This window comes from Paenibacillus sp. FSL R7-0297, from assembly GCF_038009025.1.
GTDB lineage: Bacteria > Bacillota > Bacilli > Paenibacillales > Paenibacillaceae > Paenibacillus_AQ.
The window spans coordinates 1,209,726-1,267,396 of record NZ_JBBPAQ010000001.1 but is presented as its reverse complement, the minus strand read 5'-3'; the positions used below and the strand labels follow the sequence as shown (position 1 = coordinate 1,267,396).

The following is a 57,671-nucleotide window of genomic DNA, read 5'->3' as shown; positions in this document are numbered from 1 at the left end:
CAATCGGACCCTTCCTTTGACCGTCCCCAGCGGAATTGCCGCAAGGTTGGCTACTTCCTGCTGGGTATAGCCCTGATAATAAATCATATCCATCACCTGCTGCTGATCCCGGCTCAGCCCCAGCAGCGCGTCCCTGATCTGTTCCCCGGCCATCTGCAGCTCAACGAGATCCTCGGTGAGCGCTGTATGGTCCTGAATCATATCCAGATTCCCGGAGTCTGCAGATTGCTGCGGCAGCCGGGAGCTGCGTTTGCGGAGATGATCAATCGCCAGATTGCGGGTAACGGCGAACATCCAGGTAAGCAGCTTGCCCCTGCCGAAATCAATCTGCTCCGCATTCTTCCATACCCGCAGGAACAGTTCCTGCATTACTTCTTCAGCGGCCATCGAATCCTTCACGATCTGGTAAGCAAAACTATAGATTACCCGTTCATACCGGTCATAGAGCAGTTCGAGGGCATTCGAGTCTTTCTGTGCAATAAGCTGGATTAACTGCTTATCGTCAGCTGTGTCATTCAATTGCCATCCCCCATTCAACAAAAATTTAGTACTCCGGCGCTCCCGCGCTGAACTTCCTGCGTTTCACTGAGTATAACCGCTTTGCACAAGCGGCTCAACTTTGAATCAAGGATCATGTCCTCCGGAATTGAAGCCCGGCCGGCTTCCATATATGATAGCTATATCATATCCGCAAAGGGAGGATTCATTTCCGTGGCCGTACTTATTAATGAACAGATTAGAGCAGCTGAGGTCGAGCTTACCGGGCTGAAGGGGCAGAAGCTCGGCACCGTATCCAGAGACGAGGCGCTGGCTATGGCCAGATCCGCAGGAGCGGATCTGGTCTGCACCTCGCTGATGAGCAGTCCGCCGCCCTGCAGTCTGGTCGCCAAGGGCACAGGCAAAGCCGCTGCGCAAGCGACCCGCAAGGGCGATACCAGCCGTCCGCAAGGCGGCGGAGCCAGCACTGAGAAGGTGAAGGAGCTGCGCTTCACCGCCCATATTGAAGAGCATGACTACGACACGAAACTGCGTCAGGCGGACAAGCATCTGCGCTCCGGCAAGCCGGTGCAGCTGGTCGTGAAGTCCTCCGGCGCGAAGGAGGCGGCGGCCGCGAAGGCAGTCCTGGAGCGTCTGCTGGCAGATCTGAAGGAGGCCGGAAGCAAGACCACCGGAATTCAGACCAGCGGCAAAGGCGCACAGGTACGGGTAAATCCGCGTACGTAATATTGCTGTGAGAGCAACAAGTGGAAAAAGGCATCTTAATTTACCTATTTTTGAGGGATGGACTGAAGCAAGTGGAAAAACAACATCTAATATTGTTAGGTTTAGCTACTGTGGGTGAAAAGGAAGGATTTAAGTGCTGTTTGTCCAACTGTTATTTGAGCAGGGTTCTATCGTTCATCAGCAAGTGGACAATATCCAACTCTTTCCGGTCCTCATAGCATCCGAGCTTGTCCCGTTCGTTCTCTCTGGCTCGAAGCATATACATTCTTATCTATGAAGTGGAAACGGCTTTGCTGTCCTGTAAAAGGACGGCAAAGCCGTTATTCTTGAACCCTATCTTCTTCCGCTTATCTTGCCCCGCCGGGCCGCTCATCTTCTACTCGTCTTCCGTACATCTCCCGCTCATCCTAGGGTTATCCTCCACTGCCAAGCCGCCCAGCAAACCGCTCCCTTTCCAGCACATGCAGCATTTCACCGTTGCAGTCCTCATAATCGCCGGTTAGCCCGGCCAGCTCACGTTCAAACCGGAAGCCCAGCTTCCGGAATACCCCGAGTGACGCTGTGTTCAGCGGATCTGCCTTGGCGTATAACCGGTCCAGCCCGATGACATTGAAGGCATAAGCCGTGAGCGCCCGGGCGGCCTCGGTAGCATACCCCAGGCCCCAGTGCTCACGCCCGATCAGATAATACAGCTCGGTATCCGGTACGCTGAAATCCAGCACACCGAGGCCGCACCAGCCGATCAGCTGTCCGTTTGCCTTGCTGCAAACCGCAAAGGAATATTTGAACGGCAGCTCAAACGGCGTATGATAACTGAACATCAGCCAGCGGAACAAGCCTTCATATTCATGCCGCTGCATGACCTCCATATGCATGAAGGCCAGTACCTCCGGATTCTGCATCAGCGCGAAGGAGGCGCCAAGATCACTTTCAATATAAGAACGGATGATTAATCGCTCCGTTTCCAGTCTCATCTTGGACAGAATCGAATTCATTGCCGGCAGCCTCACTTTCTGGTTCTCTAGAACCCAGCATAGTACAGGCCGGAGAGGGGCTACAAGGTAAAAGATGATTTAATCCGTTTGCCCCCTGCCGTTATTCCACAGTGCTCTGAAGGCATCACAGCTGCGGATCAGGGAATCGAAATTCCCCTCCCCTATCAGCCTTCCCCGCTCCATCACCAGAATCTGGTCTACTCCGCTGATGAAATTCAGCCGGTGCGCGATAATAATGACCGTCTTGTTCCTGAACTCCGTAAATACCGTTTCCATCAGGCTCTTCTCCGTGATATTATCCAGCGCTGATACCGGCTCATCGAGAATGATCAGATTCCGCTTCTGCAGGATCGCCCGGGCAAAAGCCAGCCGCTGTCGCTCACCGCCCGACAACCTCAGGCCACGCTCACCAACCATCGTCTCCAGCTTCTCCGGCAGCTCCAGCACCTTATCCTTCAGATGGACCTTATCCAGAACCGCATACAGCTCCTCATCCGCCACATCCTGATCAAACACCATATTGCCCCTAATCGTGGTATCGAATACCGGACTGTCCTGCGATAGATAGGAGATATGATCATAGTAGCTGTTCAGACTCAGCTCATCGATATCCTTGCCGTCCACCAGCAGCTTGCCGCCGCTTTTCTTCAGCAGGCCGGTAATTAGCTTAATGACCGTCGATTTCCCGCTCCCGCTTAAGCCAACCAGTGCAACTGAGGTTCCGTGCGCGATGGAGAAGGACAGCCGGTCCAGCACCTGAATCTCCCCGTAGCCGAAGGACACGTCCCTGAATTCAAGATCGCCCTGCAGCCCGGCCACCGCCTTCCCCTTCTCCAGATTGGCGTCCTCCGGGGCGTTCAGGAATTCCCCGAACCGCTGGTAGGTCACCCTGTTCAGCTTGTAGCCGACGAATAACACGTTGAAGATGGCAATCGGCGTATATATTTTCTCAATGAACATGAACAAGGCCACCATAACCCCGACCGAGGCCTGCCCGGAGACCACATTCTTCACTCCATAGAGCAGGACAATCACTTTAATAACCGTAATGAACAATTCGAATAAGGCAAAAAAAGACTCATGGATCATCTGCAGCTGAGCGCTTTTCCGAATGATCTGCCGTGCGGTCTCGTTCAATCTGCTGATTTCCTGCGCATACTTCTTATTGGTCCGGAACACAACCAGCTCCATGAAACCACGTATCGAATAACGGGACATAGCCTCCTGCTCCTGGAGTACAGCCGCTTTAATCCGGTAGAGGTATTTCAGCAGCACATTCGTGATCCCGAAGATCACCACATACCCGCCTGCAATCACCAGCATGATTCTGAGGTCATAATAGCTGATGAAGAACAAACTGAAGAGGATGGTAGGCAGCAGCTCGTGCAACGTCCCCAGAATAAAAGAAAACAGAATGCTGTTTCCGGCCGCCGCCCCGTTCTCAATCACCTTGATCATCTGGCCTGTGCCCATATTCTGATAGGCGGTATAATCCATTCTGGAGATTTTGGACAAGGCCAGAATCTTCAGCCTTTCCGTGATGCTGTTTGACAGATGGGCGCCCGGATATTCATCCGCATAATTCAGAAGTACATTCGCACCCAGCAGCACCCCGTAGATAACAATCCAGTGTGTGATTTCGCTGAAGCCCGTTCCATCCACTGCCTGATCGAGAATCTTCTGAAAGACCACTATGCCCAGACTGCTTAAGAACTGAATGGCGAAACCAAGAAGGATATACAGAGCAATCCACCCTTTGAGGTGGACAAGACATTTCCGCAGCATCATTACAATCCCCAATCTTGATATGAGTATATAAAAAAGCCGGGATCACGCTTCGCCACCCAACGCTAATGAACCCCCTGCATACGCAGTATGTTCTGTACGTTGAATAACTCAGTGTCCCGGCTCTAAAAATGAATGCCTGGCACCGTCCAAGGTTATAGTTATCATGTGATCAAAAAGGCAGACTGCCCCCTTGATGGCTGGTACGCGTTCAATCCAGCCCGATAACTAGTTCCTTGCGACGGTACGGAATGGCATCCATTTCACCTCGATTGTAAGATTGTCTTTCATTGTATGCCCCGGCCAGCCCGGCCGTCAACCTTCAAGATTGGCGGCCTAATCCAGCATGGAGCGCAGCCAAGCCGCCGACTGCTCCATATAACCCAGCTGGTCTACAGCATCGAAATGCTCGATGGCCAGTGTATCTGCGTATCCCTCTGCCTTCAGCATCCGGAGCACCTCGGCGATGCGGATGCAGCCTGAGCCTACAGGGGACGGATACAGCGGAATCCCGCTTACGCTGATTCTGGGCTCCCCGCCGTTGTCTTCCAGCGACCGGTCCTTGCAGTGGACATGAACGGTCCGCTCCTTCAGCTTCGCGAACGCTTCCAATTCATCCTCGCCGCGGTAGATGAAGTTCCCGGTGTCGAAGGTGATCGCCAGCTTAGGCACCTGCTCCAGGAACCAGAGCAGCTCGTCCGCCGACGAGAACGGCGCCCGGATATCGTCGAAATCCTCCATCGTCACACGGATGCCCTTACGCTCCGCGTAATCACAAATGGCATTCAGCGCTGCAGCCATGCTCTGAAGAGCCTGACTCCGCTGCTCCGGGCTGGCCGTATCCCGGGTGAAGCCCGGGATGACCAGCAACTTGCCAGCTCCGAAGTAGGCTGCCGTATCGATAAATGCGTACCCCGGCTCCGGTGCAGGCTGATTACCGAAGTCAAAAAAAGCATACATCGACGCCACGGAGAGCCCCGCCGCATCCAGCCTTTTTTTCATCGCCTCCGTACCGGTCAGCGCCTCTTCCAGATCTAGCTCTACCGCTTCTATGCCATAGGCATGCACTTTGTCCAGTACATCCGTAAGCGGCAGGCCGCTCTGCTCGCTTGCCTTCACAATATGATTGTAAAATACCGACAGCTTCAAGCTCTCCAGCCCCTCTCAGCCTAGCGCTTAGTATCCTCAGTATCCTTAGAATCCGAGTTAACGTCCGCTTCTTCGGCCGAATCCTCTGCATCCCCAGAATCCTCAGCATCGTCAGGACCCTCCTGCACGCCCGCCTCATTCCGGCTCCATTCCAGGAACTCAATGATATCCTGATCTTCAGGGTCCAGCTTATGGGCCTTCTCAAAAGCCTTGATCGCCTCATCATACTGGTCCAGATAGTAATGCGCGTAACCGACGCGGAAATGCCACAGCGGATCTTTTTTGCCTTTGTCGGCAGTCTTGTTGAACCATTTAAGCGCTTCCTTATAACGTCCCAGATTATTGAGCGCCCGGCCCAGATGGACCGCCAGCTCATCATCGATCAGCGGTGTGGGCACCTCTTTGATGCGGGATACGATTTGTTCGAACTCATCTTCCTCATGCCAAGCATTCAATTGCGCAATTAACTCTTGTCTCATTTACAAACAGCCTCCCGGTTAATATATCCATTCCTCTAAGAGCTACTTTATCATTTTCACGGAGAGTTTCCCACTGTTGCCCTGTCCGCCCTAAGCCGGGATGGCGATCTCGAAGGTGGTTCCCTTTCCTTTTTCGCTTCTAACCTCGATAACTCCCTTAACTTTGTTGATCGCACTGTAAGCCATGAGCATACCCAGACCCGTACCTTCTTCTTTGGTGGAATAGTAGGGTTTGCCCAGACGTGAGATTTCATCCTTCGTCATCCCGATGCCGGTGTCGCGGATGGTAATGATAATATTCTGCTTCCTTTCGGAGATATCAATGGTCAGAACGCCGTCTTCCATTCCCTTCATCGCTTCAATCCCGTTTTTGTACAGATTAATCAGACATTGCTGCATCAGATTCCGGTCATAATGGGCGCAGAGCGAGTTGTTGAAGCGGAACTCAACCGCTACCTTGTGGATTGTGGCATACGGCATGATGACATTCTTGGTGTACTCACACTCCGCCTGGAGGTTGGAATAGACCCTATTCTCCGACTGCGGCTTGGCAAAAGAGAGATAATCGCTGATGATCTTCTCCGCCCGGTTCAGCTCCAGCAGCGACAGTTCAATATACCCCTTCTCTTCGGGCGTAAGCGTCTTCGATTTGTTCAGCAGCTGAAGGAACCCGCTCGTCACGGTTAACGGATTCCGCATCTCATGGGAGACGCTGGCCGCCAGCTCACTAACCACATTAAGCCGCTCCGACTGCATAATCCGGTCACGATTCCTGAGATTGGTAATGATCTGCTCCAGCAGAATCATTAAGACCGCCATCACGGCTGCATGAGTGGTCAAAGCATAGAAGGCGAGCATCCAGAACTGCATATCCAGCGACTCCATAACCATGCTCAGCACAATCAGATAACAGCCCATCGTAAGCACGGCAATGACGGTTGCCCAGCTGATCCGGACCTTTGGCTTCGAACGGATAAATCTTGAACTTAATAACGGCACAACGACCAGAACTGCTGTTGAAAAAAGAAACGAGTGAATCGTTCCCTCTCCGCCTATATAGAAACGGTATACGTTTAGTATCAGATAGAGCGGAAGAACATTTTTGTACCCTCCATACAAAGCTGCGATAAGAAACGGAACATACCGCAGGTCAAAGATAAACCCCGTCTCCAGCCGGATCGGCTTGGCGATACACAGGATCATGGTTATAGCTGTGAGCAGCACAAGAATCTTCCGGTTATAGGCGTGTGGCCTATTCTCAAAGAAGATCAGAAAGATAAGTACCGGAAACAGCATAAACAAAAAATTAAGAAGCAACGTCTCAAACAAGGGTAACTTCCTTTCGGCTCCAATACGGGTATGGTATCTGCATTTGTGTTCTGAGCACTATACTTAGAACATTACGCTAATCTATTATTATAAGTAAAGCTAAACTGGATTACTATTAGAATTTTCTATGATTTTCCATTATTTTACCCACCTGTTATGGACTCTGCTATAATCAATTGACATGCCCAAATAACTGCATCTCAGGGGAGGAAGCATTATGGCTTTTACCATTAATAATTTGAAGGATAACCCTAATGTTGTAATTAAGGAACAGCTTGGCGGATTCTCGGTCATTGAATACAAGGAGGATCTTAGCAGCACCTCCATGCTGGAAGCCCAGGCCAACTTCTTCATGAGCAAGAGCAATATGCGCAACAAGCAGCTGATGATTGAGCTAACGAATAGCGAGGTTATGCTGAGCGCAGGCGCTATGCAGTATATGATCGGCAATATTGAAATGACGTCGGGTGTCAAAGGTGTCGGAGGCTTGATGCGCAATATTATATCCAGTGCAGCTACCGGCACGAGTGCCATCAAACCGCTCTATAAAGGGACGGGGACGATTATGCTCGAAACCACCTACAAATATCTCTGGCTGATTGATGTCGACAACGACCATATCGTGATTGATGACGGCATGTTCCTGGCCTGCGAGTCCACGCTGGATATTGCTGTCGCTGCACGCAAGAATGTATCCTCAGCCGTCCTCGGCGGAGAAGGGCTGTTCAACCTGAGCGCACGGGGGAAAGGGATTATCGCTCTTGAGGCTCCTATTCCATCCGAGGAAGCCGTGGTGGTCGAGCTGCAGAATGACGTGCTGAAGGTAGATGGCAATTTCGCGTTGATGTGGTCGAACTCGCTTGACTTTACCGTAGAGAAATCAGGGAAGACCCGCATGGGCTCTGCCGTTTCCGGCGAAGGCCTGGTCAATGTCTACCGGGGAACCGGTATGGTCTGGCTGGCACCGCTCATGAATTACAAGAACAGCCTGTTTCAGGCTGCACCTACCTCCTGATTCTGACGCCACTTGAGGCAATGCTCCATCCACCTAATTCATCCAAAGGACGGGCCATCCGTATGTCTATTCAAGCTGTATTATTTGATTTCGACGGAACACTTGCGGATACACTGCCTTTATCCTTCCATGCGTTCCAGGCTGTATTTCAGCAATACGATCATAGAGAAGTCACCCGAGATGAACTTGTCGCCATGTTTGGCCCCACCGAGGAGGACATCATTGGCGGCAATTTCGCTGATCCGTCTTCCGTTCCGCATGCTATAGAAGATTATTATTCATTATATGAGCAGGGGCATTTCGGAGAATTCCAGAATGACGGGCACATTGTAGAATTACTTCAGGCCCTGAAGGCGCAAGGGATGAAGCTTGGCGTCATTACCGGTAAAAGCAGACGGGCCTATCAGATATCGGCCGGGGCGCTGGATCTGGAGCGCTTCTTCGATATCTCCATTACCGGAGATGATGTCGTTAAGCCCAAGCCTGATCCCGAAGGCATACATTCGGCGCTGCGTACACTTGGCATGGATCCCTCTAATGCTATATTCGTTGGGGACAGTAATGCGGATATTCTCGCGGGCAAGGCTGCCGGACTGCCGACCTACGGTGTCCGCTGGCTGTCCACCTTCCAGAGCCAGGCTTACGATGTCCCGCCCGATGGCGTGTTTGACAGTGTTAATGAGTTCCGCAAGCTTCTCAAGTTAAATAACATCATGGCAATGACTTACCACTCCAAGCAGCAAGCGGCGGACATTACTCTACTGGAGCAGCAGTGCAGCCACGCGGATTCGCTCAAATTAAGCTCAGATCTTGAGCATCTCGTCAAAGAGGATGGCGACCATGCCCTGCTCTGCTATCGCGGAAACCAGCTCATAGGTTTGCTGAGCTGGTTTGCTTCCGAAGGCGATTATGCGCAGATCAATGCCATGGTCCATCCGGAATACCGCCGCCAGGGTGTATTCCGCAGCCTTTTGCAGCGGGCCAAGGAAGATATTGCGCCTCTCACTGTACACAGCCTCAGCTACAGGGTTCCAAGCCGCTCACAGGCAGGACTCCGCGCGGCCCAGGCTATCGGTACTGAGTATGACCGCTCTGAATTCGCGATGTCATATGCCCATACGGAGTCCGGCAGAGAACCCGCTCCGGCAGAATTGCGTCTGCTGCCTTCCTTGCCGGAGGATTTCGAATTCATGGTCTCCTGCTCGTCCCGGGCCTTCGGGGACTCCGAAGACGCCACCCGGGAGTATTTCCTGCAGACGAAGGAACCAGAGCGTATCACCTATATTGCCTGGGCGGGCGGCCAGCGGATCGGCCTGATCCGGGTGAATTACGTGAATGAGGCAACCGCCTTTATCCATAATTTCTGCATATTGCCCGCTTGCCAGGGCCAAGGGTATGGCGGGAAGGTGCTCCGGCAGACTGTTGATTTCCTGCTGCAGAAGAACTATTCTTCGATCCGTCTAGGTGTTGTCACCGAGAATGAGCGGGCTTTGACCCTCTACCTCAATGCCGGCTTCAAGATCAATTTCGAGTATAAATATTACAGCGGCAGCCCGGCGTGAGCACAGATTAAGAAGGAGCGATATATGCCCGTTACCGAGAGTATTCCCTGGATTGCCGCATTTCTCATTCTGCTGTCCGTAGTCTGGATTGTGCTCGTAAGCTGGAAGAACGGAATATCGCCGATGCCCGCCTCCAGGGCTGTAAGGGCGGCAGTAGCCGTGGAGGTGAACCGTATGCCGGGTTATGCCAATGTTCTGGAGGCGGGGTCGGGCTGGGGAACGCTGGGCCTGGAAGTCATCCGCCGCTGCCCCGGCAAACGGCTGACCGGCATAGAGAACTCAAGGATTCCCCTAGGGTTCTCACAGCTGTTTGCGGTAGTATGCACACGGTTTCTGCCAGTGAAGAGTGAACGGGAGCGGCTGCAGGGCAAGGTCATTTTTAGGCGGGGCGACATATATAGAAGCTCTTATAGCGATGCCGATATTGTGCTCTGCTACCTGTTCCCCGGTGCCATGGAACGGCTTGCTCCCAAGTTCAGGCAGGAGCTGCCGCCGGGGGCAGCCGTGATCAGTGTCTGCTTCGCTCTCCCGGACAAGCAGCCGGTCCGCATCATCACCTGCCCGGACCGGCTGCGGACGAAGGTGTATGTCTATATTTTCTGAATATTACCTGCGTATAAACTGCAAATAGCCCAAAAGCATGCCGCTGCTTTGGGCCATTGGAGGGATCGCGTATTCTAGGATTTCCCCTTCTCCGCTAACTGCTCCTGTGCCAGACGGACCATCTCCCGGACCATGGAGCCTCCGATTCTGCCGCCAATCTGCCCCGCAGATTCCGTGGTCAAATTGCCGTTATTGCCCGCCTGCAGCGGGATACCGAGCTCCTTCGCCACCTCGTATTTCACATCGTCCGGATGATTCGGATCTACATGGTATCCTTCCTGCTTCATGACCTCTGCTTTGAAGGTCTGCATGCCCTGAGCTGACCCGGGCACCGCATATCTCCTGTTTCTTCTCGCCATTTCGGATACACTCCTCTGCTGTCTTTTATCTAAGTTGCCCTGGAGTGTGTGGGATTATCCCGCCTTAAGACTGCATCCCGTCTTCAATCCGCTTCATGAAGTCTTCTACCGCGCTGTATCCAAGCTGCTTGAGATACCAATTATTCGCAGCAGCTTCGATCAGGCCGGCCACATCGCGCCCCGGCTGAAGCTGAACCTCGATATGCGGGATTTGAACGCCGAGATATTCCGTGAACTGGGGAACCAGTTCCAGGTCATTGTTGAGTGAATTCTCCTGCCACGGTGCCAGCTCGATATCCAGTACAATCCGCGTCTCATCCTGGAAGGCCCTGCGCCCGTACTGGCGTACGACATTGATCAGGCCGATGCTGCGCAGCGCCAGGAATTCGCGGGTCGTCTCATTGTGCGTCCCGAGAAGCGTTGCCGGCCCCAGCTTCTTGAGCACTACAATATCATCGGCCACGAACCGGTGGCCCCGCCGGATGAGTGTATGCGCCGTTTCGCTTTTACCGATCCCGGACTTGCCCCGAAGCAGGATCCCGATGCCCGACACATTGACACACACCCCGTGAATCGACAGCTCCGGGGCCAGCGTTTTTACCAAATAGCTGTCCAGCTTGGCAATAAACTCCGTGGTCACCTCTGGTGTCCGCAGCAGCGGAATGCCCTCCTGATTACAGTATAAGGTGAGGTAAGGGATCTCTTGCTGGCCGCTCGTTACAATGAAACAAGGCGGATGATATTTGACGATATTGCCGATGTGCAGCATGCGTTCCTCTACACTCAGCGTTAATAAATAGTTGATCTCCTTGCGGCCGAGCACCTGCACCCGCGCCATCGGAAAGAAATCGAAATAACCGACAAATTCAAGTCCGGGCCTGTGCGTCCGTGGACGGGTAATGATGCGGTCCATGCACCCTGATCCTGCCAGCACTTCCAAATGGAACTTGTCCGTAAGGTTCTGAACGGTGATAGATTTCATATTATTCTCCTCCCAACCATTTTATTCCGATAGATTCACTTAAAAATCTTGTAATCTGCACACGCTAATTATATATTAAAATCAATATATAAGACCTTAGACCCAGAAAAAGCAATAAACACTAAATATATCAAGAAGGTGTAGTATATTGGCCTTGGAGTCTTGGATTGATCTGATAATGTGCTTTGTCTTGTTCCTTTTGTTTATATACATATTTATTTCTGTGGGTACGATAACCAATTTGCACAAAGTCTACCTGGGTTTTCATTTCTCCATGATGATCTGGCCCTACTGCCAGTTTGCCATCCGAACCGTTGATGATCCCATCTATCAGCTATTCTATGTAAAGCTTGCCTTTATCGATGCCTCCCTGCTGACTACAGGCTGGATCTTCTTCACCATTCTGCTCTCAGGCCAATCGCAATTTCTTAACCGCAAAACATTAATCGCCCTGCTTGTTCCGGCATTCCTGTCCTCGCTGGCTGTTGTGCTGAATCCGAACGGCTGGTTTGTTCTCCCGGTAAACGGCGGATATGTTGAGCGGATCTACGGACCTATTTTTTGGATCAACATGTCTATTCTTATTCTTAATGCCAGCGTGTCGCTGTACATCATTTATGTAGCCCTGGTGTCCCGTCAGGCGCCGCGAATCAAGAATCAGATCATGTATATGCTAAAAGGGATCGTTGCCGTCTGTTTCTTCCTGATGGTCGATGTGTTCCTGAACGTAGTGCTGGACGATTACCTGCCGGTCATTCCGGGCTTTACTTCGCTCGGCATTGTGGTGTCAGCCACCTTCTTCGTGATTACCATTCACCAGGACAAAGTGTTTGATATTGTAACTATCGCCCACCAGGATATCATCAATACGATGGAATACGGAATTCTCGTCCTCGACGATCAAGAACAGGTGGTCGAAATCAACCAGGCTCTGCATCCCCAGATCCGGCTGAATCCCGGGGAGAAGTTCGATATGGCCAGCCACCTGCCCGGCGGCAATACCGTCAAGACCGAACAGTTCCTGCAAGCCTACCGTGACCATCCGCTTGAGGTGGCCGAGACAGAACTAATATATCCCACACTCCAAATGTACATCAGCATTCATGCCGCACCGATTATGGTGAGCGGTGTGAGGGTCGGACGGATTGTCACCTTCCAGAATATAACCGAGCTTCGGCGCCTCATTGATGAGACGAACCAGCAGAACACCATTCTGCAAGAGCGCAACTCCGCTTTAATCAAAGTCCACGAAGAGCTGTTCCAGACGAACGCCAAGCTCCGGAAGATGGCCATCACCGACAGCCTGACCGGCTGCTTCAACCGGCATTATCTGATGCAGCAGCTGGAGCATGAATTGCTGAAGGAGCGCGATCATCACTCCCCTTCGACCATTATACTGATCGACATCGATTATTTCAAAATGGTCAATGACCGTTACGGACATCTCGCCGGAGATGAAGTCATTTGCAGTACGGTGGAGGTTCTGCAGCGCAGTCTGCGGCAATCCGATATCCTGGCCCGTTATGGCGGCGAGGAATTCATAATCTACCTGCCGGATACGGACGAGGCCGATGCGTATAATCTGGCGGAACAGCTTAAATCGAGCATTGAGACCAATAACATCAGAATTGATAATATAGACGAGGCTATATCCATCACCATCAGCATAGGACTGCTTAGCATCGGGGAATTCAAGGTCCCCCCGCCCATGAGCTCAACGACTTACTTGAATGATTTGTTCAAATCGGCGGATAAAGCCCTATACGCAGCCAAGCATCAAGGCCGCAATCAGATTGTTTCCGTGAAAAGTTAGCGAATACACATAAGCCACCCGGCTCAGGAAACCGGGTGGCTTAACTTTTGTCTGCGGGGCTGTTCCCTATTGTAACTTTAATTATAGCTAAGCTTTCTCTATACATCCGGTTTCGCCAAGCAGGATAATGAATAACAGTTAGAACAATTCGTCAAAAGGGGATACCGCCGATGGATTATGATCATCTTATCCGCGAGATTAACCGCTCCTACCCGCTCCGTATTGAGCAGCTCCGGCTTCACCGGGAGATGATCGGCGGGGTGTATTTCGCAGAGGGCGAAGGTAAGCGTTATGTACTCAAAATATACCGCAGCTTCAAGACAGCCGATGCCCTGCAGTCCGTCCGTATTCTTGATTATTTAGAGGCTCATTCTTATCCTGCCGTTACTGTTCTGCGGACGGCGGGGCAGGAGAGTCATATCCTTCTTGAAGCTCAGGATGGCTTGCAGGCAGCGGTGCTCTTCCGCTATGCCGAGGGGGCTACGCCCGATGGGATAGCCGAAGCAGAGGTTATCGGTCAACAAACCGGCGAACTGCATCAGCTTATGCAGGGCTACCCGGATGAACTGATCCACCGGACAAAAACCGACTACATCGGTGACTATCTCTCCATTATGCGCGAACTGGACTGTGCTTCCGAGTCCGTTACTGCGCTCGAACACTATGGCAATGAACTATGGAGCCGTATGTCAGAGCTACCCAGACACTTTTGTCATGGCGATCTGCATACAGGCAACATGCTCAGGGACAGCCGCGGGCAATACGTCCTTATGGACTTCGATGACGCTTCAGGGGATTATCCGGCCATGGATGTTGCCTATATGTCTGATAACACTCACTTTAATCAATTTCACGAGTCCATGTATGATGACACCCGGCGTCTGTTTGAACAGTTCTATTCCGGATATAGTAAGCTGCGGACCTTGAGTGACAAGGAGTGCTCAGCCGTATTGGATTTCATTGCGGTCAGGCATTATCAGATCATCTCCAGAATTGTCCGCTGCCAGGGCTTGCAGTCGGTATCGAAGGAATTTTGCGATGAACAGTACAAATGGCTTATGAATTGGCGGGAGCTTTGTCTGAGCAAACAATACTAGCATTAAGACAGGGCTCGGGGTTTATTAGGTTTGATAAATTAAATCCTGCTGTAACCTTTTTGCAGGGCGGCACGTCTAAGATCACAAATAAACCACAAACTACTCTACGAGGTGACTGACAATGAAGAACACATTCAAGATCATTACTATGTCTGCTGCTGCTGCACTGGCGCTCAGCTTCGCGGGGCAACAGTTCGCTTCTGCGGCAACCTTCAAGGATATTAATAATGTGCAGGATAAAGACAAGATTATTGCACTGCAGAATAGCGGCCTGATCAAAGGGATCAGCCAAGATCTGTTCGGCCCAAATATCAGCATCTCTGAGGCTGAAGGTGTACAGATGATCGTAAATGCTCTTAACCTGAACCTGGATCTGATCCGGTTCGTGAAGGAGCCGCATGCCACCGACTATTTCAAGAATGCCAATGATTCCGCCTGGTATGCAGAGGCGCTCATTATTGCCGGTGTCCACGGGCTGGATCTGCCCGCCGACCTGAAGCCAAACCAGAAGCTGACACGTGAAGAATTCACGCACCAGCTCATTGATGCGATCGAAGCCAGCGGCCAGCTGCCGATGATCAAGCCGGTTGTTATTGATTATAAGGACCAGGATCAGGTCAAAGCCGAATATTCCGGTTCGATCCAGCGCGCCCTGAACTACGGTGTCCTGAAGCTGGACGCCAGTGGCAAGCTAAACCCCAAGCAGGAAATCTCCCGCGCCGAAGCAGCTGTAGCGATCAGCAATGCGCTGGCGTATCTGAAGGCACATCCGGCACCGGCTGCGGTGAGTGAGACGCTTACTGCCGAAGAGGCTGTTCAACTGATCAAGGAAGCCGCAGGACCGAAGGCGGACCTGCAGATCAAGATTGATCCGGCAGCCAGCATGTCCCGCGAATCGTTCACCTACCTGCTGGTGCATACCCTCCAGACCAGCGGACAGCTGCCGATGATCAAGCTCATTCCGGTTGAAGTCAAGGATGCGAGTCAGATGGATATCTCCAATTCGGGCGCTATTCAAACCGCGCTGGCGCTTGGCTTCGTTACACTGGATGAGTCCGGCAATTTCAATCCAAAGGGTGATATTACACGCACCGCCGGTACGGATATCGTGAATAAAGCGGTGGAATACTTGAAGACTCATCAAGCACCCGCAGCAGAGAGCGAAGTTCTCACGGCTGAGCAAGCTGTTCAACTGATCAAGGAAGCCGCAGGACCGAAGGCGGACCTGCAGATCAAGATTGATCCGGCAGCCAGCATGTCCCGCGAATCGTTCACTTACCTGCTGGTGCATACCCTCCAGACCAGCGGCCAGCTGCCGCTGCTGAATCTGATTCCGGTAGAGATCAAGGATAATGACAAGATCAATATCCTGAACTCGGGAGCCATTCAGACGGCCATTGCCTTGAAGATCGTGAAGCTGGATGCTGACGGCAAGTTCAATCCGCAGGCTGGAATCACCCGTACAGACGCGGCCGCTATGGTTAGCCAGGTTCAGGAGATCCTGAAACGGGCTGCTGCCCATCAATAATACCCGGAACATTCCAATTTCCCGCCAGCTATAGTCAGCTCAAAAAGCACAAGTCAACGGCTTGTGCTTTTTGGCATATTCTATGATCGCCGCCCGGATGCTTGTCAACACGATAGAGGCTACAGCATCAGAATCATCAGGTCTTCATCCAGATATTCATCCCCAAGCTTCATCGCCTTCGGCTCTGTGCCATAGCAGATGAATCCAAGAGATTCGTATAGTCTTTTGGCAGCTACATTATTCGAGGTTACCGTTAAATTCAGAATTTCGAGCCCCGGCAACTGCCTCGCCCGGGCAATCAGCTCCACCATCAAGCGGCGGCCCACTCCTTGTTTACGGACATCCGAATCCACATATACTGAATATATATTAGCTTTATGATCAATTTTGGGCCGGCTCTCCCGGAAGAAAGTGACGATGCCCACCAGCTTCTCCTCACCATCAAAAGCTCCCAGTGTGAAATTATTCTCCGAGGGCTCCAGCCTGATGCGGGTGGTGACTATAGACAGCTTCTTTTCCGATTCATAGGAGCTGAGATAGGCTTCCGGATGCAGCCGCAGCGACTGTAGCCGAAGCTCGCGGTAAACCTCCGCATCCACAGATGTCAGCATTCTTAGGTACAACGGTTTTGCCTCCTCAAGGAATTTATGGATTCCAAATTGACAAAATTGCAGAATTTGGCTATATTTAGACAGTGTAAAATTATATTTTAAACAATTTAATTTTTCCGTTGATCAATCTTACATAATTATGAAAAGAGGGATTTACTATGATGATGGTGAGTGTAATACTCGTGGCCCTAGTTGCACTGGAGCATGTGTATATTCTAGTGCTGGAAATGTTCCTGTGGACTACCCCGCGGGCGCAAAAATCGTTCGGCACCACCCCGCAGTTCGCCCGGGAAACGAAATCGCTGGCTGCCAACCAGGGATTGTATAACGGCTTTCTGGCGGCCGGTCTAGTCTGGAGCCTGCTGCATCCGAACGATACCTTCAGTGTTCAGCTTCAATTGTTCTTCCTGATCTGTGTTGCAGTTGCAGCCATCTATGGCGGCATCACGGCCAAGAAATCCATTCTTTTGGTTCAAGGCCTCCCGGCCTTCATTGCTCTGCTTGCCGTTGTTCTGGCGAATCTGTAATTATTAGAATGGCCGCTCTTCCCTCACAGCTTCTGTGCGAACTGGTTCAGCTGCTCGGACATCGTCCGGATCTCCTCAATGAAGCTGGAGATTTCATTCGTTGAAGCAGCCTGCTCCTGCCCGACTGACGCAATCTGATGGATGGATTGGCTGATCTGCTTCATCGCGGATTGGATCTCCCCCAGGGTATCCCGGATCCGCTGCGCGGACTGCTCGGTTTCCTTCGAGAATTTGCGGATTTCTTTCGCTACAACATCGAATCCCCGCCCCTTTTCCCCGGCGTGGGCGGCCTCAATGGCTGCATTAATCCCGAGCAGATTCGTCTGGTCGGCGACCTTTCTGAGGACAGCCAGCACTTCATCGCTTTTTTTGACACTTTCGGCGGTCGTTTCTGACTGGAGCAGCAGCTTCTGCGAGTAATCGGCAAGCAGTCCCGAGCCCTCTGCCACATGCCCAATCCGGGCATGTGCCTGATTTAGGGAGACGGAGATCTGATCGGCGATTTCGCGCAGTTCGGTCTGTCTGCGGACCTGGATACAGACCGCCCCGCAGACGCTTCCATCCTCTCCGTGTACCGGAAGAACCGTCCCGGCGAATTCATACCCGTAGTACTCCTTAGGGACATTAGCTTTCGAGAATTCATCATTTCTCAGCGCATGGTACAGAGGTTCGTCCGCGAGAATTATCTGCCCTGCCCGAATTCCCAGATCAATGGACGTACCAGGGAAATACGCGATGAACTTCTCCACATCACAGGGCAGCAATAGATACGTCGTAGGGAAAGGCAGCTTTCAGGATCGGCGCCAGGTTCACTATATCTTCAAAGGAGCGGATAATGTTCTTCATGGATGTGGGTTCTCCTTTATTAATCGCTTCGACATTTTCCAATGACTATCCTTTATTCAAAAACTTAATATTTAAAATTAATCATGCCCTCTTAACTTAAGTCAATGAAGCCCTGCAGGCGCCTTAGTACAATATAACCACAATCAATAATCAATCAGGGGGTTATGTTAATGTCTGCTGCAGTGGCTCGAACCGGGGGAATATCCCTCATTGTAATGGCGGTTGCTGCCGCGCTCTCGTACGGATATGTCCATGGGAGTCTGGTAGTGGATGGAGATGCCGCTGCAACCTTCGCCAATCTTCAGGCCTCTCCGTCGCTGTTCAGGGCCGGGATTCTGGGCTGGGTACTGATTATGGCCTGTGATGTGGCAGCTGCCTGGGCCTTATATCTGGTGCTGAAGCCTGTGCATCCGGGCTTGTCCCTGCTGGGAGCATGGCTGCGCCTGGCTTATACGGCAGTGTTGGGGATTGCTGTCTCCAGTCTGATCATGGTATCACTTCTTACCGGTAACAGGGAGGTTGCGCTTTCCGGTTTCACACGAGGGGAGCTGCAGGCCGAGGTCATGCTTATTCTTCATGCTTTTGAAGCGGTATGGTCGGCTGGTTTAATTCTGTTCGGGGGGCATCTGCTGATTATCGGTGTGCTGGCGATATGGTCGGAGAATATTCCGAAGCCCATCAGTGTGCTGCTGCTGCTGGCAGGCTTCGGCTATATTGTGGTTCATCTGTGCGGCACACTTGTGCCCGGGTATGTGGAATTCCTTCAAATTATCAAATGGGTGTTCATGCTGCCGATGACCGCAGGGGAGCTGGGGCTTGGCATCTGGCTGCTGTTCAAAGTCCCGGCTGCGCGTGTTCGCGCTCAAGCCGCTTCTTAATCCGGCTGAGCGACTCCGGTGTCATCCCGAGATAGCTGGCCAGCTGATGCTGGGGGACGCGGCTGATCAGGCTGGGCCTCCGATGCAGCAGTGCCTTGAGTCGGTCTTCGGGGGATGCCGCAATGAAGGCGGCGAATTCCGCCTGCACCTGTCCGAAATTCTCCTCGATCATCCGGCGTGTCATCAGCTCCAGCTGCGTGTGTCTGGCGTACATTTCCGTCTCGGTATTCAGCGCACCGACAACCAGTACGCAGTCCTCCAGGCAAGTCAGGCTATATTCTGACGAGGCCTCCTCTTTATGCGCATTGAAGATAGCGATCGCCTGCTCCTCTGTGTAGAAGTTCGAGGTGATGTCGCGGCCTGTAACGTCTACACTATGCTGCCGCACACAGCCTTTTAACACGAAATAGCAATGACCGGGAACCTCACCCTGCCTAAGCAGAATGGTTCCCTTGCTGTATTCCTCGACAAGAATCTCATCCAGAATAGCCTGCTGCTCCTCTTCGCTGAGGGAGGTCAGCCGGGTCATATATTGGAGCAATCTATGCTTCATGTTTCGGATTCCTCCTTATAACGCTGCTGACAACATGTCAGTAGCGTTTGAACATTCTTTCACTCATGTATTGATTATACTAACTTCCGCATCACTTTTCTCCTTCTTGCTCCGCATGGAGTACAGGACGAACAACAGAATGAACCATAGAGGCGTACACAGCAGCGCCGGACGGGTCTCATCTGCGAACAGCATAATGATCAAAATGGCGGCAAACAACGTTAAAACCGCATAATTGATAACAGGTGTGAACGGTGCTTTGAATTTGGACGAGGCATGTAAGTCCGGGCGGTTCTTCTTATACTTGATATGACATACGAGCACAACACCCCACACCCAGATGAAACAAATGGCGCTGATCGTTGTAACGATGCCGAACGCTTGGCCTGGAATAAGCTTGCTGAGCAGCGCCCCGGCCGATATTACAAATGTAGAAATAAATAATGAGTTCGCGGGCACATGATTTCGGTTCAGCTTGCCGAGCTGCGGGGATGCCTGATCTCTTCGGCTCAGATTATACAGAATCCGGCTGGTCGAGAACATCCCGCTGTTGCAGGCGGAAGCCGCTGAGGTTAAGACGACGAAATTGATAATGCCCGCAGCAACTGGAATCCCGACTAGACTGAAGGTTCGCACAAATGGACTTTCAGCCGCACTGAGCTGGGTCCACGGGTTAATGCACAGCAGCACGAAGAGCGCGCCCACATAGAAGAAGAGAATCCGCAGAGGAATCTTGTTAATCGCCGAGGGGATATTTTTCTCCGGATCCGCTGTTTCTGCGGCTGATACACCCACAAGCTCCACACCGACATAAGCGAACACAACCATCTGGAAGGAAAATAAGAAGCCCTTAACACCGTTCGGGAACACGCCCCCGTGCTCCCAGAGATTGCGAACGCTCACCGATCCTGCATCCGTCTTGAACCCGATGACCAGCAGAATGATTCCCAGGCCGATTAAGGCAAGAATCGTGACGACTTTGATTAGGGCAAACCAGAATTCGAGTTCGCCGAAGCTTTTGACCGTGAGCAGATTGAGTCCGAGCAGAATGATCAGGCAGATCACGGCCGGTACCCACTGCGGAATATCGAACCAGTACTGCACATAGACGCCCACCGCAATCACATCGGCCATCGCCGTCATAATCCAGCAGAACCAGTAGGTCCAGCCCGTAATGAACGCAGCCCGGGGCCCCAAATAGTCTTCAGCAATGTCCGTAAAGGATTGATATCCCGCTTTGGAGAGCAGCAGCTCACCCAGCGCCCTCATCACAAAAAACACGGCAATCCCCACGAGTAAATACGTGATCATAATGGACGGGCCGGCCTGCTGAATCGCTCTGCCCGATCCCAGGAATAACCCTGTGCCAATCGTGCCGCCGATAGCGATCAGCTGTACATGCCGGTTCGCCAAATCTCTCTTTAATTCTGTCTGTGCCATTGCCTTTTTCCCCCTTAATGTGTACAACGCTATGCTGCCAAATAACATAAAAAAGAGATTGGATGTCATCCAATCTCCCGGTTCATAAGAATATCAAAATAAGCTACCTGCGCTGCTGACCGTAAAGAATCGGCATAACAAATACAAATTCCGTACTCTTCTGTCCTTTTGCCTGAGATTGTGAACCCTTCGGCGCTGCGGTCTCCCGCAGTCTCTCCAGAAGCTGCTCCTGCTATAGTGTGATCCATAGCAATCATAGCCCGTGTGATGTATTAAATTGGTGAAGCGTTAATGCATTCTGATATTCTAACATATTACTCGGCATGTGAGAGATATTCTGTGAAAAAAGTCGCAATGTTCAAGAGTTCAACATGAGGTAACTTTTGAATAAACGGGGTCATCTGCAAGAGAGAATTCGTATCTGCTCCTCTACTATAATAAATTCATCCAGATTATGTAGAGCGAGGTTAGAACCAATGGCAAATCCTTCAACCGTAAAAGCTTTGACCAAGCAGCCCCTTTCACAGCAGCAGGGCAGCTTTGGCCGTTTGCTGCGGAACATTGTGAAATACCGGGTGCTGCTGCTCATGCTGCTGCCAACCGCCATTATTTTTTTCATCAACTGTTACATCCCGATGTTCGGATTATTCATTGCTTTCAAGAACATCAACTATGTTGACGGCATTATGGGCAGTCCATGGGCGGGACTCGACAACTTCCGGTTCCTCTTCGCCACATCCGATGCCCTGCGCGTGACCATTAACACCATCGGCTACAACGTTGTCTTCATTATCTCAGGGCTCATCCTCTCTGTATCCCTGGCCATTGCGATCAACGAGGTTCGCAGCAAGCTGGCCTCCCGTTTCTTCCAGACTGTTATGATTATGCCGAATTTCTTGTCCATGGTTGTCGTCAGCTTCATAGTCTACGCCTTCCTGCACCCGGAGTACGGCTTCCTGGTCAAGCATATTCTGCCCTTGTTCGGCCATTCCTCAGTCAATGCTTATATGCATCCCAATGCATGGCCCTATATTCTGTGGCTCACCAAGATGTGGCACTCGATCGGCATCGGCAGTGTCATCTATCTGGCCGCGATCACCGGCATCAGCGAGGAGCTGTATGAAGCTGCGGTGGTGGACGGCGCCAGCAAGTGGCAGCAGATCACCCGAATTACGCTGCCGCTCCTTACGCCTATCATGGTCATTCTCACCATTCTCAACATGGGCGGTATTTTCCGCTCCGACTTCGGGCTGTTCTACCACGTTACGCTGGACTCCGGTGCGCTGCGCTCTACTACGGATGTCATCGACACCTATGTGTATCGGGGCTTAATACAGCTTAATGATCTGGGTATGTCCTCTGCGGCGAACTTTTATCAATCCGTCATCGGCTTCTTCCTTGTTATCGGGGCGAACAGTCTGGCCCGCAAGCTGAACCGCGATACGGCACTTTTCTAGAACGGAGGATCTTAATGACTACTGCAACCCGAACCCGCGCCTATCCCAAAGGCTCCAAGAGCGCCCAGATTGTGCTGAACATCTTCTTCACTGCCTTCAGTCTGGCCTGCATCCTGCCTATTCTGCTCATTGTCGCCATTTCCTTAACCAACGAGAAAACGTTAACGCTGCAGGGGTATAAATTCTGGCCCGAGAAGATTGACCTGACCGCTTACCAATATCTGTTCAACCATTCGCAGACGCTGGTCAAAGCTTATGGAATCAGCCTGACCGTTACGCTTACCGGAACCCTTCTGGCAGTACTATTGATTGCTCTGTACGCGTACCCCCTCTACCGGAAGGACTTTCCCTTTAAAAAGGCTTTTAGTTTCTACCTGCTGATCACTATGCTGTTCTCGGGAGGGCTTGTCCCTTTCTACCTGCTGTACGTTAATTATTTGGATCTGAAGGACTCGCTGATTGCACTGATCCTGCCCGGCCTCTCCAACGCATTCTATATTTTCATTGCCCGCACCTTCTTCCAGCAGACGGTTCCCGAAGAGATGATAGAATCCGGCAAATTGGACGGGGCTTCGGAATGGCGGATTTTCTTCCAGCTGGTGCTTCCGATCTCGCTGCCTGTTCTTGCCACCGTTGGTCTGTTCACTACACTGACGTATTGGAATGACTGGTTCAACTCCATGCTCTTCATTAATGACACGGACAAGTACTCCCTGCAATACGTCATGATTCAAATGATTCGTCAGGCCGAGTTCTTCAAGAACCAATTGGCGGGAAGCGGTGTAGCCCTGCTCGTACAAGAGTCGGTTCCGACCGAAAGCCTGCGGATGGCCATGGTGGTGGTGTCGATTGGCCCGATCCTGTTCGTCTATCCCTTCTTCCAGAAGTACTTCACCAAAGGCCTTACTATAGGGGCAATCAAAGGCTAACCCGGTCTGACTCTGGCGTAAATGCCGGTTAGAATATATGATCTAATTATCATTGAGGAGGTTCATACAAATGAGAACAACCAGAAGCTCTGGCGCGGTGTTTGCTGCTCTGACCGCCGTGATACTGGGCATTACCGGGTGCGGCGGCGGCAATTCTAACGCTTCCACCCCGTCCAAGGCAGAATCGACAGCAGAGGCCACAGCGGCCGGAGGCACGGAGGGCAGCAACCCCGATATTTCAACGTACCGGAAGTTAACCGTTTACACGGTTGGGAACTTCCCGCAGAATGATACCAAGGCGGTTGTGGAGGAGATCAATAAATATCTCAAGGAAAAGATCAACGCCGAGATTGACTTCCAGGGACTCCCTTGGTCCTCCTGGGCCGAGAAGATGGCGCTGGCTTACCAATCCGGGGAACAGGTGGATCTGACCTTTGCCCCTAACTGGGCGGATTTCGCCAACAACGTAGCCAAAGGCGCATTCCTGCCGCTTGATGATCTGTTATCCAAGTATGGACAAGGCATCAAGGAGACCCTCGATCCCCGTTTCCTTGAAGGCGGAACGGTAGACGGCAAAATATATGCGATCCCCACCAATAAGGAAATTGGCGAGAGCCATACCATTATGTTCCGGAAGGATCTGGTCGATAAATACGGATTCGATGTGAATTCTATCCAGACGCTGGAGGATCTGGAGCCATGGCTGCAGACCATCAAGGAGAAGGAACCGGCCATTGCACCGATCTGGCTCTCCGGCAGCGGCTCCGATACGCTTGGCTACTTCGACAAAACCAAAGAGAGCATGAAGGAAAACTTCCGTTATGAGCTGGTTGCAGGCGCTCCTGCTGGTATCGTTCTCGATACCAAGACCGATAAGATGGTTATCAGCTCCATGGAGTCCGACACGGCCATCTACCGGATGAAGCTCTACGGCGACTGGTTCAGCAAGGGGTATATCAACAAGGATGCCGCAACGACCAAAACCAGTACTGAAGACGCTTTCAAGGCAGGGAAAACCTGGATGAAATTCGGTTCAGACAAACCGGATTCCGACAAGGAAGATTCCATCGCCACCGGCATTGAGCTGGTGAAGCTGAAGGGTAATGAACCCGAGATCAGTACAGCCAGCGTCAGTAACTCTATGATGGCCATTGGACGTACCTCCATTGATCCGGAGCGGACGATGATGCTGCTGAACCTGCTGCATACCGACCCGGTTCTGGTCAACCTGATTGACTTCGGCGTAGAAGGCCGGCAGTATGTTAAGGTGGAAGGCAAGGATAACTTCATCAAGCTCCCTGACGGCATTGCTACCCGTGCCGATACAGGCTGGGCGCCGGGCATTGAATGGATGTTCGGTAACCAGACCATAACCTATCTGTGGGAAGGCGAAAATGCCGATAAATGGGAGAAGTTCAAGGCCTATAACGAGAGCGCCCATAAAGTGAAGTCCTTCGGCTTCAACTTCAATACCGACGCTGTCAAAACACAGGTCTCCGTGGTCAGCAATATTATCAAGGAATTCCGCCCGCTGCTGGAAACGGGCAGTCTGGGTGTAGACAAGGTGCTTGAGGAATATAATAAGAAGCTGAAGGCCAACGGAATCGAAGAGATCCGTGCCGAGGTTCAGAAGCAATATGACGCCTGGAAGGCCAAACAATCCTAAATAAATAGGCTCGGGGGAAGGACGCTTTCTGTCCCTCCCCTTTCCTGCTGCCGGGGCGCAAATGTACCTGAGGGGTGAGACTGTGAAATTATCATTGCGATTCAAAGTGAGTGCACTTGTCTTACTGCTGGTCACGCCGCTGTTCCTCTTCCTCTCTTATACCAATATCTATTCCACCAACATTGTCCGGGAGAAGGTTGCGAAGTCCGCTTCGGATACACTGACCCTTCACTTAGGTACACTCGATGAGCTGCTGGAGCAGACCAGCCATTATCTGCTGCGTACGGCCAATGAGAACATGCTGCTGGAGCTGTATTCCGACAGCGGCCCCGACAGTGTCAATTATTATCTGTCCATCCGCAAGCTTATGGACCAGTGGTATAGCGATGTCAGCTACTACACCATCATCCGCAGTGTGTTCGTCTACCATCAGGACCGGGAGGAGTTATTCCTCAGCAGCCAGAGAGAGTATTATCAGGAGAAAGAGATGATTACTTCCGGACTGTCCTCGCGCCTTAAGACTCCTAATCTTCAGGCTTCCCTGAAGTGGGAGACCGTGACCATTGGCGGAGAGCCCGTGTTATTCAAGGTACTGCCGGACAAGAGCGGACGGCTCCTGATGGGGGTTCTGGTCAGCATTGACTCCCTGGCACAGCCTTTGACCCAGCTAGAGTCTACAGGAGGCAGCGAACAGATCGGCATGGTCAGCAATGACGGCAAATTGTTATGGGGCCAATTCGGTGATGAGGATCTCGCACTCATCCGCAGACATCTCGATAATCCTGCCCATCCCGTGGATGCGTCAATTCGTCTCAGCAACGGCAATCATTATCTGCTGATTGACAAGCCTTCACAATATTCCAATCTGAATGTCTTCATTCTGCTGGATGAGAAGTCCATTCTGGACGAGCTGCCGATCTTCCAGCGGATCATCAAAGTCATTCCTATCGCTATTATTATCATCATGGCCATCCTTCTGGCTCTGCTCAGCCGGCTTGTGTTCAAGCCCATCCAGCAATTGACCAGCGGAATGCGCATCCTGGGGAAGGGACAACTGGAATACCGGCTCAAGGAAGGCAATAGCAGGGAGTTTCAGATTATTACCCAGCAATTCAACCAGATGGCCGAGCAGATCGGCAATCTCAAGATTGATGTGTATGAGGAGCAGATGAAGGTGCAGCAGGCGGAACTCAAGCACCTTCAGGCACAGATCAACCCCCATTTTTTCATGAACTCCTTGAATATCGTCTTTCATCTGGTAGAGCTTAAGCAATATTCGCTGATCAAAAAAATGATTGGACATCTGGTCTCCCATTTCAGATTCATTATGAATACCAATGACACCTGGATTCCACTCCTGAGCGAGTTAAATCACATTCAAAACTATATTGAGATTCAAATGGTCATGTATCCGAACAAGCTGTCCTATCAGGTTCAGCTCCCCAAGGAGCTTGAGTACACACTCATTCCGCCACTGCTGATTCAGCCCTTTGTAGAGAATGCCATCAAGCATGGTTTCATCAACAATACCAAGCCCTTTAAGGTTGGGATCACGGTTTGTGAAGAAACCCGTGAGAACAGCGATTCCTGCATTGCCATTCAGATCAGGGATTCCGGGCCGGGCTTCTCCGCACACCAGCTTGACATGCTCAATCTTGGCTTGTATGAGAAAAAACCTACAGACCGTCATCTGGGCATATGGAACGTATACAGACGGATGCTGATGTTCTATAACAACCGGGCAAGGCTCACCTTCCACAATGCTCCTGACGGAGGAGCGGTTGTGGAGATCAGGCTGCCCGTTCAAAGGGGGCTGTGATGCTCGTATGTACAGAGTTCTAATCGTCGATGATCAATATTTCGCCTTGCTTGGACTGCAGCAGGGTGTGAACTGGAGCGCTTTGCAAGTAGAGGATGTCTGTCTTGCGGAGAATGTGGATCAGGCGATTGCCTGCCTGGAGCAGCAAACCGTAGATTTGTTGATCTGCGATATCGAAATGCCCGGGAGAAGCGGCTTGGAATTGCTGGCCTGGGTCAAACAGTACTCTCCCGGTACGCTGACGATTATGCTTACTTGTCATGCCGATTTCGAATATGCGCAGCGGGCCATCCACCATGGGGCATTTCATTATTTGCTGAAGCCCGTAGATTACGGGGAATTAATGAAGGTGGCAAGCACAGCCCTGGCTGAAATCAATAAACAGAAGGAACAGCAGCAGTTCGAAGCGCTTATCGGGGATTACCGGAGGAAATGGGAGCATCAGCTGCCGTTGCTGGTGGAGCGGTTCTGGCAGGATATTCTTAGCCAGCGGGCAGCCCCCGCCCTGGAATCGTTGCAGATCTCCGCAAACACCTACGATTTAGATCTGCAGCCGGACGACCGTTACTTCATCGCGTTGTTAGGTCTGGAGCAATGGAAGGAGAACCTCAGTGCACGGGATGAGACCATCATGGAGTATGCGCTGCGCAATTTGGCAGAAGAGCTGCTGCTAAGCGGGCTGGAAGGCACTGTGCTGCAGGATCAGATAGGCCACAACCTGGCGGTTATCTACGTGAGAGGCGACTTGAATGCTGTCCGGCACACGCTTAAACAGAACTGCCAGACCTTCCTGGATACCTGCGAGCGGCTGCTGCATTGCTCCTTGTCGGTCTACATCAGTCCAGGCGTATTACTGCCTGAGATCTTGAGTGCTTACACTTACGTCACCGAACGGGAGCAGGGCAATCTAAACCGTTCGCGTCAAGTGTTCGGGCCTGATGATTCCGCGTATGCTAAGGATAAACCGCTGGATGCCTTGCCGCTGGCAGCTCCCATACATTTATTCGGGGAGTGGGCGACCATCCTGGAGCTTGGCGAGCTGGAGGAGCTGGAGCGCCGCGTCACGCTATGGTTCGTAAATATCGGGCCTGACCGCTGGACAAGCGAGCTGCACCGTCAGCTCATCCACGGCATTCTCTTCATTCTCCATACTGTTCTGGCCAAAAAAGGCTTATCTGCACACGCCTCTGCGGAGCTGAAGACGCTGATGGATAAGGAGAACTATCCGAAGCACTCCGCCTCTTTGCAGAACTGGGCGATGGATTGTCTGGGCGCCGCTTTACGATTATTGCAGACAAGCCATAATGTCTCCTCGGCCACGGTCACCAAGATCAGACAATATATCCGCTCCCGTCTAAGTGAAGAGATTACCCGGGATGAACTCGCGGCGTCTGTGTATCTGAACCCGGCCTATTTATCCCGGCTGTTCAAGAAAGAGACCGGCCTGTCCATGTCAGATGTGATTATTCAGGAACGCCTGCAGAAGGCCAAGCAATTGCTTGAGGAGACCGAACTCAAGATTACAGACATTGCAGAGCGGGTAGGATACACCAGCCTGGGCAGCTTCTCCAACCTGTTTAAGCGGATGGTCGGCGTAACGCCGCAGCACTACCGCGCACGGAATAAGAAGTGAGCGGCGCTATAGGGCATACGAACCGCCGCGCTGGCGCATTGTGTTCGGTTTTTCGCGTACATTGGCTCACACCCCGCCGCGCTGGCGCATTGTGTTCGGTTTTTCGCTTACATTGGCCCACACACCGCCGCGCTGGCGCATTGTGTTCGGTTTTTCGCGTACATTGGCTCACACCCCGCCACGCTGGCGCATTGTGTTCGGTTTTTCGCGTACATTGGCTCACACCCCGCCGCGCTGGTGCATTGTGTTCGGTTTTTCGCGTACATTAGCCCACACTCCGCCGCGCTGGCGCATCGTGTTCGGTTTTTCGCTTACATTGGCTCACACTCCGCCGCGCTGGCGCATTGTGTTCGGTTTTTCGCGTACATTGGCCCACACACCGCCGCGCTGGCGCATTGTGTTCGGTTTTTCGCTTACATTGGCTCACACTCCGCCGCGCTGGCGCATTGTGTTCGGTTTTTCGCGTACATTGGCTCACACACCGCCGCGCTGGTGCATTGTGTTCGGTTTTTCGCGTACATTGGCTCACACCCCGCCGCGCTGGCGCATTGTGTTCGGTTTTTCGCGTACATTGGCCCACACACCGCCGCGCTGGCGCATTGTGTTCGGTTTTTCGCGTACATTGGCCCACACACCGCCGCGCTGGCGAATTGTGTTCGGTTTTTCGCGTACATTGGCCCACACATCGCCGCGCCGGCGCATTGTGTTCGGTTTTTCGCGTACACTGGCTCACACCCCGCCGCGCTGGCGCATTGTGTTCGGTTTTTCGCTTACATTGGCCCACACCCCGCCGCGCTGGCGCATTGTGTTCGGTTTTTCGCGTACATTGGCTCACACACCGCCGCGCTGGCGCATTGTGTTCGGTTTTTCGCGTACATTGGCTCACACCCCGCCGCGCTGGTGCATTGTGTTCGGTTTTTCGCGTACATTGGCTCACACCCCGCCGCGCTGGTGCATTGTGTTCGGTTTTTCGCGTACATTGGCCCACACACCGCCGCGCTGGCACATTGTGTTCGGTTTTTCGCGTACATTGGCCCACACCCCGCCGCGCTGGCGCATTGTGTTCGGTTTTTCGCGTACATTGGCCCACACCCCGCCGCGCTGGCGCATTGTGTTCGGTTTTTCGCGTACATTAGCCCACACCCCGCCGCGCTGGCGCATTGTGTTCGGTTTTTCGCGTACATTGGCCCACACACCGCCGCGCTGGTGCATTGTGTTCGGTTTTTCGCGTACATTGGCTCACACCCCGCCGCGCTGGCGCATTGTGTTCGGATTTTCGCATACATTCGGCACACGCTTCCCGGCGGAGCAAGCAGATTTCCTTTAACTTACCTCCGTATTCACCATATCTGCACCTGCCAAACAAAAAGAGCGAGAGGGCTATATGCCCCTTCGCTCTTTTTAACATCTACTCGCTGTTTACTTTAACAAGTAACTCAATTACTTAATAATCACGTATTCCAGGCCCACCAGCTTGGCATAGGTAACGATCTGATCTGTCGTCAGGTTCAGCGATACCACGGTATGGTGACCACCGCCATTCTCGATCCAAGCCTTAACCCCATCCTGGAAGTTAGGCTTTACCTGCCAGAGCACGCGGGCCACTGGAAGATTCGGGGCCGGAACCGTCGGTTCGAAGGCAGTAACTTCATTGATCAGCAGCTTGTAATGCGTGCCGAAGTCAGCCATCGATACCACAACGCCTTCGCCGGCCTTGCCGTCGAATACGAGACGGGCCGGATCTTCGCGGTCGCCGATACCCAGCGGAGACACAAGCACCTTCGGCTTGTTGCTGGCCAGGCTTGGGTCAACCTCAAGCATGTGGGACTGCAGAATCGCTTCCTGGCCGGCAGCCATTTCGTAGGTGTAATCTTCCATGAATCCGGTGTTCAGGTTGTGGCTCATCACCTTCATCAGGCGGTCCAGAGCTGCTGTCTTCCAGTCCCCTTCGCCGGCGAAGCCGTAGCCTTGTGCCATCAGACGCTGAACGGCAAGACCCGGAAGCTGCTTCATGCCGTGCAGGTCTTCGAAGTTCGAAGTGAACGCATTGTAGTTGCCGGCATCCAGGAAGCGTTTGAGGGCAATTTCATAGCTGGCCTGTACCTTCACGCTGGCTTCCCATGCTTCTTTGCTGTACGAACCGTAATCAAATTCATACTGCTCTGCATATTCAGCGAACAGCGCATCAATTTCTTCTTCCTTCACTTCGTTTACATAAGCAACCAGGTCGCCGATCCCGAAGTAATCCACGGTCCAGCCGAACTGAATCTGGGCTTCTACCTTGTCGCCTTCGGTAACGCCCACGTTACGCATGTTGTCGCCGAAGCGGGCCACTTTGATATTGAAGCTTTCGTTATACGCAACGGCAACGTCCATCCATTCCGCAATTTGCTTCTGGACTTCGGCGCGTTCCCAGTACCCTACTACCACTTTGTTCTGTTTCTTCAGGCGGGCATTAATGAACCCGTATTCACGGTCGCCATGGGCAGCCTGGTTCAGGTTCATGAAGTCCATATCAAGTGTTGCCCAAGGAATGCTCTCATTGTACTGCGTAGCCAGGTGCAGAAGCGGCTTCTGCAGCAGCTTCGTGCCGCGGATCCACATTTTGGCCGGGGAGAAGGTATGCATCCAGGTGATCACACCGGCAACCTCGTCACGGTAGTTGACTTCTTTCATGATCGAAGTGATTTTGTCTGCGGTGACCGCCAGATCCTGCAGTACCATCGGATAAGGAAGCACACCGCTGTTATTGAGGGCATCCGTCATTTCCTGTGCATGAGCTTTAACTTCACCGAGGGCTTCTTCTCCGTACAGATGCTGTGATCCTACAACAAACCAGAATTGCTTAGCACTTACTGTTGACATATGATTCATCCTCTTCTCTTAGATAATATATAAATCAGATTATTTCTGACCGTAATAAGCGCCTTTGCCATGCTTGCGCAGATAGTGTTTATCCAGAATCCGCTGCGGCAGTTCTTCAGCGAAATGGTTCAGCTCGCGGGCAAAATGGTTCATCTTGGACACTTCCTCCAGCACCACGCTGTTCATCACTGCATCATGGGCATTCTTCCCCCAGGTGAACGGGCCATGGCCTTTCAGCAAGACGCCGGGAACTGCCATAATATCAAGGCCCCGCTGTTCAAAAGTCTCAATGATCACGCGTCCGGTCTCCGCTTCATAGCCGCGGTCAACCTCCTCCTGCGTCAGGAAGCGGGCGCAGGGTACCGCGCCATAGAAGGTGTCGGCATGTGTCGTTCCCATTACAGCAACATCCAGCCCGGCCTGCGCCCAGATGGTCGCCCAGGTCGAATGCGTGTGCACGATGCCGCCGATTTCTGCATAATGCTTGTAGAGTACGGCATGTGTCGGTGTATCCGAGGAAGGTCTCATCTCCCCTTCAACCACGTTACCGTCGAAATCCACTACGACCATATCGCTAGGCTTCATTTTGTCATAGCTGACTCCGCTTGGTTTGATGACGAATACGCCTTTCTCACGGTCAACTGCGCTCACATTGCCCCAGGTGTATTTGACGAGTCCATGCTTAGGCAGGTCCAGATTGGCCTCGAATACCTCTTCTTTCAGTTGCTCTAACATGTATTAACCCCTCCCGTTCTCTACCAGATGATCTACAGCAGCCTGCTCTATCGCCAGACCTTCGGTGTAACGTTCCATGAACAATTCGAAGCCAGCAACATCAGCTGCATCCGGATGGATGACTTGTCCTTCCACATCCTTAAATACCTTGTGGTCAAGGAAGTCATCAAGACGCTCCTGCTGTGCTTTGTTCTGCATGTAGGAGGCCAGAATCGCCATCCCCCATGCGCCGCCTTCTCCGGCTGTTGCCATGACAGAGACAGGGACGTTCATTGCAGCGGCTACGATTTTCTGGCCGACAACAGGGGTTTTGAATAACCCGCCGTGAGCCAGAATGCTGTCGATCGACACTTGCTCCTGCTTGGTCAGAATATCCATTCCGATCTTCAGCGCACCAAAAGCGGAGAATAAATGCGTCCGCATGAAGTTGGCCAGATTGAACCGGCTCTCAGGTGAGCGTACAAACAACGGCCGGCCTTTCTCAATCCCGGTAATATTCTCCCCGGAGAAATACCCGTAGCTCAGCAGACCGCCGCCATCGGCATCCGCCTCCAGTGCTTTATTGAACAGGACACTGAACAGCTGGCCGGGGTCAGACTTAAAGCCCATCGCTTCCGAGAATTCACGGAACAAGCCGATCCAGGCGTTGAGATCACTGGAACAGTTGTTGGCATGAACCATGCCGACCGGACTGCCGTCTGGAGTCGTTACCATATCAATCTCCGGATATACGGCTGTAAGATCCTTCTCCAGCACGATCATTGCAAAGACGGAAGTGCCTACGGAGATGTTACCGGTCCGTTTGCGGACACTGTTCGTAGCGACCATTCCTGTTCCGGCGTCGCCTTCCGGAGGACACAGCGGAATACCCGGCTGCAGGTCCCCGGACGCATCCAGAATTAACGCACCCGCTTCTGTTAATAGCCCTGCCTGCCCGCCCGCAGTATAAACTTTAGGGAGAATATCTTTCAGCTTCCAAGGGTAGCCCTTGTCTGCAATGAGTTCATCGAACTGTGCAACCATCGCTGCATTGTAATCCTGCGTGGCCTCATCTATCGGGAACACCCCCGAAGCATCGCCGATCCCGATCGCCTTGCTGCCGGTCAGCAGCCAGTGAATATACCCGCCCAGCGTTGTTACGAACTCCGCCTGAGGCACATGCTCTTCCCCGTTCAGTATCGCCTGATACAGGTGCGCTATGGTCCAGCGTTCAGGGATGTTGAACTGGAAGACATCCGTTAATTCTTTGGCCGCAGCACCGGTTGTTGCATTACGCCAGGTCCGGAACGGAACCAGCAGCCCGCCTGCGCTGTCAAAAGCCATATATCCGTGCATCATTGCCGAGAACCCGATAGAACCGACGGTCGTAAGCGTAACACCGTATTTCTGCTGGACCTCCTGCTTCAGTTCATGGTAAGCCTCCTGCAGGCCCTTAATAATGTCTGTCAAATGATACGTCCAGTACCCGCCCTCAAGCAGATTCTCCCACTCAAAGCTTCCGGATGCGATGGTCTCAAAACGCTGATCAATCAGTACTGCCTTGATACGTGTGGATCCAAATTCGATACCCAGTGAAGTTTCTCCCTTAAGTACCGCTTGCCCGATGTTCTGATCCATGCCCACGTTACTCCTCTCTGAACCAAACTGTTATAATAGAAATGGAAAGAAGGCGCTTCCTTTATTAACAGACTTAGTATATTTTTTGTTCGTACATTTGTCAACATTACATACAAGATATACATACAAATTTTACAGTGAGAGATCCTTATTTCCCTTGAAACGCTTATACATAGTAGACATCGGATTATAATAACGATATATTCATACTATAATGTGTACGTACAACTATTGCGAATATACCGATTCGTATATGAACAACCATGAAAGAAGTGAGCCGGGTGAGAACCAAATACCAGATTATTTTTGATGATATAAAAAGCAATATACTGTCAGGAACCTATAGTGTGGGCGAGCAGATTCCAACAGAATTAGCCTTTCAGGACACCTATGGTGTGAGCCGGCAAACCGTCCGGAAGGCAATCCTGGAGCTATCCAACGAGGGCTTTCTAAGAAGCGAGAAGGGATCAGGCACCTATGTAAGCAACCAGTTCCGGTCCAAATCAGGGGGCAACCCCAATAATAAAACCATCGGTGTCATCACGACCTACCTCTCAGATTACATCTTCCCTTCCATCATCCGCGGGATTGAGAGCAGACTGAATGAGGATAATTATTCGCTGCTGCTCGCCAGTACCAATAATGATGTCGCCCAGGAGAAGAAGGCGCTGGAGATGATGCTGTCCTTCGGCGTTGAAGGTCTGATTATTGAGCCTACCAAAAGCAATCTGTACAACCCCAATATTGCCTACTATCTGTCGTTCAAAGAACAGGATGTCCCGTTTATCATGATTAATGCTTATTATGAAGAACTGGAGGTGCCTTTCTTCTGCCTTGATGATGTGCAGTCCAGTTACCTGGCGACCAAAGAGCTGATCTCCAAGGGTCATACCCAGATCGGTATTATTGCCAAAATGGATGACCTGCAAGGCAAATACCGCATGAAGGGTTATATCAAAGCGCTAGGAGAAGCCAAATTACGCTTTCACCCCGAGCAGGTGCTGTCCTTCGATACCGAGTCCAAGCAAGCCCTGTCAGAGAACCTGAAGCAGTTCCTGACCGATAACAGAGAGGTATTAACAGCTATTGTCTGCTATAACGATGAGGTTGGCCTGGAAGTCGTAAATGTGTGCAGACAGCTGGAGATTTCGATTCCGGAGGATCTATCAATCATTGGCCAGGATAATTCTTATATCGCCAAAAATGCGGGCATCAAGCTCACGACCTTAACCCATCCGCAGGAGCAGATGGGCCGTGATGCCGCTGAGTGGGTTATTAAAAAGCTGCAGGGGAAGAAGGATTTGCGGAACAGCACCTATTATCAGCCTGTGCTGATTGAGGGGGAGACGGTAAGGGCGCTGGATTAGACGGCTTTGTCGGCTCCTGGCTGGGTACCAAGCTGCTGGGGCCGAGGGGTCCCGTTGGTGCCGGGGAATTCTCCGTTATCCTTATAGAATCCTTAGAATCTCCTCTTAGACTGTGGAGATAGAAAGGATGATATACTATGCGGGACATGATTCTGGAAACCGAGAATCTATGCAAAAGCTTCAAGCACCAAACCGTCGTGAGCAATGTATCACTTGCTGTACCGCGCAACTCGATCTATGGACTGCTTGGTCCGAATGGCGCCGGCAAATCCACAACACTCAAAATGTTCGCAGGCATGCTGCGCCCCGATTCCGGCAGTATCCGCATTCAAGGGCATGATTGGACCCGGAAGGACTTACGCAGAATTGGCGTACTGATTGAGGCGCCGCCGCTATATGAGAACCTGACCGCCCGGGAGAATCTCAAGGTGCGCACACTCGCCCTAGGATTACCGCAGTCCCGGATCGAAGAGGTGCTCACCACCGTGGATTTGGCCCGGACGGGGAAGAAACGTGCCGGACAATTCTCCATGGGGATGAAGCAGCGGCTCGGCATCGCGATTGCACTTCTGAATCAGCCGGAGCTGCTCATTCTGGACGAACCGACCAACGGGCTAGACCCTATCGGGATTCAGGAGCTGCGGGAGCTGATCCGTTCCTTCCCCGGGCAGGGAATCACTGTCATTCTCTCAAGCCATATGCTCTCCGAGGTCGAACAGGTAGCGGATCAGATCGGAATTATTGCCGGCGGAGTGCTGGGATATCAGGGAGCCATTCCTCACGGACAAGAGCTGGAAGCCTTGTTCATGCAGGTGGCAGCAGCAGGCCGGAGGGAGGTTGCTCCGCATGCTTAGTCATATTAGGGCTGAACGTTTAAAATGGCGGCGCACCTTCATCCCCAGTCTGGTCTGGATCGTCCCTGTATTCACGATGCTGCTGTGTGCCATTCTAATGGGCGGACGCTATTTTCAGACCGGGGCTTATAACTGGTGGTACACCATGCTCTTGCCGGGGGCGTTGACACTCACTTGTTCACTGGCTCTGCATAAGGATGCCAAGATGAAATACCGCGGACTGCTGGCACTTCCCGTGGATCCGAAGATCCTCTGGGCCGGGAAAATCATCGCCTGTGCGCAGTGGCTGTCCGCGGCTGTCCTCCTGTTCCTGATTGGCATTACAGCAGGGGGAATGCTGTTTGGCCAGACCCTTCCATTGCTGAGCAGCCTGGCCGGCAGCGCGCTGATCTTCATTACGTTTCTGTGGCAGATTCCACTATGTCTGTTCCTGGCCGCACGGCTCGGATTATTCGCCGCTGTTCTGCTTAATATGTTCGGCACTGTCGTGGGTGTGGTTACCTTCGATGCCGGAGGACTGTGGGATTACATCCCGTATACGATTACTTTCAGACTCATGTGCCCGGTGCTGTCCATCCTGCCGAACGGCCTCCCGGTACCGGCGGACAGTCCGCTGAGAAGCACAGACATGATTCTGGCGGATGTGCTGGTCTCCCTGGTCTGGTTCGGATTACTGTTCCTGCTTACTGCACTATGGTTCCATAAGCAGGAGGCGAAGTAACATGGCCACACTACTGGGATTGCTGCGGGCGGATCTGCTTAAAACCCGGCACACACCGTTTCTGCTGATTCATCTGCTGGCCCCCTTAACCGGAGCTGCCGTGTTCCTGGCCTACTATTCTTACTCCCCATGGAGCGCCTCAGATAAGGCATTGGCGTTCATGCAGTCTCTGGGCTGTGCCCTTCCTGCCTTGATCGGGCTCGTCTGCTCCATGGCGGCGGAACAGGAAGCGAATGCAGGACAGTATCAAGGAATGCTTGCTGTACCTGCGGCCAGAATCACAACCTATATAAGTAAGCTGCTGCTCCTGTTGTGTTTCGGCCTCGGAGCCGTCCTGTTCGCTTACAGCCTTTTTGGCCTGGGCTTTAGCAGAATTCTGCAGCAGGACAGACTGGGATTACCCTTTTACCTCACCGGGGCGGTTATTCTGTTCGGGAGCAATATATTTCTATACCTGCTTCACCTGACAGCCAGCCTGCAATTTGGCCGGGGGGCTTCTATTGGAACAGGGCTTGCGGGAAGTCTGGTGTCCGCCTTAATGCTCACCGGACTGGGCGATTCGATCTGGCCCTATATCCCCTTCGCCTGGGGTGTCCGCTTCATCTCTTTATGGACAATCCACGCTTCCGGTATTTCGTTATCCCCTGCCGTATCCGGCCTGAATACCGGAATTGCCGTCTGCATATCAGGAACAATCACCGCTTCCCTGGTATGCCTCTTATGGTTCAGGCGCTGGGAAGGACGATCAACGGAGAATTAGACCTACAACTTATAATTGAGGGAATGAATATGGCCAAAATACTCGTAGTAGACGATGAGCCCGCTATCCTGTCGCTGATTCGCAATGCACTCCGTACGGATCAGCACCTGGTGACGGTGATCTCTGATTCCACCCAGGTGCGCCAGTCCGACCTTGGCGCATACGATCTTATTTTGCTGGATGTCATGATGCCGGGGGTGGACGGCTTTTCCCTTTGCCGGGAGATCCGCGGGGCAGTGGATTGCCCCATTCTTTTTGTAACGGCCAAAACACAGGAAAGCGATCTGATGTACGGCCTGGGCCTGGGAGCAGATGATTATATTGTGAAGCCCTTTGGTATAGGGGCGCTGCGTGCACGGATTGATGCCCACCTCAGGCGGGAGGGCAGGGAGAAGCGGAAGGTGCTGTATATGGAGAACGTACATTTCAATCTCTCCGGCAAAGAGCTGTTTGTCCAGGCGGACAAGGTGTCTCTGACCAAAAGCGAATATGAAATCTGCGAATTCCTGGCCCGCAGCCGCGGACAGGTCTTCTCCAAGGAACATATCTATGAAGCGGTCTTCGGGTATGACGGGGAAAGCGACAGCAGCGCTATTACGGAGCATATTAAGAATATCCGGGCCAAGCTGAGCAAATATGGAATGGATGTCATTGAGACCATCTGGGGGATCGGATATAAGTGGAAGCTGTAAAATTAACCAAAACCGTACGCCTTCGCACCTTTTTCCTGCAGTACCTTCTGTTCTTAAGCCTGGGAACGATCCTGCTGCTGGGCGTGCTACTCGGCCTGTTCGCGCTGGCTTTTGCCTGGGATGCCGTGCTGCCGGCAAACTATGCCGAGAAGGAGATTGCAGCGTTCAAGGAACGGCTTACCTCAAGCGAAGCAGTAACGCCGCAGATGGTTCCGGACAGGGTCGATTATACCGTGTTCACCGGGGATGGGGAACTGCTGGCCGGTAATCTGAAACGCCAGGAAGCAGTACATGCCTGGGAAATCGTGCAGCATGGGGATAGTCAGGGCTCTCATTTCTATACAACCGCCCGGCACGGGCAGGAAATCTGGATATTCCGTTATAGCTTAACGCCGCAGTACGCCTCTTCCCTGATGCGCAGCTATCTGCCGAATCCTCAGCTGCTGGCCATCCTGCTCTTCATCTTCGGTATTTTGCTCCAGGCCGCCCTGCTCGCCGCTCTGTTCGGCAGCAGACTGTCGAAGAAAATGGCCGGGCTGCAGGAAGCGACCGGGCACATCCAGCGTGAGAATCTGGAGTTCACCATTAAGCCCTCCGGAATCCGCGAGATCGATGAGGTACTGGCCTCCCTGGACCGGATGAAGGAAGCCCTGAATACCTCGCTTAAGCGGCAGTGGGAGCTGGAACGTTCCCGCAGAGAACAGATTTCCGCGCTGGCCCACGACATTAAGACACCGCTCACCATCATCCGGGGAAACGCAGAGCTGCTGCAGGAGACCTCACAGGATGATGCCCAGCGGGAGTATAACAGTTATATTCTCCGCAGCGCCGGGGACATCGAAGCCTTCGTTCAGGAGGTTATTGATCTGTCCAGCCTGCAGGCTGGAGCGGAGCGCCGGGAATCCCTTGTGCCAACAGGGGGAATTATTGAAGAGTTGGAGCTGCAGCTGAAGGCCCTCTCCTCCGGGAAGAACCTGCATACCTCTGTCCAGAAGAAAAACCTGCCCGAGTTCCTCTTCATTAATAAAGAGCTGCTGCTGCGGGGGATTGTTAACGTGCTCGCGAATGCGGCAGAGCATACACCTCCGCAGGGAAGCATCGGTCTGCTCGTGCAGGGCGGTGCTGATACTGTTCATTTCATGATTACTGATACCGGCCGCGGCTTCTCGCAGGCTGATCTGAAAGAAGCAACCCATCAGTTCTACAGGGGCGACCGGAGCCGAAGCTCCGGCAACCATCACGGGATGGGGCTCTACATTGCCCGGTCTGTGGCCGAGCAGCACGGGGGCAGCCTTAGTCTGGATAATGTATCCCCCTCCGGCGGAGGGAAGGTGACCCTGAGCATTTCACAAACCAAGCGACCCTGATTCTCCTTGAGAATTGGGGTTGCTTAATTTACCGCAAAGAGGGAATGTATATTGCCTTCCGGATCTGCAAAAAAACCCGTGGTGTGTCCCCAGGGCACCACCTTCGGCGCTGTGATTCCTGTAGCCCCTTTTGCAACAAATTCATCGTATCTAGTGTAGACATCCTCAGGAGAGTCACATTCGAAGTTAAGCTCAAAGGCCTGTCCTTTACGCTCCTCTGCGTAGGAGTGATGACCGTTCGTGTTATCCGCCATTAAGGGTGCTGAGAATATCGCTAGACGAACACCGTCATTCTCAAATTCAGCATAGTGATCCTCTTCAACAATAGCCTTAAATCCCAGAACATCACGATAGAAGCCAGTCATTCCAGCAACATCCAGGGCCAAAACCGTAATTCCTTCTAATTTCACTCTCACCCCTGTAACTCCACCCTTCTATCTTCATTGTCCTGTATCTTGATCCAGTCTCTCTGATACAACCGGGAAGGCGATTGTCCGGCAATATCCGTGGAGTGGCCAGTCTCAGCCACGAGACCCGCCACCTTGTCCCGGAAGCCAGCCTCCGGCAGTTCTCTGTCCAGAATCGCCTCGTACACTTTCTGTAGTTCCTGTAAGGTAAACAGCTTAGGCATTAAGTGCAGCGCGATGCCGGTCTGCTCCGTTTCTTGGCGCAGCCGTTCGATGGCGCGGGCAATGATTTTCCCGTGATCAAAAGCAAGCCCGTCATTGGACTGGATCGAGTAAGTGACTGACCTGGAGGCCGGCTTGGCTGTCACCGTACGGTCTATAACCACCGTCAGTTCTCCCTCTCCGGCACCCAGCTTAAGCTCGTAAGTAAAGGTTCCGATGTATCCTTCTTCCAGCAGCTCTTTGTGCTCCCTTACAAGCCGGTAGCTTACCGTGAACCAGGCCGCGTCTTCGGCATCATCCCCCGCCTGCAGCTGGATCCGGCTGCTGTCAATCAGGGCCATATAGCTGCTGCTCATCACCCAGGTACGGGGGTCGCGCCCGGGATCGGTAACGGTATAGAGCTGCTCCAGATATACATCAGCAACGCCGGTCTCCTCATACAGTTCACGCGCAGCCGCCTGCTCCCCGGTCTCATCCGGCTGGATGAAGCCGCCCGGCAGCGCCCAACATCCCAGGCAGGGATGCCCTCCCCGGCGGATCAGCAGAATTCGCAGCTCTTTGTCCTGGAGCTTGAGAGAGTCGTCTGCCTCCTTGTCCGTGACCGTAAAAACCACCATATCCGCCGCCACCGAAGGCCGCTCATAATCTCCTGCCCGGTATCGCTCCAGAAATTCACGTTCTGTAAGTCCATTATGATCTAACAATTCCAAGCGTCTTCGCCTCCCGGATTCATTGTTCTAGTTCTGCAGCTCTCCGAAGTAGTTCCCATAAGGCTTGAACCTGGCAAGCACCCCGTCCACCTTACGCATGCGTTCCTCCAGGGTTCCCCTCAGGGTGATGTAAGGAATCCGCCGCTCCTTCAAATCCGCTATGATCTGCTTGTGGAAAATATGCCGTTTCTGGTCCCCGCTGCGGTCCCAAGTATCGTCATAAGGAATATCGTCACCGCACAGGAAAAACAGATCGTACCGCTGCGCATTCTCCAGCGCCAGCCGGGTGAGAAGCCCGGGGGCCCGTCCGTGGTAATCCAGGGCGTACATATAGGTGGTAATCGCATTCGTATCGACAAACAGATACCGGTCTGCGTCCAGTAGCGCCCGTTCCTCCCGCTTAAGATGGCCCACGGCAATTTCGTCAAAAGCCTCTATGCCGATCCGGCGGTCCACCTGATGCTCCGTCCAATACTCCCGCCCGTACTCACTGGCAAAAGCCGTCCTATACTGTTTCGCCAGCGCCTCAGTAATCGTCGATTTGCCGGTAGACATCGCTCCTACAAACACAATTTTCGTAATTAAGTCCCGGTATACGATGTCGCTTACATATTGCCGGTATCTATAAGGATCAGAGCGGACCATGGTGGCCGATACCGGTACCCGCTGACGCGCTTCATCCACCCTCCGGTCTATGGCGCCCAGGGCGATGCTCATATGCTTGCCATAGAACTCGCTGGAGTAAAAGTGGGTCACCTGCTCGCCCTTCAGCAGCCCGAGAATATACTGTTCTTCCCGGATCTCATGCTCCCGGTCATCGGAGTACCCGTCCGGACCATCCCACGCTTCAATTACCCGCACCGATGACGGATACAGCCTGCGTATCCAGTTCGCGCGGATATGCAGCGGAACCGGAGAGACGGACGTTTCATAGATCACCACGATCAATTCATCGACCTCCTGCAGCGCCGTTTCGATCATGAGCTGGTGCCCTTTATGCAGCGGAGCGAACTTTCCGAGTGTTAATCCGAGCGTCTTCATGCCAGCGCCTCCTTAGCCCCTTTGTTCCAGTTATAGTAGCCATATAGCGCGTTAATCAGATAGGCACTCCACATGACGATCATCAGCAGACCTTCACCACTGCCCTCCACCGTCCGGATTACCCAGAGCAGCACCGTGAACAGATTCAGCACAATATAGACCAGCCACTGCTCCTTGAATCTCCGCACCATCAGAATCGTAGCCACTACGGATAACACGGTCGTGATAGCATCAATATAAGGCGAGTTCTGCGCCGGGATGAACGACAGGCTATACCCCAGCAGCAGCGCCCCGGAAATACAGACCGCCATCGTGAGGAGCCTGCCTTTGACCTCCATCTGGCGCATGGACAGCTTGCCGCTCTGCATATTCTTCTTCCACATATAGAAGCCTACAACATTCATCGGCACGAAGAAAAGCAGATTCAGCATAACCTCTCCGAATAATCCGTTAATATAAGCCAGATAGGCGTAGCCGAAGGTGTTATACATCCCAAAAGCATAACTCATCAGCTTCCCCTTCGCCGTAAGCACCACGCACAGCACCCCGGTAATAAAGACCGTGAACCCCAGGAACGAATCCTTGGAAACAATTGTAAAACCAATTGCAATCAAAGTAAATATAACCAGCCAGACGATTTCGAACCCATTCCAGTTCCCCGCAATCTTCTTCACGCTGCATCCCTCCGCTTTCTGCATCTATTCTTGATGGGAATAACTTATTAACATTATGATAATTACATTTTGTTAATATCAAGATAACAGAAGCTGCAGCAGGATGCAAGCCCAATTCTCCTCTCGTCAGAAAAAAGAAATAGACCGCCCTCCTGTTTGGATAGCGGTCTGCTTTGCTATGGTTCTCCAAGCCGGGTCTCTCAGGTATTCTCTGCAGTAACGGGGTTAACCGCAAAGAGGGAATGAATATTGCCTTCCGGAATCTGCAAAGAATCCCGTAGTGTGCCCCAGGACATCACCTTCGGTGCAGTTATCCCTGTAGCCCCTTTTGCAACAAATTCGTTATACTTTACGCGGACCGTCTCAGGAGAAATCCCTTGTTATTCACATGTATTTCAAGCTTTGTTATACCTATAATAAACCTATATCAGATAAGGGGCGGTAATTAGATGGGCGTAAAAGGTCTGGCACATGTAGCGATTTAAGCTAGAGATTATACAGCGACTATTGCATTTTATACCGAAGTTCTGGGGTTTAAGCGGGGCCATCACTGGAGTCTGCCCTCATTTCACATCCAGGAAGCTTCGATGCTGATAACGATGCCGTGATTCCTGCTCAGGGAAAGAAAGCTTCATCTGAAGAAGAAATAGCCCACGGTGCATTATTGCATTTTGCCTTTTATGGAGATAATGTGGAGGAAACATATCAAAAATCCCTTGCTCACGGAGCAAGGACTTTCGTAGAACCGGATACCCTGTCACTTGGCGAACCGCCGCTGCTGGTGAAGAACGCACTCATTCACAGCCCTAACGGGGAAATTATCGAATTTATTGAAGAGGTTGATTTTGACAGGTCCGGATTTAACCCTACCCCATAAAAAGCCCCGTCCCTGAAGGGACGGGGCTTGCTCCGTTATGCAGCCATCGCTCAGATCACTCGATCTCTATCCCGTACCAGCCGTCCGCCAGTGTATCCAGCTTGTAGTTAGCAGGCTCCTCACTATAAGCCTTCTCGACCAGATCCTGACTGTCACAATACACAATATGATAGGTGTTGCCTTTCTCGCCTTCCCAGTCAAATACGAACCTTAGGAGGCTCTTCCCGTCCTGTCTGCTGTATCTGACAAAGTTCAGCTTGTCTTCTGATACCTCTATAATCTGCTGTACATTGCCCTGCAGGCCCGCATTCGCACCATCCAGGAACTGATGGCCCACAGCATTGCCGTTATTCGAGTAGATAAAGGTATTTCCTATATCACTCCGGTTATCCAGGCTGGTCATAAGAAGCTCGGTCTCCTCTTTTACAGCCTCAAACAGCTCGCGATGATCCCTGTAAATATCATATTTCGCGCTGGAATGGTTATAGTTAATAATCACCCCTAACGCCACAATTATCACTGCGGCTGCAATGCCTATAAAGACGATTCTAGTGCGGCCCATAACTCCACCTGCCTGACCCTTTCAGAATGAGACGCTTTGAATTAGTTAACAGAACCGCTGAAATACAGCTCGTAATCAATCGTTGTAATAAACGGCACATATTTTCCGTTGAAACGGTCGTAGTGCTGCAGCGTGAACCAATCGACAAAGCCCGGCCAATTAATCTCATCATCTGCGTCCAGGCCGAAATGATCATAGAAATGGAACACCAGCTTCCCGCTGAACTGGTCTCCGGCAATCTTGAAGTCCTTAATGGTAATATTATTGCCATGGAAGGCATGAATCGCCAGGGATAACGCCAGATTGGTCTTCTCCGTAAACACCGGATACGGGCTGTGTGAGAATCCGCCCACGTAATCATAAACAACTTTCTTGTTCGCACTTGGGTCATACTCCAGCTTAGACAGGTCGCCATTACTATTGTGCAGCTCCTGGACAACGAAATCACGGATTAATTGCACATAATTCTCGGTGCTGGAGTCACTTATGACTGCATTGTCCAGCTTGCTGTTATGATACTTGATATATTGGTCCGTATTGAAGGTGTCACCGTCGGAAACCGATGTGCCTTCATTACTGCGGTTATCGTATCTGAACGTCGAGATCAAATCGCTCAGAACGGAGCTCATATCGTCACTCGCACCGGTTTGGCCGACGGAGAACAGGAATGCCATTTCGCCCCAGATCATGGCTTCCGGCGTAATCTTGGCCACAGAGAACACCGGGCCCAGCTTGAATAATTCACTATAGGTGTAGTCATTGAACGTCAGGTCATCCGATACGGTATAATCTCCTCGCGGAGCATCCTTGAGTACTCCCTCTCTGTGATCTGACTGAAGGATCAATGCCTCATTAACATCTGGAGTCAGCCTTCTGGGATCCACCGCATCGTTCAGACCATCGCCGTCTGTGTCTGTCAGATTAGGATTAGAATACATATAGGCATAGACCTTATCGCCGACTTTCAGAATGCGGACCTCTTCACCATCCTTGAGCCCGTCGTCATCGCTGTCCGCATCCAGGTAGTTCACTCTGACCACCGCACCACCTGTACCTAGACGCAATCGGCCTGCCTGCATTTCTTTCTCGTGATAGTCACTAATGCCGTCCATGTCTGTATCTTTGTATAAGTCCGAGGTCTCGGCGATCGTATCGAAGATCCCGTATAAATGGTCGGCGTTGCTCGCATGATAGTAGCTGCCGCCGGTGCCCTGCGCCATATTTGTCAATATACTCGTCGATACACTGCTGCCGAGCCCTACCGTATAAATAACGATTTGATTATCAGCGGCCTGCTTGGTCAGCGATGTATTGTAAGTGCCGTCTCCATCTGTAAGCATAATAATATACTTCAGGACATCTGTTCTGCCGCTGGCGGTGAACAAATTAAGCGCACTTGCAATTCCGCTAGTCAAGCTCGTTCCGCCGTTACTGTCAATCTTCCCTGCGGCTGTATTCAAAGCTGTCTTATCAGAGGTGAACGCGGATAATACCTTGGCGGTGTCGTCAAAATCAACAATAGCGCCCCGGTCACTTCCTGTCAGCAGGTTGATGAACTGTCTGGTTACGCTGGTTCTCACATTGCTTCCATCATTGCCCGACATGCTGCCCGAGGAGTCGATGACGAAGACAATGTCCATCCCCGAATATTGCTCTTCTCCCTCATCATACAGGAACTTATACTGCCATACAGTATCGTATACGGTTTTGTTTAATAAAATATATTTTGAGAAGTGTGCAGTCTCAACCGAAACCACATTACCCGTAACCTTCTGATTAGGTAGCTCTTCAAATAACTGAGCGGCTTCATTGAAATAGTAGATCCGCGGGACGAAGTTCGCTGTATTCAACAAGCTATCATCCAGTTCGAAGGAAATCGTCGCCTTCTCAAAGGCTCCGTTTATTGAGAAATTGTAGCCTTGATCGATATAGCCGGGGATCGTTGCATCATTAAGAATGCCGTCCTGAACAGGATCTACAGATAAACTGCCCACCTGTTCCGCGCTGACCCCTTCAACGGTAACGCAGGGAACTACCTTGGCATCCGCAGCTTCAACCACAACCGTCCTTGAGAACTTCGCCTCCATTACGAGCGGATTGCTTCCGATCTTCACCTCCCAGGCATCCGACAGCCCGTCGCCATCGGTGTCCGTCTTCAGGGGGTCCGTCTGGTACTTCTGTACCTCTTCGCCATCCGAAAGACCATCGCCGTCCGTATCCGCGCTGATCAGGCTCGTCTGATAGGACAACTCTTCCAGGTTGGTTAATCCGTCGTTATCGCTGTCTTCGTCACCATCCAGAATCCCGTCCTGATCACTATCCTGTTCCAGCGGATTCAGCTTCAATACGATAATCTCATCCCGGTCGCTTAATCCGTCTCCATCAGTATCTTTACTGGTAACGGAAAGGCCATAATGTTCTTCGTAATAATCGCTAATTCCGTCGCCGTCGCTGTCCTGCTCCCGGTCAATCCCTAAGTTATCCAGATTATTCTCGTCGAAATTCACAATGATATACTCTTTGGCAACCTCAGAACCATCGCTTAATTGCGCACTTAGCTTCAGCAGATTATAGCCGACACCCAGCCCTATGCCTTCCACGGACCAGACCTCATTTACAGGAATAGCTCCTTGCTGCAGGACCGTTTTATTTTTATCAGAAGTCTGATAGGTAAAGGTCTTGATGCGCGATGTCCCTCCCAGTGTTCCCGACAGCTTGTCCAGCTTCGTTCTCAGGAAGTAATAGTCACCGTCTGCGCTATTCTGAAGTTCTAAACCGTACGTATCCAGCTGCACGGAGACTTCCTCCGGTTCAGGTACTTCTTGCCGGGCCGCAATCTGCGTCAGCTCATAGCCCGCAGGTTCATTGACTACATTTCCCGGATTCCCGGAGAACCCGAGTGTCAGCGTCTCCCCCGGCTGAATATTGGCGTTGTAGCCTGCATTATGTATGACGTAATGATTACCGGTATGCCCGGTGATTTCGGCCGTCCAGAACCGTTCCAGATTCCCCTCATAATCAAAACTCAGCTTCCAGTCCTCAATGGTGGTCTGCGATAGATTCTTAATGGCAATTTCACCGTTAAAAGCGCTTGCCCAGTCACTTGTCACCTTGAAGCTTGTTTCATAGTCTCCTGCCGGCACGATCTGTTCGCTGCCTTGTATATCAAATGCTGCCGGTAGGACCAGTTCCCCGTCACACTTCGCTGTAAAGCCAAAATTCACACTGCTGCCCGCAGGAATGTCCTGGTTGCTCCCTGCATTCTGAATTGCATAAGCACCATTCTCATAGGCCTGCACAATCCCGTTCCAGATATTAGTGATCTCATAGGGCTGGCTGAAGCCCAGTGTCCAATTCTCAATCGTCCGGTCGCCCGTATTCCTGATGGTGACATCCGCGTTGAAGGCCCCCTCCCACTTGGAAGAAATAGTGTAGATTATCTCGTAACCCTCTCCCGTGAAGACCGTTTCCTGCAGGCCGCCCGTTGAGTCCTCTTGAGCCAGAGCAGGCTTGAGCGGAATAGAAGATAATACCAATACTAGAATTACTAATAGAGCAAAGCTTCGTTTCATAATCCTTTTCCTGAACATCGCTACCGTTCCTCCTCGTATTATTACAAATAATAGTTCGAAAAATGATGTAATGTCATGGAGTATTATGAATCTATAATATTTGCAAATAGAGGATTAGGCAACAACAATTGGAAGAAAAGTAGAAGAACAACAAAACCATAATAGCCTATTCTGAATATAACCTCCCGCTTCAGCCATAATAATACAAGCCATTTCATTCACACACCTAAAGGAGCAGATGAATTTGAAAAACAAATGGCTGTTGGCGTTAACATTGGTGCTCATACTCACCTTGACGCAAGCAGCAGGCCCCGTACAGGCACAGGCTGGCGACAAGAAAGAAGCGGCTTGCTTCAGCCCCAGGATGGTTCAGCTGAAAAGCGATATGCAGAAGGTATGGATTGACCATACCATATGGACGCGAAGCTATATTGTCAGCGCCATCTCGAATAACCCGGACCAGAAGGACGTACTGAACCGGCTGCTGAGAAACCAGCAGGACATAGGTGATGTATTCAAACCGTATTACGGGGAGGCTGCCGGCAATAAGCTTGCGGAGCTGTTGAAAGAGCATATTGGGATTGCAGTGAAGATTGTAGCAGCCGCCAAAGCAGGCAATCCCGCCGATGTGAAGAAGCTGCAGGCCGATTGGCATAAGAATGCCGATGATATTGCAACTTTTTTAAGCGCATTGAATCCAAACTGGCCGTTTAAAGCGGTGCAAGAGATGCTGTATACACACCTTCAGTTAATTACAGACATTGTGCTGAGCTGCCTCCAGGGAGACTGGCAAGCAGATATTGCCGCAACCGACAAGAATGAGGTCCATATGATTCATTTAGCGGATGTTCTGTCATCAGGCATTATCAAGCAGTTCCCGGAGAAATTCTAGGGAGCGTAATAAACAATGTTTGCACAATGGCTTTTCATAATCGCCCGGAAGGGGATTGTGGAAAGCTTTTTTATGTGTTTAGCCATAGCAGAGTAACAGAGTGAACTGGCACGATATATTAATCCCCTAATCCCATCCTGTCAAGAAATAATTTCTGTGGGAGCGGCATTGAGGGTATGCCCCCCTAAACTTACCAAGTATGAATGAATTTGCGGGTATGAGGACCATGACTGCTTTTTCCTATTCGTCCGGCTTCACGTAAAATTTGCTACAAGCCTAGCCTAATGATATGCCATAGAAGGGAAGTGCTGTGCATGAACAGCGTGGATATAATCAAATTTGTGGTCCTTTACGGTCAAAAGCCCGAGCATGAAAGTTACGGATACATGGAGCTGAATCAGGAGGGCCATATGATTGCACTCTACAATAATTTTGGTGAGGAATTAGATTTGTATGGGGGTCACGAGCTTGTCCGGGTACGAACGCTTGGCCAATTTGATGACGAGGACCGCGATAATTTCTATTCCTTGTTGGAAAGTGACGGTGTAGGTTAATCCTACCGGATTAACCTGCATCCAGCTAAATATCCCCAAGAAGTGCATCAAGCTGATCCCAATGCTCCGCAGTATGAATCATTTCTTCGGCAAAGCGGGCAGGGACCCTGCTCGACGAATCGAGCGGCGGCTTGATCCACCAAAGCGACTCGATGCACCAGACATACTTGACTGCCCGCAAAAGAGTGCCCGGCGGCAGCGGGTGTACACTACGGTAGCCTTCAGCGAAAGCAGCAACCGCATCCCCGCGGAATCCGCTCCCGCCGAGTGTGCCGGAGAGGACCGCCCGTCCGAGGTCCAGCGCCGGAAACGAGTAGCGTGCCCGGTCGAAGTCAACGATGGCTGCCAGCGCGTCCCCTTCGAACAGCAGGTTGTCCGCCCACAGATCAAGGTGGGCCCAGCCCGCTGTCAGAGGCGTAAAGTCCTTATCTCCAAGTGAATCAGCAACCGCCTTCTGTAATAGCAGCGCGTCCCGGACACGCCCAGACGAGCTGCGGGCTGCCTCCCAGCTTACCTCCCAGGCGAGCTCCATCTCCTCGCGCGACAACTGCCAGGCCGGTTCACCCGCCTGCACTGCTGCTCCGACCCCTGATGCCGCCGCGGCACCCCAGACGGTATGCATATCCGCAGCAGCCCGTCCGAGTGCATGCATTCCCTGCTCACCGATCCTGCCGGCTGGCACCATAGCACCCGGACAGCATGTCATGACGGTCATGTATCTTCCGCAGGGCAGGATGTGCATGCAGCGCCCTTCCAGCGTTAAAGGCTCAGGACACGGTCCTCCCGACTGGTACCACAGGAGCTGCAGCTGCAGCGCATTCTCAATCTTGCCGCGAAACTCCGGATCCTCCATCTTGAACCGCCCGGGGTGATAGCTTTTGGCGAATAGCCGCCCCTTATTCGTCCCGATAATCCACTTCTCGTTCAATAGTCCGCGATTCACACGCCCGGCAGACAGCAGCTCAGCCTCAAAATGCTTCTTCAGCCAGCCTGCGATCTCGTCAATTAATTGGTCCTCAGTCGTCAGCAGCATTCTAAGCCAACCTTTCTAATCAGATTCCCCTATTCATGATTCTATCTCAACAATGTCAATATTTCTCTGACAGAATTATCAATAAAGGCACGCTCAGGCCGGGATTTCATGAACACAGTCAGTCCGATTAATGATATGACCAGTGTCTGCGCCAGACTCTTTGCGTTAATCCCGGGATCAAGCTCACCTGAACGCAACCCCCGTTCAACCGTTTCCTGGAAGATTACCGAGAGATACATCTGATGTTCTCTGGTCAGGATTGCAAACTTCTCATCATGCGGCGCAAGCTCCACCATCGAGTTTAGGCAAAAGCATCCCCAGTTCGGGTCTTTCCCATATTCCTGTGCCACTAGATTCTCAAAAAAACTGCGGAATGCTTCTTTAACAGAAGAATTAGTCTGGAGTCTGCCCCGGATAGAGGCAGCGTGAGCACTCGTATATTTGCGCAGCGCAGCTTCAAATAGTCCTTTTTTATCTCCAAAGGCGGAGTATAGGCTGGGGCGCTGAATGCCCATTCTTGAAGTCAAATCGCTCAAAGAGGTAGCTTCGAATCCTTTCTCCCAGAATAGCTGCATCGCTGCATCCAATACCTTGTCTTCATCAAATTCACGTTGCCGGGCCAATATAACCCCTCTTTTCATATCGTTCAGTATATTATAATTCTATTGTTCACAGATTACATTGTCAATAAAATTGGGATTGCGCAGCAGGTATTGACATAACCATTTATCAGGGTTACATTTATCAGGAATTATTTCATACCGTTCAGTATGAAATGAAATTTAAGGAGGCGTCTCTTTGGAAAAGGTAGTTGAACAACCGCTTATAGCATCCGAATCCGCTCCGGCATCTCCAATGTCCCGGAGTGTTGCACTCTTATTTGCCATCGCCTGCGGACTGGCAGTCGCCAATATTTATTACGCGCAGCCCCTGCTGGACGCTATCTCGCAGGAATTCGGGATTATTCATTCCTCCGTCGGTCTTGTTATCACCATCACTCAAGTCTGTTACGCTCTTGGACTGCTGTTGCTGGTGCCCCTCGGCGATTTATTGAACCGGCGCTGGCTGATCGCCGGACAGATGCTGGTATCCGTGCTGGCCTTGATTGTGGTGGGCACCGCCCCCACCAGCAGGATATTATTCATAGCCATAGCTGCAGTTGGATTGCTTGCCGTAGTCACACAGACACTGGTTGCCTTCGCCGCAACTTTGGCAGCCCCGGCTGAGCGCGGACGTACCGTGGGCGTGGTAACCAGTGGAATCGTAATTGGGATTCTGCTCGCACGGACATTCGCCGGTGTATTGACGGATATAGCCGGTTGGCGCTCTGTCTACCTGGTCTCTGCGGGTTTAACACTAATTATGGCTGGAGTATTGTTTCGGGTGCTGCCCAAGGATGAGCCCTCAAGAGAATCCTTATCCTACCTGCAGCTGCTGCACTCGCTGTTCACGTTATTCGCACAGGAGCGAATTCTGCGCATCCGCGCTGTACTGGCTCTGCTGATTTTTACCGCGTTCAGTATATTATGGACTTCCCTGGTCCTGCCGCTCAGCGCTCCGCCGCTGTCTTTATCCCATACTGCAATCGGCGCGTTTGGACTTGCCGGAGCAGCTGGAGCGTTAGCAGCAGCACAGGCAGGCCGTCTTGCCGACCGGGGTTTAGGGCAGAGGACTACAGGTGTGGCATTAATACTGTTGCTTCTGTCATGGCTGCCCATAAGTTATACGGAGCATTCGCTTCCCGCGCTAATCATCGGCATTATCCTGCTTGATCTGGCAGTACAAGCCGTACATGTTACCAACCAGAGCATGATTCTTACGGTACGCCCTGAGGCACGCAGCAGGCTTACTGCCGGTTACATGATTTTCTATTCCATAGGCAGCGCCACCGGGTCAATCGCATCTACCAGCATCTATGCTCACTCAGGCTGGAACGGAGTATGCTTGTTAGGTGCAATCGTCAGTGCCCTGGCTCTGCTATTCTGGGCATTAACCCGCCGCCTTAAATAGATAAATATAAGGCCGCCCTTACAGGCGGCTCACGGCTCTCTTATATTCTGTGCATTGCGCAGACTAGTTAAGTTTGGTCACTTCCATTACCTTGCTGCTAAACTGGTAAGTTACACTGACATTCTCTATAATCTCCGTATCCTGATAGGCCAGGGAACCCTTGAACTCCAAGGTATCATTGTCCTTCCAGACGATGTTACTGGCATCACTATAATTTTCATAATCCGGGCGGATCCATGTGTCTATTCCTTGCTCCGCCCCATATTTGACTCTTGCGGATTCTATTAATTCTGGACTGGTTCTTCCTTCCTCCACATTAATAATCTGCACAAATTCACTTTTATTAGAGCTGGTGACGACCGCAACTAACTTCTTATCGGGTGAAGGAATCATATCTGTGATATACATAGAAGGTGCAGAGAAGCTTGAATATTCCTCCAGCTTATTGTCTTTGATCCTCCATAGGACATTCTGGCTTCCATAATCCGAATAATGATTAAATAACGTAAATAACATACTCCCGTCTGCCAGTTTAACAATATACGTACTCCGGTAACTTAAGGACAGAATATCTATGGCAAAAGCAGCCGCATCGGCGATTTTGGGATTCTCATTTCGTGCAAACGGCTGAAGTTTATTTAATGCCTTTGCTCGTAAGCTTGGATCATTGAAGCCTTCCACCAGTCTATTAATAGCAATATATACATGTTCTTCATTGTCACTTTTGAGGGCCTGCAGAAATTTCATCCCATCATACTTAGGAACGGGCAGTAACTCCATGTCTTCAGCTCTCAGATAACGGATGTACGGCTCTGCGTTTTGATTCTTATAATATTCGGTTGCTAATAGCGCAGAAGCGGTTGAGCTATAGAGCACAAGACAAGCAACCAGAGCCACCCACTTTTTAGAAAAGCCTTTTTTCCTTTTCTCCGCTCCGCTCGATCCGGCTGCTTCAATTAAATCCTCATCAATAAGTCCGATCTCGCGGAATAACTCTTCTCTTTTCACAGGCGAACTCCCCCCTTGGCTAAATGAACTCTGAGCTTATTTCTTGTTCTGAAAAGAATGGACTTCACCTTACTGCTGCTCATCTGAAATCTCATAGCAAGTTCCTCTATAGAATCTGAATACCAGTACCGCCTAATAAATATATTTCTGGCTTGCTCCTCTATGCCATATAGAAATTCGTTGATCAAGCTTGCGGTTTCACCCGCTTCATATTCTCCTTCTACCGTATCCGGGGAAGCTATGCACCCTTCCAGTTCGGTTAGAATGGCATCAAACTGACGGTTGCGTTTCTTGGCTGTAATATAGCTATATCTATCGAGCGCTATATTACGTGTAATTCTTCCTAGAAATACAGATAGCTTCCTGGGCATCGTTGGCGGAATTGCATTCCACGCTGCCAGGTATGTATCATTCTCACATTCATCAATATCTGAGAGATTGGATAGGATGTTTCGGGCAATCACTCTGCAGTAAGCCCCGTATTTATCCTTGGTCTCTACAATGGCCTGCTGTGAACGCTGTAAGTATAGGCGGACTATTCCCTGATCTTCCATCTGTCATTCTCCTTTTAATCTCTTATCTATACAGTAGGGAATTGTTGGAACGGGTTGCACTTATATTATAATTTCCACAGAAAAAATCCCAGCGCATAAGAAGTATCCCTCTTATCAGCCAGGATTAAGATATGTTCAGAACAATTTAAAAGCTAATTATTCCGCGTTCACTATAAGTGTGTCTTCATCTTCACCGGGTTCAGGTGCCAGACTTACAGTGAGGTCCACAGTCAGGGTATCCGTTATAGCGGTATCCGTCCAGGACGTTCCGTCCCATATCTGCTTCAGATAGGTCACCGTTATCTTGAAATCACCTGCTACAGAGGGAAGGTACTCGGCCTCATATACCAGATCAGTAACGGTAAACGTTCCCGACTTGCCTGCCTCCGTGGAGTTCCACGCTAACGGTTGATGCCGCTCGTCGCCGATGATTGGCGATGTGTTGCCCTGATTATAGCCCTCCGCTGTCAGGACCGTCTACCGCCTTGAACAGCTCCAGCTTCTTGTCGTTCACATTCATCCGGTACATATAATAGTTATTGGCATCCTGCACCCGGAAGAGGATGCCGGCATTGGCATTCGCGATGGGAACTTCACTTTGGCTTCCACATACCTCCTCTAGATCCATATTGGCTCCTTATGCATGGTGAAACGGGCAGGACAACCTCAAATAAGTAACCGCTTTCATAACATGCCCTCACCTACGGAGTTATTTCTTACTATAATCCTGGTCCATGAAGAAAGGAGCGTGGCAGGCCCACTCTCCAGGGATACAATTATACTGTGCTGTATGAACTACACCGCTCTCTGTAGAGCAGGAAAAGTCGTAATAACACTTTGCTTAGCGAATCAGCACTTCCTTTGTCACCTGTGCAGGGGGCCGCCAAAGAACAACGAATTACTCATAGAAGGACTACTAAACTGGAGGGATTGAAATGGAAATTCTGAAAACAAAGGAAGCTGCGGAGCTGCTGTCCGTTAGCCAGACTACGATCAAACGCTGGGCGGCCATGTTCCCCGATTTCTTTCCAAAGGACCGTCTTGGACACTATACCTTCTCGAAGCGGGAGATCAGCCAGCTCAATTATATTAAAGACCGTATTAATCAGGGGGAAGCGCTGGAAGGCATCCATCTGGATCTCACGAAGGACAACCTGCCAAGGGGTCCGCTGCAAGAGAAGCTAAGCCCGGATACAGACGATGACCCTATGAATAAAATATGGTCCCGGATCGGGTATATTGAACACGCACTGGATCAGAAAGCAAACGAGGTGGTTTCGATTCAGTTGCTCCAGCAGCGTGCTGAACTTGAAGATATGCGTGTAATGATTAAGCAATTATCCGCAACGCTGGAAACGATGCAGAAGCCCGGCAGTAAATCCCTCTCCACGTATGAAGAGCTTCATCCGGTTGCCGCCGGCAGGCTGACGTCTCCGCCAAGGAAGCGCGGTCTATTGCGCTCTTTTTTCCCATTCCTATAGGCCCGCCTATTCACACAAAAAAGGTGCGACAAGCCCGGTTCATCACCAGACGCTCGCCGCACCTTCACTCTCTAGCTTAAATTAATGCGTTGAAATGGCCCTCCGCGTCCACCGTGGCCGTCCGGGGATCGGTGAGACCGATACCCTTGAAGCCTCCCGTTCCTTCATTGCGCCAGAGGGGGAGGTGATCCTGAAGCGGAGATGCCGGTACGAAATTGGCAGGGGTGCTGCTTCCGCTCTTCAATACGAGCTGGGACTCCAGCAGCCGGATTTGCCGCTGCAGCTGCTCCCGCCGGTACGGGGTCTGCATCTGACTTCCCTGTGCCGCATTCACTTTATCCAGTTCCATCATCAGCTGGTTGCGCTGTTTCTCCAGGGAACTGACATCACTCTGTGTACCGCCATAGGCCGCTATGGGCTGTACGGAGCTAATGCCTGATACTGTCTGTGCCGCCATGATCTTTCCCTCCGTTTCCTTGGCTCCTGCTCCAAATTCAGCCAAATTCGTAAGTTCTAATCATCTTTATTACCCAGCGTGCCCCGTTATGACAACATCAGAACTGCAACTGGACAATAATCGTCGTATAGTCTCAGTCGGCCGCTTGTTTCGGCCCTACCAAAGACCCACCGGAGGCTGGCTAAAGTCCCTTCAGAGCTCCCTTACTCGTCCTTCAACCGCCGCACATACAGAACAACCGACACAACCGTTAATACAACCGTCCATGCCAAAATAATGAGAAGGGGTTTCAAGACATCTCCCGTTGTATATCCTGTATCGCTTAGACCCAGCAAATGCACAAGCTGGCTGCTTGGCATGTAATCCAGCACCTTGAAGACCGGGTAATCCTTGGCCAGTACTGCTCCCCAGGGTGCACCGGTAAATATGAACGCCACCGGGAGTATAGATAATGAGGCTTCAAGCACCGTCTTGGAGAATAAACCGCAGATTGTACCGGCTGCTGTGTATAGAATAATCGAAAGAATGATTGCTGCCGTAAACGTTCCTATATTAGCTGGCTCATAGCCCAATATATACGTTGAAATAGCCAGAACAACAGCGGACATGACAAAAACCAGGCTGCTTTTTCCGATCAGAACATCCATGGTCGTGGCCGGAGTCAGCATTAATGACCTTAAAGTGTTACGCTCCTTCTCCTCTGCGATCAGGCAGGCTTGTGCCAGACTCGTCAGGATCACTAACGATGTATTCAGAAGAAAACCGATCGCTCCAGGTAAGGCTGAGCCTGCACTTCGAAAAAGAAATGCGAAGAGTATGGGAAATACCAGAATAATCGAGATCGCATAATTGCGCGAGAACTCTTTGTAATCCTTCACAAATATCGCCCGGGCCCGTTTCAATGAGATACTCATAGCAGCTCACTTCCTGTCATTTTAATGAAAATATCACCCAGACTGGGCTCTTTCGTCTCGATCCGGTCAATGAGCCCCCGCTTCATCCAATCCGCGATTCGATCAGCTGTTTCCCCACCGATTGGAAGCTCATAAGCTTCCCCGTTGGTCAAGTCAACACTAACTGCATTCTTCCGGTGCTGCCGTTTAAGCTCCTTCGGTGAGCCGATGACCTGAATTTGTCCCTGATACAGAATGGCTACACGGTTGCACATCAATTCTGCCTCCGCCATATCATGCGTAGTCAGAAAAATCGTTGTCCCTTTCTCATTCAGGTAGCGCAAGCCTTTATAAATATGTGCAGAGTTCACCGGGTCCAACGCCGAGGTAGGTTCATCTAAGAATAATAATTCCGGCTCATGGATAATCGCGCAGGCCAGCATAACACGCTGACGCATCCCCTTCGATAGGAGATTAACTTTCTTTTTGCGCTCCCCGCTTAAGTTCACAAACTGCAGTACCTTATCGACCGCAGCTTTGGGAAGATCGTATAACTTACGGTACAGCTCCAGATTCTCCTCAACCGATAACCGCTCATAGAGGCCGCTGTTATCCGTCAGAATGCCGAAGCGCATCTTCTGGGCAGACTGCCGCATCTTCTCCGCCGGCTGGTTAAATACACTTGCCTGTCCGCTTGTCGGATTTAGCTGTGCCGTGAGAATCTTGATTAATGTTGTTTTGCCTGCGCCACTCGGACCGAGAAACCCAAAAATTTCTCCCTTAGGAATAGAAAAGGATACATCTGCTAACGCATCCTTTGGTCCAAAGCTCTTGCGGACACGTTCTACCTGGATAACCTCCATGAACTCCACATCCTTAGCGTTGATGGCATAAATATATAAAGAATGCACGCTTCCTGCCATCAAAACCCGCCGAAATGTAGCTGTAACCGGCTGAATGGTACCATTTAAATGTTCAGCAGTGCCTTTAATTCCTGCAATTTCGAGCGGGATAACGGAACTACGGCATCCTGGCTTGTGTTTAACCGCAGGCTGTAGCTATTCTTCGTCCAGGTAATAATCTCTCTTACCTTTTGCAGATTAACGATGTAGGAGCGGTGACACCTGAAGAACCCGAAATTCAATAACCTCTGCTCCAGCTCGGTCAGCGTCAGCGCACAATCATAATTCTCCCCGCCCACATGAACAAGAATCGAACCCTCTACACTTTCTATAAAATCGATTTCAGGCGGATTAAATAAAATCACCTTGTCATTGCGTTTGGTAGAGATCTTCTGCAAGGTGATATTAGGCTCGTCCTGCTTATGTACATCCTGCTTGTCCTCTTCGGAGTCCCGGATATCGAGCGGATGGAATCCGGACTCGTTCAACCGGTAAATGACATCACAGGAAATCAGGGCATCCTCTAAATTCGAGGTCAGGATTAGAATCTGCTTGTCTCCCGACA

General features: G+C 51.4%; 56 protein-coding genes, 1 pseudogene and 1 riboswitch (2 of these 58 cut by a window edge). Of the genes and pseudogenes, 26 read left to right on the top strand and 31 right to left on the bottom strand.

Going from position 1 to position 57,671, the window contains the following annotated elements; genetic code table 11:
- Positions 1–519: the 5' portion of an RNA polymerase sigma factor gene (locus MKZ24_RS05515; RefSeq protein WP_042240923.1), read on the bottom strand. Its footprint begins 63 nt before the window's first position; only the first 519 of its 582 coding nucleotides appear in the window; it begins with the start codon at positions 517–519; the stop codon falls past the left edge of the window.
- 192 nt (positions 520–711) lie between these two features.
- Here MKZ24_RS05515 and infC point away from each other — a divergent pair, with 192 nt between their 5' ends.
- Positions 712–1,224 carry a translation initiation factor IF-3 gene (gene infC, locus MKZ24_RS05510; protein WP_340781614.1) on the top strand — a complete coding sequence of 171 codons (513 nt, stop codon included), beginning with the start codon at positions 712–714 and terminating at the stop codon, positions 1,222–1,224.
- A 413-nt stretch (positions 1,225–1,637) separates the two neighbouring features.
- Here infC and MKZ24_RS05505 read toward each other — a convergent pair whose 3' ends face one another.
- From MKZ24_RS05505 to MKZ24_RS05485, 5 genes are all read right to left on the bottom strand, one after another.
- Positions 1,638–2,219, bottom strand: coding sequence for a GNAT family N-acetyltransferase (locus MKZ24_RS05505; protein WP_340781613.1), 582 nt, complete (start codon positions 2,217–2,219; stop codon positions 1,638–1,640).
- A gap of 78 nt (positions 2,220–2,297) precedes the next feature.
- Entirely contained in the window at positions 2,298–4,007 is a 1,710-nt protein-coding gene (locus MKZ24_RS05500) for an ABC transporter ATP-binding protein (RefSeq protein ID WP_340781612.1), read from the bottom strand.
- A 333-nt stretch (positions 4,008–4,340) separates the two neighbouring features.
- A complete protein-coding gene (locus MKZ24_RS05495; protein ID WP_340781610.1) occupies positions 4,341–5,153 on the bottom strand; it encodes a sugar phosphate isomerase/epimerase family protein in 813 nt (270 codons plus the stop codon).
- Between the two features lie 20 nt (positions 5,154–5,173).
- On the bottom strand, positions 5,174–5,632 hold the full coding sequence (locus MKZ24_RS05490) for a tetratricopeptide repeat protein (RefSeq protein WP_340781608.1): 459 nt from the start codon (positions 5,630–5,632) through the stop codon (positions 5,174–5,176).
- A 90-nt stretch (positions 5,633–5,722) separates the two neighbouring features.
- On the bottom strand, positions 5,723–6,961 hold the full coding sequence (locus tag MKZ24_RS05485) for an ATP-binding protein (protein ID WP_042240936.1): 1,239 nt from the start codon (positions 6,959–6,961) through the stop codon (positions 5,723–5,725).
- 217 nt (positions 6,962–7,178) lie between these two features.
- Between MKZ24_RS05485 and MKZ24_RS05480 the strand changes: the two genes are divergently transcribed.
- The 3 genes from MKZ24_RS05480 to MKZ24_RS05470 all read left to right on the top strand — a co-directional run bounded on the left by MKZ24_RS05480 (position 7,179) and on the right by MKZ24_RS05470 (position 10,141).
- The gene (locus tag MKZ24_RS05480; protein ID WP_340781606.1) at positions 7,179–7,976 is read left to right on the top strand and encodes an AIM24 family protein; all 798 of its coding nucleotides are present in this window, start codon (positions 7,179–7,181) and stop codon (positions 7,974–7,976) included.
- Positions 7,977–8,038: 62 nt separating this feature from the next.
- Positions 8,039–9,538 (top strand): GNAT family N-acetyltransferase, encoded by a 1,500-nt coding sequence (locus MKZ24_RS05475; protein ID WP_340781605.1) that lies wholly within the window; start codon positions 8,039–8,041, stop codon positions 9,536–9,538.
- 24 nt (positions 9,539–9,562) lie between these two features.
- Positions 9,563–10,141 (top strand): class I SAM-dependent methyltransferase, encoded by a 579-nt coding sequence (locus MKZ24_RS05470; RefSeq protein WP_042240943.1) that lies wholly within the window; start codon positions 9,563–9,565, stop codon positions 10,139–10,141.
- A 74-nt stretch (positions 10,142–10,215) separates the two neighbouring features.
- Here MKZ24_RS05470 and MKZ24_RS05465 read toward each other — a convergent pair whose 3' ends face one another.
- Both MKZ24_RS05465 and hprK read right to left on the bottom strand, forming a co-directional pair.
- Positions 10,216–10,500 carry an alpha/beta-type small acid-soluble spore protein gene (locus MKZ24_RS05465; protein ID WP_042240945.1) on the bottom strand — a complete coding sequence of 95 codons (285 nt, stop codon included), beginning with the start codon at positions 10,498–10,500 and terminating at the stop codon, positions 10,216–10,218.
- 64 nt (positions 10,501–10,564) lie between these two features.
- The gene (gene hprK, locus MKZ24_RS05460) at positions 10,565–11,482 is read right to left on the bottom strand and encodes an HPr(Ser) kinase/phosphatase (RefSeq protein ID WP_042240949.1); all 918 of its coding nucleotides are present in this window, start codon (positions 11,480–11,482) and stop codon (positions 10,565–10,567) included.
- Between the two features lie 178 nt (positions 11,483–11,660).
- Between hprK and MKZ24_RS05455 the strand changes: the two genes are divergently transcribed.
- The 3 genes from MKZ24_RS05455 (at position 11,661) to MKZ24_RS05445 (ending at position 15,920) form a co-directional block, all read left to right on the top strand.
- The gene (locus MKZ24_RS05455) at positions 11,661–13,295 is read left to right on the top strand and encodes a histidine kinase N-terminal 7TM domain-containing diguanylate cyclase (protein ID WP_340790062.1); all 1,635 of its coding nucleotides are present in this window, start codon (positions 11,661–11,663) and stop codon (positions 13,293–13,295) included.
- A 170-nt stretch (positions 13,296–13,465) separates the two neighbouring features.
- Positions 13,466–14,392 carry a phosphotransferase enzyme family protein gene (locus MKZ24_RS05450; protein ID WP_340781603.1) on the top strand — a complete coding sequence of 309 codons (927 nt, stop codon included), beginning with the start codon at positions 13,466–13,468 and terminating at the stop codon, positions 14,390–14,392.
- A 121-nt stretch (positions 14,393–14,513) separates the two neighbouring features.
- Positions 14,514–15,920, top strand: a complete 1,407-nt coding sequence (locus MKZ24_RS05445) for an S-layer homology domain-containing protein (protein ID WP_063840089.1) — start codon at positions 14,514–14,516, stop codon at positions 15,918–15,920.
- A gap of 119 nt (positions 15,921–16,039) precedes the next feature.
- On the opposite strand, the gene MKZ24_RS05440 is transcribed toward MKZ24_RS05445, so the two are convergent.
- The gene (locus tag MKZ24_RS05440) at positions 16,040–16,543 is read right to left on the bottom strand and encodes a GNAT family N-acetyltransferase (protein WP_042240954.1); all 504 of its coding nucleotides are present in this window, start codon (positions 16,541–16,543) and stop codon (positions 16,040–16,042) included.
- Between the two features lie 146 nt (positions 16,544–16,689).
- Between MKZ24_RS05440 and MKZ24_RS05435 the strand changes: the two genes are divergently transcribed.
- A complete protein-coding gene (locus MKZ24_RS05435; RefSeq protein WP_042240955.1) occupies positions 16,690–17,058 on the top strand; it encodes a DUF1304 domain-containing protein in 369 nt (122 codons plus the stop codon).
- 23 nt (positions 17,059–17,081) lie between these two features.
- Here MKZ24_RS05435 and MKZ24_RS05430 read toward each other — a convergent pair whose 3' ends face one another.
- Entirely contained in the window at positions 17,082–17,807 is a 726-nt protein-coding gene (locus MKZ24_RS05430; RefSeq protein WP_340781602.1) for a methyl-accepting chemotaxis protein, read from the bottom strand.
- 267 nt (positions 17,808–18,074) lie between these two features.
- On the opposite strand from MKZ24_RS05430, the gene MKZ24_RS05425 reads away from it, so the two are divergent.
- Complete coding sequence (locus MKZ24_RS05425; RefSeq protein ID WP_340781601.1) at positions 18,075–18,782, top strand: DUF4386 domain-containing protein; 708 nt, start codon at positions 18,075–18,077, stop codon at positions 18,780–18,782.
- Here the strand turns inward: MKZ24_RS05425 and MKZ24_RS05420 are convergent.
- Complete coding sequence (locus tag MKZ24_RS05420) at positions 18,739–19,335, bottom strand: Crp/Fnr family transcriptional regulator (RefSeq protein ID WP_340781600.1); 597 nt, start codon at positions 19,333–19,335, stop codon at positions 18,739–18,741. The two genes, MKZ24_RS05425 and MKZ24_RS05420, sit on opposite strands and share 44 nt — an antisense overlap.
- 63 nt (positions 19,336–19,398) lie before the next feature.
- On the bottom strand, positions 19,399–20,775 hold the full coding sequence (locus MKZ24_RS05415; RefSeq protein ID WP_340781599.1) for an amino acid permease: 1,377 nt from the start codon (positions 20,773–20,775) through the stop codon (positions 19,399–19,401).
- Positions 20,776–20,925: 150 nt separating this feature from the next.
- A riboswitch (glycine riboswitch) is annotated at positions 20,926–21,005 on the bottom strand.
- Positions 21,006–21,251: 246 nt separating this feature from the next.
- Between MKZ24_RS05415 and MKZ24_RS05410 the strand changes: the two genes are divergently transcribed.
- The 6 genes from MKZ24_RS05410 (at position 21,252) to MKZ24_RS05385 (ending at position 29,606) form a co-directional block, all read left to right on the top strand.
- The gene (locus MKZ24_RS05410) at positions 21,252–22,232 is read left to right on the top strand and encodes an ABC transporter permease (RefSeq protein WP_340781598.1); all 981 of its coding nucleotides are present in this window, start codon (positions 21,252–21,254) and stop codon (positions 22,230–22,232) included.
- 14 nt (positions 22,233–22,246) lie between these two features.
- On the top strand, positions 22,247–23,161 hold the full coding sequence (locus MKZ24_RS05405) for a carbohydrate ABC transporter permease (RefSeq protein WP_042240975.1): 915 nt from the start codon (positions 22,247–22,249) through the stop codon (positions 23,159–23,161).
- A gap of 70 nt (positions 23,162–23,231) precedes the next feature.
- Complete coding sequence (locus MKZ24_RS05400) at positions 23,232–24,827, top strand: ABC transporter substrate-binding protein (protein WP_340781597.1); 1,596 nt, start codon at positions 23,232–23,234, stop codon at positions 24,825–24,827.
- A gap of 82 nt (positions 24,828–24,909) precedes the next feature.
- On the top strand, positions 24,910–26,646 hold the full coding sequence (locus tag MKZ24_RS05395) for a sensor histidine kinase (protein WP_340781596.1): 1,737 nt from the start codon (positions 24,910–24,912) through the stop codon (positions 26,644–26,646).
- Between the two features lie 7 nt (positions 26,647–26,653).
- Positions 26,654–28,279, top strand: coding sequence for a response regulator (locus MKZ24_RS05390; RefSeq protein ID WP_340781595.1), 1,626 nt, complete (start codon positions 26,654–26,656; stop codon positions 28,277–28,279).
- A gap of 40 nt (positions 28,280–28,319) precedes the next feature.
- Positions 28,320–29,606: a hypothetical protein gene (locus tag MKZ24_RS05385; RefSeq protein WP_340781594.1), complete on the top strand. Its 1,287-nt coding sequence runs from the start codon at positions 28,320–28,322 to the stop codon at positions 29,604–29,606.
- 113 nt (positions 29,607–29,719) lie between these two features.
- Here the strand turns inward: MKZ24_RS05385 and araA are convergent, their stop codons facing one another.
- The 3 genes from araA to MKZ24_RS05370 are packed head-to-tail and all read right to left on the bottom strand — an operon-like array spanning position 29,720 to position 33,496.
- A complete protein-coding gene (gene araA, locus MKZ24_RS05380) occupies positions 29,720–31,144 on the bottom strand; it encodes an L-arabinose isomerase (protein WP_340781593.1) in 1,425 nt (474 codons plus the stop codon).
- A 39-nt stretch (positions 31,145–31,183) separates the two neighbouring features.
- Entirely contained in the window at positions 31,184–31,879 is a 696-nt protein-coding gene (locus MKZ24_RS05375) for an L-ribulose-5-phosphate 4-epimerase (RefSeq protein WP_042240989.1), read from the bottom strand.
- A gap of 3 nt (positions 31,880–31,882) precedes the next feature.
- Complete coding sequence (locus MKZ24_RS05370; protein WP_340781592.1) at positions 31,883–33,496, bottom strand: xylulokinase; 1,614 nt, start codon at positions 33,494–33,496, stop codon at positions 31,883–31,885.
- 281 nt (positions 33,497–33,777) lie between these two features.
- Between MKZ24_RS05370 and MKZ24_RS05365 the strand changes: the two genes are divergently transcribed.
- The 6 genes from MKZ24_RS05365 to MKZ24_RS05340 all read left to right on the top strand — a co-directional run bounded on the left by MKZ24_RS05365 (position 33,778) and on the right by MKZ24_RS05340 (position 39,257).
- On the top strand, positions 33,778–34,863 hold the full coding sequence (locus tag MKZ24_RS05365; RefSeq protein WP_042240993.1) for a GntR family transcriptional regulator: 1,086 nt from the start codon (positions 33,778–33,780) through the stop codon (positions 34,861–34,863).
- A 137-nt stretch (positions 34,864–35,000) separates the two neighbouring features.
- Entirely contained in the window at positions 35,001–35,717 is a 717-nt protein-coding gene (locus tag MKZ24_RS05360; RefSeq protein WP_042240996.1) for a lantibiotic protection ABC transporter ATP-binding protein, read from the top strand.
- Complete coding sequence (locus tag MKZ24_RS05355; protein ID WP_340781591.1) at positions 35,710–36,438, top strand: lantibiotic immunity ABC transporter MutE/EpiE family permease subunit; 729 nt, start codon at positions 35,710–35,712, stop codon at positions 36,436–36,438. The genes MKZ24_RS05360 and MKZ24_RS05355 overlap by 8 nt, the downstream gene beginning before the upstream one ends.
- Position 36,439: 1 nt before the next feature.
- Entirely contained in the window at positions 36,440–37,198 is a 759-nt protein-coding gene (locus tag MKZ24_RS05350; protein ID WP_340781590.1) for a lantibiotic immunity ABC transporter MutG family permease subunit, read from the top strand.
- A gap of 29 nt (positions 37,199–37,227) precedes the next feature.
- A complete protein-coding gene (locus MKZ24_RS05345) occupies positions 37,228–37,890 on the top strand; it encodes a response regulator transcription factor (RefSeq protein WP_042241003.1) in 663 nt (220 codons plus the stop codon).
- Complete coding sequence (locus MKZ24_RS05340; RefSeq protein WP_340781588.1) at positions 37,878–39,257, top strand: HAMP domain-containing sensor histidine kinase; 1,380 nt, start codon at positions 37,878–37,880, stop codon at positions 39,255–39,257. Before MKZ24_RS05345 ends, MKZ24_RS05340 begins: the two co-directional genes overlap by 13 nt.
- A gap of 23 nt (positions 39,258–39,280) precedes the next feature.
- Here the strand turns inward: MKZ24_RS05340 and MKZ24_RS05335 are convergent, their stop codons facing one another.
- Genes MKZ24_RS05335 through pnuC form a run of 4 tightly spaced genes read right to left on the bottom strand, consistent with a single transcriptional unit; the run spans position 39,281 to position 42,311 of the window.
- Positions 39,281–39,673: a VOC family protein gene (locus MKZ24_RS05335; RefSeq protein ID WP_042241009.1), complete on the bottom strand. Its 393-nt coding sequence runs from the start codon at positions 39,671–39,673 to the stop codon at positions 39,281–39,283.
- Positions 39,670–40,596: an NUDIX hydrolase gene (locus MKZ24_RS05330; protein ID WP_042241012.1), complete on the bottom strand. Its 927-nt coding sequence runs from the start codon at positions 40,594–40,596 to the stop codon at positions 39,670–39,672. Before MKZ24_RS05330 ends, MKZ24_RS05335 begins: the two co-directional genes overlap by 4 nt.
- 27 nt (positions 40,597–40,623) lie before the next feature.
- Positions 40,624–41,637 carry an AAA family ATPase gene (locus MKZ24_RS05325; protein ID WP_340781586.1) on the bottom strand — a complete coding sequence of 338 codons (1,014 nt, stop codon included), beginning with the start codon at positions 41,635–41,637 and terminating at the stop codon, positions 40,624–40,626.
- Positions 41,634–42,311: a nicotinamide riboside transporter PnuC gene (gene pnuC / locus MKZ24_RS05320; RefSeq protein WP_340781585.1), complete on the bottom strand. Its 678-nt coding sequence runs from the start codon at positions 42,309–42,311 to the stop codon at positions 41,634–41,636. Before pnuC ends, MKZ24_RS05325 begins: the two co-directional genes overlap by 4 nt.
- A 506-nt stretch (positions 42,312–42,817) precedes the next feature.
- On the opposite strand from pnuC, the pseudogene MKZ24_RS05315 reads away from it, so the two are divergent.
- Positions 42,818–43,188 (top strand): annotated as a pseudogene (locus MKZ24_RS05315) (VOC family protein).
- 55 nt (positions 43,189–43,243) lie between these two features.
- On the opposite strand, the gene MKZ24_RS05310 reads toward MKZ24_RS05315, so the two are convergent.
- Both MKZ24_RS05310 and MKZ24_RS05305 read right to left on the bottom strand, forming a co-directional pair.
- Positions 43,244–43,750, bottom strand: coding sequence for a hypothetical protein (locus tag MKZ24_RS05310; RefSeq protein WP_042241020.1), 507 nt, complete (start codon positions 43,748–43,750; stop codon positions 43,244–43,246).
- 41 nt (positions 43,751–43,791) lie between these two features.
- A complete protein-coding gene (locus MKZ24_RS05305) occupies positions 43,792–47,340 on the bottom strand; it encodes a DUF3289 family protein (protein WP_340781584.1) in 3,549 nt (1,182 codons plus the stop codon).
- A 226-nt stretch (positions 47,341–47,566) separates the two neighbouring features.
- On the opposite strand from MKZ24_RS05305, the gene MKZ24_RS05300 reads away from it, so the two are divergent.
- A complete protein-coding gene (locus MKZ24_RS05300; protein WP_340781583.1) occupies positions 47,567–48,214 on the top strand; it encodes a glycosyltransferase in 648 nt (215 codons plus the stop codon).
- 314 nt (positions 48,215–48,528) lie between these two features.
- Positions 48,529–48,768, top strand: a complete 240-nt coding sequence (locus tag MKZ24_RS05295; protein ID WP_042241025.1) for a hypothetical protein — start codon at positions 48,529–48,531, stop codon at positions 48,766–48,768.
- Positions 48,769–48,793: 25 nt separating this feature from the next.
- Here MKZ24_RS05295 and MKZ24_RS05290 read toward each other — a convergent pair whose 3' ends face one another.
- Positions 48,794–49,801, bottom strand: a complete 1,008-nt coding sequence (locus MKZ24_RS05290; RefSeq protein ID WP_340781582.1) for a phosphotransferase — start codon at positions 49,799–49,801, stop codon at positions 48,794–48,796.
- Positions 49,802–49,842: 41 nt separating this feature from the next.
- The gene (locus tag MKZ24_RS05285; protein WP_340781581.1) at positions 49,843–50,424 is read right to left on the bottom strand and encodes a TetR/AcrR family transcriptional regulator; all 582 of its coding nucleotides are present in this window, start codon (positions 50,422–50,424) and stop codon (positions 49,843–49,845) included.
- A gap of 232 nt (positions 50,425–50,656) precedes the next feature.
- Between MKZ24_RS05285 and MKZ24_RS05280 the strand changes: the two genes are divergently transcribed.
- Entirely contained in the window at positions 50,657–51,811 is a 1,155-nt protein-coding gene (locus tag MKZ24_RS05280) for an MFS transporter (RefSeq protein WP_340790060.1), read from the top strand.
- 63 nt (positions 51,812–51,874) lie between these two features.
- On the opposite strand, the gene MKZ24_RS05275 is transcribed toward MKZ24_RS05280, so the two are convergent.
- From MKZ24_RS05275 to MKZ24_RS05260, 4 genes are all read right to left on the bottom strand, one after another.
- Complete coding sequence (locus MKZ24_RS05275) at positions 51,875–52,819, bottom strand: hypothetical protein (RefSeq protein ID WP_042241034.1); 945 nt, start codon at positions 52,817–52,819, stop codon at positions 51,875–51,877.
- Complete coding sequence (locus MKZ24_RS05270; protein WP_042241036.1) at positions 52,816–53,373, bottom strand: RNA polymerase sigma factor; 558 nt, start codon at positions 53,371–53,373, stop codon at positions 52,816–52,818. The genes MKZ24_RS05275 and MKZ24_RS05270 overlap by 4 nt, the downstream gene beginning before the upstream one ends.
- Before the next feature lie 156 nt (positions 53,374–53,529).
- Positions 53,530–53,670, bottom strand: a complete 141-nt coding sequence (locus tag MKZ24_RS05265; RefSeq protein WP_156123433.1) for a hypothetical protein — start codon at positions 53,668–53,670, stop codon at positions 53,530–53,532.
- A gap of 154 nt (positions 53,671–53,824) precedes the next feature.
- Positions 53,825–54,001 (bottom strand): hypothetical protein, encoded by a 177-nt coding sequence (locus MKZ24_RS05260; protein ID WP_156123434.1) that lies wholly within the window; start codon positions 53,999–54,001, stop codon positions 53,825–53,827.
- Positions 54,002–54,308: 307 nt separating this feature from the next.
- On the opposite strand from MKZ24_RS05260, the gene MKZ24_RS05255 reads away from it, so the two are divergent.
- On the top strand, positions 54,309–54,854 hold the full coding sequence (locus tag MKZ24_RS05255; protein WP_340781579.1) for a MerR family transcriptional regulator: 546 nt from the start codon (positions 54,309–54,311) through the stop codon (positions 54,852–54,854).
- Positions 54,855–54,930: 76 nt separating this feature from the next.
- Here MKZ24_RS05255 and MKZ24_RS05250 read toward each other — a convergent pair whose 3' ends face one another.
- The 4 genes from MKZ24_RS05250 to MKZ24_RS05235 all read right to left on the bottom strand — a co-directional run.
- On the bottom strand, positions 54,931–55,311 hold the full coding sequence (locus MKZ24_RS05250) for a hypothetical protein (RefSeq protein ID WP_076243694.1): 381 nt from the start codon (positions 55,309–55,311) through the stop codon (positions 54,931–54,933).
- Between the two features lie 203 nt (positions 55,312–55,514).
- A complete protein-coding gene (locus tag MKZ24_RS05245) occupies positions 55,515–56,225 on the bottom strand; it encodes an ABC transporter permease subunit (RefSeq protein ID WP_076243695.1) in 711 nt (236 codons plus the stop codon).
- Positions 56,222–57,067 (bottom strand): ABC transporter ATP-binding protein, encoded by an 846-nt coding sequence (locus MKZ24_RS05240; protein WP_076243759.1) that lies wholly within the window; start codon positions 57,065–57,067, stop codon positions 56,222–56,224. Before MKZ24_RS05240 ends, MKZ24_RS05245 begins: the two co-directional genes overlap by 4 nt.
- 104 nt (positions 57,068–57,171) lie before the next feature.
- Positions 57,172–57,671, bottom strand: the 3' portion of a protein-coding gene (locus MKZ24_RS05235; RefSeq protein ID WP_340781578.1) for a LytTR family transcriptional regulator DNA-binding domain-containing protein. Its footprint extends 436 nt past the window's final position; 500 of the gene's 936 nt are visible here — the last part of the coding sequence; its start codon lies off the right edge, out of view; the stop codon is at positions 57,172–57,174.

Bases quoted from the DNA above. Each gene is read 5' to 3' on its own strand.
- MKZ24_RS05360 (WP_042240996.1), top strand. From the start codon at position 35,001: ATGCGGGACATGATTCTGGAAACCGAGAATCTATGCAAAAGCTTCAAG.
- MKZ24_RS05260 (WP_156123434.1), bottom strand. From the start codon at position 54,001: ATGGATCTAGAGGAGGTATGTGGAAGCCAAAGTGAAGTTCCCATCGCG.
- hprK (WP_042240949.1), bottom strand. From the start codon at position 11,482: ATGAAATCTATCACCGTTCAGAACCTTACGGACAAGTTCCATTTGGAA.
- MKZ24_RS05305 (WP_340781584.1), bottom strand. From the start codon at position 47,340: ATGTTCAGGAAAAGGATTATGAAACGAAGCTTTGCTCTATTAGTAATT.
- MKZ24_RS05455 (WP_340790062.1), top strand. From the start codon at position 11,661: ATGTGCTTTGTCTTGTTCCTTTTGTTTATATACATATTTATTTCTGTG.
- MKZ24_RS05410 (WP_340781598.1), top strand. From the start codon at position 21,252: ATGGCAAATCCTTCAACCGTAAAAGCTTTGACCAAGCAGCCCCTTTCA.
- MKZ24_RS05245 (WP_076243695.1), bottom strand. From the start codon at position 56,225: ATGAGTATCTCATTGAAACGGGCCCGGGCGATATTTGTGAAGGATTAC.
- araA (WP_340781593.1), bottom strand. From the start codon at position 31,144: ATGTCAACAGTAAGTGCTAAGCAATTCTGGTTTGTTGTAGGATCACAG.
- MKZ24_RS05270 (WP_042241036.1), bottom strand. From the start codon at position 53,373: ATGGAAGATCAGGGAATAGTCCGCCTATACTTACAGCGTTCACAGCAG.
- MKZ24_RS05295 (WP_042241025.1), top strand. From the start codon at position 48,529: ATGAACAGCGTGGATATAATCAAATTTGTGGTCCTTTACGGTCAAAAG.
- MKZ24_RS05325 (WP_340781586.1), bottom strand. From the start codon at position 41,637: ATGAAGACGCTCGGATTAACACTCGGAAAGTTCGCTCCGCTGCATAAA.
- MKZ24_RS05415 (WP_340781599.1), bottom strand. From the start codon at position 20,775: ATGGCACAGACAGAATTAAAGAGAGATTTGGCGAACCGGCATGTACAG.
- MKZ24_RS05375 (WP_042240989.1), bottom strand. From the start codon at position 31,879: ATGTTAGAGCAACTGAAAGAAGAGGTATTCGAGGCCAATCTGGACCTG.
- MKZ24_RS05490 (WP_340781608.1), bottom strand. From the start codon at position 5,632: ATGAGACAAGAGTTAATTGCGCAATTGAATGCTTGGCATGAGGAAGAT.
- MKZ24_RS05465 (WP_042240945.1), bottom strand. From the start codon at position 10,500: ATGGCGAGAAGAAACAGGAGATATGCGGTGCCCGGGTCAGCTCAGGGC.
- MKZ24_RS05400 (WP_340781597.1), top strand. From the start codon at position 23,232: ATGAGAACAACCAGAAGCTCTGGCGCGGTGTTTGCTGCTCTGACCGCC.
- MKZ24_RS05470 (WP_042240943.1), top strand. From the start codon at position 9,563: ATGCCCGTTACCGAGAGTATTCCCTGGATTGCCGCATTTCTCATTCTG.
- MKZ24_RS05420 (WP_340781600.1), bottom strand. From the start codon at position 19,335: ATGAAGCATAGATTGCTCCAATATATGACCCGGCTGACCTCCCTCAGC.
- MKZ24_RS05445 (WP_063840089.1), top strand. From the start codon at position 14,514: ATGAAGAACACATTCAAGATCATTACTATGTCTGCTGCTGCTGCACTG.
- MKZ24_RS05435 (WP_042240955.1), top strand. From the start codon at position 16,690: ATGATGATGGTGAGTGTAATACTCGTGGCCCTAGTTGCACTGGAGCAT.
- MKZ24_RS05350 (WP_340781590.1), top strand. From the start codon at position 36,440: ATGGCCACACTACTGGGATTGCTGCGGGCGGATCTGCTTAAAACCCGG.
- MKZ24_RS05240 (WP_076243759.1), bottom strand. From the start codon at position 57,067: ATGGAGGTTATCCAGGTAGAACGTGTCCGCAAGAGCTTTGGACCAAAG.
- MKZ24_RS05425 (WP_340781601.1), top strand. From the start codon at position 18,075: ATGTCTGCTGCAGTGGCTCGAACCGGGGGAATATCCCTCATTGTAATG.
- MKZ24_RS05280 (WP_340790060.1), top strand. From the start codon at position 50,657: ATGTCCCGGAGTGTTGCACTCTTATTTGCCATCGCCTGCGGACTGGCA.
- MKZ24_RS05255 (WP_340781579.1), top strand. From the start codon at position 54,309: ATGGAAATTCTGAAAACAAAGGAAGCTGCGGAGCTGCTGTCCGTTAGC.
- MKZ24_RS05250 (WP_076243694.1), bottom strand. From the start codon at position 55,311: ATGGCGGCACAGACAGTATCAGGCATTAGCTCCGTACAGCCCATAGCG.
- MKZ24_RS05500 (WP_340781612.1), bottom strand. From the start codon at position 4,007: ATGATGCTGCGGAAATGTCTTGTCCACCTCAAAGGGTGGATTGCTCTG.
- MKZ24_RS05390 (WP_340781595.1), top strand. From the start codon at position 26,654: ATGTACAGAGTTCTAATCGTCGATGATCAATATTTCGCCTTGCTTGGA.
- MKZ24_RS05480 (WP_340781606.1), top strand. From the start codon at position 7,179: ATGGCTTTTACCATTAATAATTTGAAGGATAACCCTAATGTTGTAATT.
- MKZ24_RS05475 (WP_340781605.1), top strand. From the start codon at position 8,039: ATGTCTATTCAAGCTGTATTATTTGATTTCGACGGAACACTTGCGGAT.
- MKZ24_RS05310 (WP_042241020.1), bottom strand. From the start codon at position 43,750: ATGGGCCGCACTAGAATCGTCTTTATAGGCATTGCAGCCGCAGTGATA.
- MKZ24_RS05405 (WP_042240975.1), top strand. From the start codon at position 22,247: ATGACTACTGCAACCCGAACCCGCGCCTATCCCAAAGGCTCCAAGAGC.
- MKZ24_RS05450 (WP_340781603.1), top strand. From the start codon at position 13,466: ATGGATTATGATCATCTTATCCGCGAGATTAACCGCTCCTACCCGCTC.
- MKZ24_RS05345 (WP_042241003.1), top strand. From the start codon at position 37,228: ATGGCCAAAATACTCGTAGTAGACGATGAGCCCGCTATCCTGTCGCTG.
- MKZ24_RS05290 (WP_340781582.1), bottom strand. From the start codon at position 49,801: ATGCTGCTGACGACTGAGGACCAATTAATTGACGAGATCGCAGGCTGG.
- MKZ24_RS05505 (WP_340781613.1), bottom strand. From the start codon at position 2,219: ATGAATTCGATTCTGTCCAAGATGAGACTGGAAACGGAGCGATTAATC.
- MKZ24_RS05370 (WP_340781592.1), bottom strand. From the start codon at position 33,496: ATGGATCAGAACATCGGGCAAGCGGTACTTAAGGGAGAAACTTCACTG.
- MKZ24_RS05355 (WP_340781591.1), top strand. From the start codon at position 35,710: ATGCTTAGTCATATTAGGGCTGAACGTTTAAAATGGCGGCGCACCTTC.